The organism is Pirellulaceae bacterium (assembly GCA_029243025.1).
In the GTDB taxonomy this organism is placed as follows: domain Bacteria; phylum Planctomycetota; class Planctomycetia; order Pirellulales; family Pirellulaceae.
This window is the reverse complement of record JAQWSU010000032.1, coordinates 1-57,671: the sequence shown is the minus strand read 5'-3', so window position 1 is coordinate 57,671 and position 57,671 is coordinate 1. Positions and strand designations below refer to the sequence as shown.

Annotated in this window: 51 protein-coding genes and 1 tRNA gene; 40 read left to right on the top strand and 12 right to left on the bottom strand. The window is 52.8% G+C overall.

The window, feature by feature from the left end; all coding sequences use genetic code 11:
• Nucleotides 1-3 precede the first annotated feature (3 nt).
• The 3 genes from tgt to P8N76_14725 form a co-directional block, all read right to left on the bottom strand.
• Nucleotides 4-1,128, bottom strand: coding sequence for a tRNA guanosine(34) transglycosylase Tgt (tgt, locus tag P8N76_14735; protein MDG2382922.1), 1,125 nt, complete (start codon nt 1,126-1,128; stop codon nt 4-6).
• A complete protein-coding gene (locus tag P8N76_14730; GenBank protein ID MDG2382921.1) occupies nt 1,121-2,446 on the bottom strand; it encodes a DNA-directed RNA polymerase subunit alpha C-terminal domain-containing protein in 1,326 nt (441 codons plus the stop codon). Before P8N76_14730 ends, tgt begins: the two co-directional genes overlap by 8 nt.
• A gap of 57 nt (nt 2,447-2,503) precedes the next feature.
• Nucleotides 2,504-2,577: transfer RNA gene (locus P8N76_14725), tRNA-Thr, on the bottom strand.
• A 917-nt stretch (nt 2,578-3,494) separates the two neighbouring features.
• On the opposite strand from P8N76_14725, the gene P8N76_14720 reads away from it, so the two are divergent.
• Together P8N76_14720 and P8N76_14715 are read left to right on the top strand one after the other, a co-directional pair.
• Nucleotides 3,495-4,154: a VPLPA-CTERM sorting domain-containing protein gene (locus P8N76_14720; protein ID MDG2382920.1), complete on the top strand. Its 660-nt coding sequence runs from the start codon at nt 3,495-3,497 to the stop codon at nt 4,152-4,154.
• 126 nt (nt 4,155-4,280) lie between these two features.
• Complete coding sequence (locus P8N76_14715; GenBank protein ID MDG2382919.1) at nt 4,281-5,105, top strand: phosphatidylinositol-specific phospholipase C/glycerophosphodiester phosphodiesterase family protein; 825 nt, start codon at nt 4,281-4,283, stop codon at nt 5,103-5,105.
• 62 nt (nt 5,106-5,167) lie between these two features.
• On the opposite strand, the gene solA is transcribed toward P8N76_14715, so the two are convergent.
• A complete protein-coding gene (gene solA, locus P8N76_14710) occupies nt 5,168-6,292 on the bottom strand; it encodes an N-methyl-L-tryptophan oxidase (GenBank protein MDG2382918.1) in 1,125 nt (374 codons plus the stop codon).
• 136 nt (nt 6,293-6,428) lie between these two features.
• Between solA and P8N76_14705 the strand changes: the two genes are divergently transcribed.
• Nucleotides 6,429-7,148, top strand: coding sequence for an NYN domain-containing protein (locus tag P8N76_14705; protein MDG2382917.1), 720 nt, complete (start codon nt 6,429-6,431; stop codon nt 7,146-7,148).
• A 46-nt stretch (nt 7,149-7,194) separates the two neighbouring features.
• Here P8N76_14705 and purD read toward each other — a convergent pair whose 3' ends face one another.
• Nucleotides 7,195-8,493, bottom strand: a complete 1,299-nt coding sequence (gene purD / locus P8N76_14700; GenBank protein MDG2382916.1) for a phosphoribosylamine--glycine ligase — start codon at nt 8,491-8,493, stop codon at nt 7,195-7,197.
• Nucleotides 8,494-9,005: 512 nt separating this feature from the next.
• Here purD and P8N76_14695 point away from each other — a divergent pair.
• The 18 genes from P8N76_14695 to P8N76_14610 all read left to right on the top strand — a co-directional run bounded on the left by P8N76_14695 (nt 9,006) and on the right by P8N76_14610 (nt 30,328).
• On the top strand, nt 9,006-10,142 hold the full coding sequence (locus tag P8N76_14695; GenBank protein ID MDG2382915.1) for a ubiquinol-cytochrome c reductase iron-sulfur subunit: 1,137 nt from the start codon (nt 9,006-9,008) through the stop codon (nt 10,140-10,142).
• A 72-nt stretch (nt 10,143-10,214) separates the two neighbouring features.
• Nucleotides 10,215-10,991: a cytochrome b N-terminal domain-containing protein gene (locus tag P8N76_14690; GenBank protein MDG2382914.1), complete on the top strand. Its 777-nt coding sequence runs from the start codon at nt 10,215-10,217 to the stop codon at nt 10,989-10,991.
• A 69-nt stretch (nt 10,992-11,060) separates the two neighbouring features.
• Nucleotides 11,061-12,407, top strand: coding sequence for a hypothetical protein (locus P8N76_14685; GenBank protein ID MDG2382913.1), 1,347 nt, complete (start codon nt 11,061-11,063; stop codon nt 12,405-12,407).
• Nucleotides 12,408-12,452: 45 nt separating this feature from the next.
• Nucleotides 12,453-17,240: a hypothetical protein gene (locus P8N76_14680; protein MDG2382912.1), complete on the top strand. Its 4,788-nt coding sequence runs from the start codon at nt 12,453-12,455 to the stop codon at nt 17,238-17,240.
• Between the two features lie 267 nt (nt 17,241-17,507).
• Nucleotides 17,508-18,290: a hypothetical protein gene (locus P8N76_14675; protein ID MDG2382911.1), complete on the top strand. Its 783-nt coding sequence runs from the start codon at nt 17,508-17,510 to the stop codon at nt 18,288-18,290.
• Nucleotides 18,291-18,308: 18 nt separating this feature from the next.
• Nucleotides 18,309-19,199: a hypothetical protein gene (locus tag P8N76_14670; protein ID MDG2382910.1), complete on the top strand. Its 891-nt coding sequence runs from the start codon at nt 18,309-18,311 to the stop codon at nt 19,197-19,199.
• 27 nt (nt 19,200-19,226) lie between these two features.
• Nucleotides 19,227-20,498 (top strand): c-type cytochrome, encoded by a 1,272-nt coding sequence (locus P8N76_14665; GenBank protein ID MDG2382909.1) that lies wholly within the window; start codon nt 19,227-19,229, stop codon nt 20,496-20,498.
• A gap of 31 nt (nt 20,499-20,529) precedes the next feature.
• Complete coding sequence (gene coxB / locus P8N76_14660; protein ID MDG2382908.1) at nt 20,530-21,345, top strand: cytochrome c oxidase subunit II; 816 nt, start codon at nt 20,530-20,532, stop codon at nt 21,343-21,345.
• 5 nt (nt 21,346-21,350) lie between these two features.
• Nucleotides 21,351-23,108: a cbb3-type cytochrome c oxidase subunit I gene (locus P8N76_14655; protein ID MDG2382907.1), complete on the top strand. Its 1,758-nt coding sequence runs from the start codon at nt 21,351-21,353 to the stop codon at nt 23,106-23,108.
• Nucleotides 23,109-23,110: 2 nt separating this feature from the next.
• Nucleotides 23,111-24,136, top strand: a complete 1,026-nt coding sequence (locus tag P8N76_14650) for a COX15/CtaA family protein (protein ID MDG2382906.1) — start codon at nt 23,111-23,113, stop codon at nt 24,134-24,136.
• Complete coding sequence (gene cyoE / locus P8N76_14645; protein ID MDG2382905.1) at nt 24,133-25,047, top strand: heme o synthase; 915 nt, start codon at nt 24,133-24,135, stop codon at nt 25,045-25,047. The genes P8N76_14650 and cyoE overlap by 4 nt, the downstream gene beginning before the upstream one ends.
• Before the next feature lie 49 nt (nt 25,048-25,096).
• Complete coding sequence (locus P8N76_14640; GenBank protein MDG2382904.1) at nt 25,097-26,341, top strand: cytochrome c oxidase subunit 3; 1,245 nt, start codon at nt 25,097-25,099, stop codon at nt 26,339-26,341.
• A 47-nt stretch (nt 26,342-26,388) separates the two neighbouring features.
• On the top strand, nt 26,389-26,841 hold the full coding sequence (locus tag P8N76_14635; protein ID MDG2382903.1) for a cytochrome C oxidase subunit IV family protein: 453 nt from the start codon (nt 26,389-26,391) through the stop codon (nt 26,839-26,841).
• A gap of 32 nt (nt 26,842-26,873) precedes the next feature.
• A complete protein-coding gene (locus tag P8N76_14630; GenBank protein ID MDG2382902.1) occupies nt 26,874-27,911 on the top strand; it encodes an ABC transporter ATP-binding protein in 1,038 nt (345 codons plus the stop codon).
• A gap of 42 nt (nt 27,912-27,953) precedes the next feature.
• Complete coding sequence (locus tag P8N76_14625; protein MDG2382901.1) at nt 27,954-28,805, top strand: ABC transporter permease; 852 nt, start codon at nt 27,954-27,956, stop codon at nt 28,803-28,805.
• Complete coding sequence (locus tag P8N76_14620) at nt 28,802-29,494, top strand: SCO family protein (GenBank protein ID MDG2382900.1); 693 nt, start codon at nt 28,802-28,804, stop codon at nt 29,492-29,494. Before P8N76_14625 ends, P8N76_14620 begins: the two co-directional genes overlap by 4 nt.
• A 35-nt stretch (nt 29,495-29,529) precedes the next feature.
• On the top strand, nt 29,530-30,063 hold the full coding sequence (locus P8N76_14615; GenBank protein ID MDG2382899.1) for a DUF420 domain-containing protein: 534 nt from the start codon (nt 29,530-29,532) through the stop codon (nt 30,061-30,063).
• 1 nt (nt 30,064) lies between these two features.
• Nucleotides 30,065-30,328 (top strand): hypothetical protein, encoded by a 264-nt coding sequence (locus tag P8N76_14610; protein ID MDG2382898.1) that lies wholly within the window; start codon nt 30,065-30,067, stop codon nt 30,326-30,328.
• A 79-nt stretch (nt 30,329-30,407) separates the two neighbouring features.
• Here P8N76_14610 and P8N76_14605 read toward each other — a convergent pair whose 3' ends face one another.
• Together P8N76_14605 and P8N76_14600 are read right to left on the bottom strand one after the other, a co-directional pair.
• Nucleotides 30,408-30,866 carry a DUF983 domain-containing protein gene (locus P8N76_14605; protein ID MDG2382897.1) on the bottom strand — a complete coding sequence of 153 codons (459 nt, stop codon included), beginning with the start codon at nt 30,864-30,866 and terminating at the stop codon, nt 30,408-30,410.
• 687 nt (nt 30,867-31,553) lie between these two features.
• Nucleotides 31,554-32,759 carry a 2,3-bisphosphoglycerate-independent phosphoglycerate mutase gene (locus P8N76_14600; GenBank protein MDG2382896.1) on the bottom strand — a complete coding sequence of 402 codons (1,206 nt, stop codon included), beginning with the start codon at nt 32,757-32,759 and terminating at the stop codon, nt 31,554-31,556.
• A gap of 300 nt (nt 32,760-33,059) precedes the next feature.
• On the opposite strand from P8N76_14600, the gene P8N76_14595 reads away from it, so the two are divergent.
• Nucleotides 33,060-33,746: a metal-dependent hydrolase gene (locus P8N76_14595; protein ID MDG2382895.1), complete on the top strand. Its 687-nt coding sequence runs from the start codon at nt 33,060-33,062 to the stop codon at nt 33,744-33,746.
• Here the strand turns inward: P8N76_14595 and P8N76_14590 are convergent.
• Complete coding sequence (locus P8N76_14590) at nt 33,743-34,141, bottom strand: Rieske (2Fe-2S) protein (protein ID MDG2382894.1); 399 nt, start codon at nt 34,139-34,141, stop codon at nt 33,743-33,745. The genes P8N76_14595 and P8N76_14590 overlap by 4 nt on opposite strands.
• Nucleotides 34,142-34,330: 189 nt before the next feature.
• Here P8N76_14590 and P8N76_14585 point away from each other — a divergent pair, with 189 nt between their 5' ends.
• The 13 genes from P8N76_14585 to P8N76_14525 all read left to right on the top strand — a co-directional run bounded on the left by P8N76_14585 (nt 34,331) and on the right by P8N76_14525 (nt 48,689).
• Nucleotides 34,331-36,163, top strand: a complete 1,833-nt coding sequence (locus P8N76_14585) for a TIGR03960 family B12-binding radical SAM protein (protein MDG2382893.1) — start codon at nt 34,331-34,333, stop codon at nt 36,161-36,163.
• A gap of 98 nt (nt 36,164-36,261) precedes the next feature.
• Nucleotides 36,262-36,612: a MazG nucleotide pyrophosphohydrolase domain-containing protein gene (locus P8N76_14580; protein ID MDG2382892.1), complete on the top strand. Its 351-nt coding sequence runs from the start codon at nt 36,262-36,264 to the stop codon at nt 36,610-36,612.
• A 71-nt stretch (nt 36,613-36,683) separates the two neighbouring features.
• On the top strand, nt 36,684-38,876 hold the full coding sequence (locus P8N76_14575) for a hypothetical protein (protein MDG2382891.1): 2,193 nt from the start codon (nt 36,684-36,686) through the stop codon (nt 38,874-38,876).
• Nucleotides 38,877-38,882: 6 nt separating this feature from the next.
• Nucleotides 38,883-39,806 (top strand): ABC transporter ATP-binding protein, encoded by a 924-nt coding sequence (locus P8N76_14570; protein MDG2382890.1) that lies wholly within the window; start codon nt 38,883-38,885, stop codon nt 39,804-39,806.
• Between the two features lie 73 nt (nt 39,807-39,879).
• On the top strand, nt 39,880-41,097 hold the full coding sequence (locus P8N76_14565; GenBank protein ID MDG2382889.1) for a protein-L-isoaspartate(D-aspartate) O-methyltransferase: 1,218 nt from the start codon (nt 39,880-39,882) through the stop codon (nt 41,095-41,097).
• 190 nt (nt 41,098-41,287) lie between these two features.
• Complete coding sequence (locus tag P8N76_14560) at nt 41,288-41,578, top strand: hypothetical protein (GenBank protein ID MDG2382888.1); 291 nt, start codon at nt 41,288-41,290, stop codon at nt 41,576-41,578.
• Nucleotides 41,579-41,879: 301 nt separating this feature from the next.
• Nucleotides 41,880-42,962 carry a TIGR03000 domain-containing protein gene (locus P8N76_14555; protein ID MDG2382887.1) on the top strand — a complete coding sequence of 361 codons (1,083 nt, stop codon included), beginning with the start codon at nt 41,880-41,882 and terminating at the stop codon, nt 42,960-42,962.
• Nucleotides 42,963-43,100: 138 nt separating this feature from the next.
• Complete coding sequence (locus P8N76_14550) at nt 43,101-43,748, top strand: hypothetical protein (GenBank protein MDG2382886.1); 648 nt, start codon at nt 43,101-43,103, stop codon at nt 43,746-43,748.
• Nucleotides 43,745-44,770, top strand: a complete 1,026-nt coding sequence (locus P8N76_14545) for an HTTM domain-containing protein (protein MDG2382885.1) — start codon at nt 43,745-43,747, stop codon at nt 44,768-44,770. The genes P8N76_14550 and P8N76_14545 overlap by 4 nt, the downstream gene beginning before the upstream one ends.
• Nucleotides 44,771-44,903: 133 nt before the next feature.
• Nucleotides 44,904-45,917: an aspartate-semialdehyde dehydrogenase gene (locus P8N76_14540; GenBank protein MDG2382884.1), complete on the top strand. Its 1,014-nt coding sequence runs from the start codon at nt 44,904-44,906 to the stop codon at nt 45,915-45,917.
• Nucleotides 45,918-45,923: 6 nt separating this feature from the next.
• A complete protein-coding gene (gene truA, locus P8N76_14535; protein ID MDG2382883.1) occupies nt 45,924-46,670 on the top strand; it encodes a tRNA pseudouridine(38-40) synthase TruA in 747 nt (248 codons plus the stop codon).
• Nucleotides 46,671-46,851: 181 nt separating this feature from the next.
• Nucleotides 46,852-47,703, top strand: a complete 852-nt coding sequence (locus P8N76_14530; protein ID MDG2382882.1) for a serine/threonine-protein kinase — start codon at nt 46,852-46,854, stop codon at nt 47,701-47,703.
• A 14-nt stretch (nt 47,704-47,717) separates the two neighbouring features.
• The gene (locus P8N76_14525) at nt 47,718-48,689 is read left to right on the top strand and encodes an acetyl-CoA carboxylase carboxyltransferase subunit alpha (protein ID MDG2382881.1); all 972 of its coding nucleotides are present in this window, start codon (nt 47,718-47,720) and stop codon (nt 48,687-48,689) included.
• A gap of 488 nt (nt 48,690-49,177) precedes the next feature.
• Here the strand turns inward: P8N76_14525 and P8N76_14520 are convergent, their stop codons facing one another.
• A complete protein-coding gene (locus P8N76_14520; GenBank protein MDG2382880.1) occupies nt 49,178-49,906 on the bottom strand; it encodes a CvpA family protein in 729 nt (242 codons plus the stop codon).
• Between the two features lie 295 nt (nt 49,907-50,201).
• Between P8N76_14520 and P8N76_14515 the strand changes: the two genes are divergently transcribed.
• Nucleotides 50,202-50,933 (top strand): metal-dependent hydrolase, encoded by a 732-nt coding sequence (locus P8N76_14515; GenBank protein MDG2382879.1) that lies wholly within the window; start codon nt 50,202-50,204, stop codon nt 50,931-50,933.
• Between the two features lie 71 nt (nt 50,934-51,004).
• On the opposite strand, the gene dtd is transcribed toward P8N76_14515, so the two are convergent.
• Together dtd and P8N76_14505 are read right to left on the bottom strand one after the other, a co-directional pair.
• Nucleotides 51,005-51,454, bottom strand: a complete 450-nt coding sequence (dtd, locus tag P8N76_14510) for a D-aminoacyl-tRNA deacylase (protein ID MDG2382878.1) — start codon at nt 51,452-51,454, stop codon at nt 51,005-51,007.
• A 12-nt stretch (nt 51,455-51,466) separates the two neighbouring features.
• The gene (locus P8N76_14505; protein MDG2382877.1) at nt 51,467-52,123 is read right to left on the bottom strand and encodes a hypothetical protein; all 657 of its coding nucleotides are present in this window, start codon (nt 52,121-52,123) and stop codon (nt 51,467-51,469) included.
• Nucleotides 52,124-52,711: 588 nt separating this feature from the next.
• Between P8N76_14505 and P8N76_14500 the strand changes: the two genes are divergently transcribed.
• Complete coding sequence (locus tag P8N76_14500; protein ID MDG2382876.1) at nt 52,712-53,350, top strand: histidine phosphatase family protein; 639 nt, start codon at nt 52,712-52,714, stop codon at nt 53,348-53,350.
• Between the two features lie 51 nt (nt 53,351-53,401).
• Here the strand turns inward: P8N76_14500 and P8N76_14495 are convergent, their stop codons facing one another.
• Nucleotides 53,402-54,385 carry a hypothetical protein gene (locus P8N76_14495; protein ID MDG2382875.1) on the bottom strand — a complete coding sequence of 328 codons (984 nt, stop codon included), beginning with the start codon at nt 54,383-54,385 and terminating at the stop codon, nt 53,402-53,404.
• 295 nt (nt 54,386-54,680) lie between these two features.
• On the opposite strand from P8N76_14495, the gene P8N76_14490 reads away from it, so the two are divergent.
• The 3 genes from P8N76_14490 to P8N76_14480 all read left to right on the top strand — a co-directional run.
• Nucleotides 54,681-55,970 carry a hypothetical protein gene (locus P8N76_14490; GenBank protein ID MDG2382874.1) on the top strand — a complete coding sequence of 430 codons (1,290 nt, stop codon included), beginning with the start codon at nt 54,681-54,683 and terminating at the stop codon, nt 55,968-55,970.
• A 169-nt stretch (nt 55,971-56,139) separates the two neighbouring features.
• Nucleotides 56,140-57,063, top strand: a complete 924-nt coding sequence (locus P8N76_14485; GenBank protein MDG2382873.1) for a hypothetical protein — start codon at nt 56,140-56,142, stop codon at nt 57,061-57,063.
• Nucleotides 57,064-57,077: 14 nt separating this feature from the next.
• The coding region (locus tag P8N76_14480) for a hypothetical protein (protein MDG2382872.1) at nt 57,078-57,671 on the top strand (594 nt) is incomplete at its 3' end.

Below are 57,671 nucleotides of genomic sequence, written 5' to 3'. Positions count from 1 at the left end.
CTGCTAAGCCGCCCACTGCGCCAGCTTTTTGTCGAAGAACGGCAAGAATTGGCCCTTCTCAATCGCCGACCTTGCCTCACTTAATATCCGCTGATAGTAGGTGAGGTTGTGAATCGAGACCAGAATCGGCCCGAGCATTTCTTTCGCCATGAACAAGTGGCGAATATAACCTCGACTGCGTTGGCAGGCAGCGCAGCCGCAATTCGAAGCGATGGGGCGGTCGTCGCTGCGATGTTGTTCGTTTCGCATGCGGAGAGTCCCTTCATCTGTAAAAGCCAAGGCATTTCGCCCGTTTCGGGTCGGCATCACGCAATCGAAAAGGTCGATTCCACGGCGGACGGCTTCAAGCAGATCTTGGGGGCGGCCCACCCCCATTAAATATCTGGGGCGATTTGCCGGCATCGCAGGGCAAGTGAAGTCCAGCACACGGTACATCTCGGCGGGAGGTTCGCCAACGCTGAGTCCTCCCACGGCGTAGCCGTCGAAATCGAGCTTGATCAGTTGTTCGCAGTTGGAAATTCTGAGACCTTCGTGCAGGCCACCTTGAATAATCCCAAATTGTGCCTGTTTCGGAAAACGGGTATCGCGGCAGCGTCCCGCCCAGCGGATGCTTCGCTCAGCCGCTTCGCGGATCATTTCATCCGAGTTGGGCAGCGCGATGACGTGGTCCAATACCATCGCGATGTCGCTCCCTAAAAGGTGTTGGATTTCCATCGCCCGTTCGGGGCTGAGCTCCATCAGGCTGCCGTCAATATGCGAGCGAAATTTTGCCGATTGCTCGTCCACTTTTGTTCGTTCAGCCAAGCTGAACACTTGGAAGCCACCGCTGTCAGTTAGGATCGGGCCCGTCCAGCCCATGAAGCGATGTAGGCCTCCCAGGGAGTGCACAAGCTCGGCACCGGGTCGCAGTGCGAGGTGATAGGTGTTGCAAAGCACCATTTGAGCAGCGGTGGAGCGCAGTTGAGAGAGCTCGACCCCTTTGACCGTTCCCAGAGTGCCCACCGGCATGAACGCCGGTAGGTCAACCGATCCGTGGGGGGTCAACAGGGTTGACCGTCGCGCGGCGCAATCAGGATCGGTTCCGAGTAAATGGAAGCCAAACCCGCTTGTGGGTAGGTTTTCAGTCACCCCGAAGTTTCAGCGCATGCTGAGTCAGTTTTTCTCGAACTTCGGTCAGGCTGGTTACGCCGAAGTTCTTGCACTCAAGGAGATCATCGCCCGTGCGGCGTAATAGTTCGCCAACGGTGCTAATGCCGAGTCGCACCATGCACTTTCTCGCTCGAACCGACAGGTTGAGCTCAGAGATGGGGCGTTCCAGCAGAGCTTGCTCGTCGGGCGACATGTTTTGGTAGTCGATTGTCGGTTCAGGCTCAGCTTTTTCATGTGCGAACTGTCCGAGATCCAACCCCTTGGACCGCAGCATTTCTCGGATTTCAATGAGGGACGTTTCGCCAAAGTTCTTGCTGGCTAACAATTCCTGCTCGGTGCAACGCGTCAAATCGCCAAGCGTTCCGATTCCCATTTTCTGCAGGCAATTACGGCTTCTGACCGAGAGTTCGAAGTCGGTGACGGGGACACCCAGAACCTGAGACATCCGGTCGCGTTTCTTTTGTGCTTCCTCGTCGTAATACATGTCGCCGGACGCTTGAGCATCCTGCAAAAATAGATTGGCTCGGTCGTGTGCCGGGAACGAATCGAGGATGCGTTGATAGCACTTTTGAGCCCGATCGTATTGCTCACGGTCTTCGTAAAGAATGCCGAGGTTGAGCAAGGCACCGACGTGGCTGGGGAAACGAGCTGTAGCCCGTTGGTAAAGGCCAACGGCCACATCGTCATTCCCACGCCGGTCGTTTTCCAACGCGAGCCCAAACAGTGCGCCCGCGTGGCCGCCATCAGATTCAACCGCCCGTTCGTACAACGCACAAACCTCTTCGGGGTTGCCGCCAAGAGCCGCAATCGTCGCTCCTCGCTGGTACAAATAGCCGGCCGTTTGTTCGACCGCACCGGAAAGATTGTCGAGCCGCTGTAAAGCTTCTTCGCTTTTCCTTGAGCCACGCAGCGACTCGGTGACTCCTAACTCACAAATGCCCGGGTCGTAACCAGCTCGCTTGGCCGACTCGAAACTTGTCGTGGCCGCATCGTAGTTGCAAAGGTAAAGCTTCGCTTTGCCCTGATAGAAGTGTGCAAGCGCACCACCGTCGGCGTTCGAGAGCGTCTTGTAAGAAAGCTCATATTGGCCAAGCAGATATTGGCAAACTCCTAGCCGCACCGTGGAGGCCGGCGTGTGGCTCTCGCGTGTTTCAAGTTCGGCAACCGCATCGCGTAATACCGTCAAACGGGTTGCGTCCTGACTGACCGAATCAATGATCTGTTTGATTTCCTGCGGACCAAACGAACCGTCAGAAAGAACAACATCGCGTACGTCGAAATCCATCACTTGAGACATTGTGTTCAGGTCCTGCCCTCAAAATATTGTGTCGAACGACAAAACTGTCACGCGGAGAGCCAGCGGCGGGAGTCGAACCCGCAACCCCCGCATTACGAATGCGGTGCTCTGCCGATTGAAGCTACGCTGGCGGCCGAAAATACGTTGTCAACTCGTTCCCGAGACACAACTTACGCCCGAAACGAAGCGTTGAAGTGTAACGAAAGCCTTGCGAATTGAAAAGGCGGGGCGTTGGGCGGCCGCTGCACGGCTTTTGTTGGTAGGTTACTCGCGGGGGAATGGGGGGCTTGGGGATGGTTCTCGGTCTTGGCTGTTTTTTGCCACCCGGATCCTGCGAGCCGTTTCGGGCGGAGGCTGGTTTTCGTTGGGCCCCTGTACTCAAAGGAGGCTCGCGAGCTAACCGCCGGAGAGGCCCCAACGGTGGCTGCCGGCTGCATTTGAGGGCGAGATGAATCATTTCAACTTAAGGCCGTCACTCTCCGACCGAAAACATCATCGGCGGTTTAGCTTCATTGACGTTTTGGGCTCTTGCGTCAATAAAAGCCTTGCATTCCTTTTAATCTTCAATTTTCTGCTTGCTTTTTTATCCAACCCCGTTTTAAATGATCGCATACACCGACGGATTTTCATCTACTGAAAAGCTGTCTGCACCTTTTGGAGGGTCTACTGCACAGTAATTACCTTGAATCGCAAGAAACGAAACCCCGGCAATTTCCGTGATCGGTGCCTCTCGCAAGATTGGTAGATCAGCCTTTCGACGGTGGTTTGCGAAGATAGAAAAGTAACTGTGTGGTCGCTTCAGAGTCCTCCGTTCTCGGTTGTCGCTGACGACTCTTCCCTGTCTTTTCTCGTGCCCGATCTCCTGCAATTTCGCGGGTTGTGCGTGGCCGCGTCATCTTTTTTTCTTGCTGCTTGATTCTCGGTAGCTCTTCTTGTGTTTTCCAATCTGCTTATTCCTTCGTGCTCATTGCGCTTGGGAGCTGCGGGCAGATTGTGGCAGTACAGCCTTGAAGTTTTGCACGTGCATTGATTTTTGGGAGTTAAAATTATGACGAAACGTTTATTGCGAGTTTGCCTTGCGGTGGCGTTAGTCGCGGGAATTCAGTCAGCCACCCTCGCGGCGACAGTGCCATTGTCCGATTTACTTGCCGGGGGCGTGTTTGCGTCTGGAGACAAGATTTTCACCGATTTTTCCTATTCGAAAAACGGTGACATGCCGCCCGCCGAAGTTGTCAACGTGATCGACATCACCGACAACGATGGAAATTATGGAATTCGCTTCCAGGGCTCGTTTGTCGACAACGCCGGTGGAAACGCATCCGATGCGCTGATCACTTTCAACGTGAGTGTCCCGGATGACTCAGCCTACGAGATTGTGGGTGTCAATTTGACCGCCAATCCGGCGGTCTTCAACGGAACTGGTTTGGCATCGGTGACGGAGACGTTCGTTCCGACGATTCCAGACAATAAGTTGGTGGTCTACGATTTTGGTGGCGGCGACGACAAGTTGACCGACTCCATTTCCTTTGACGGTTACAAAATGCTTCCTGTGCAAAAAGATATCATTCTTCATGCCACGGGTGACACGGGTGCTGCGACGATGTCGTTTATCGATCAGACATTTGTCCAACAAGTACCTGAACCTGCTAGTCTGACCCTTTTGTTGGGAAGCCTTGCAGGGCTAGGATTGCTGCGTCGACGAAAATAGTCAACCGCCTTCCTCGGAGTTAAAGACGCAATGCACGGCAGTCTTTATGGCTCGCGCTGTTTGAAGCGCGGGCCTTTTTTTATAGGTGTTATTAATTGCTAGACGGATTTAGATTGGGAGTTTGGAATGTTTCAACGCGTTTCTTCATGCGCTTGGCTAAGTTGGCTGTTGCTGTTGGTGGGGGCGTGTTGGGGGAACGCCGAGATTGTTCCGCTTAAGGCGACGCACGCTCACAATGATTATTACCATCCGCGGCCGTTGTTGGATGCTTTAGAACAAGGTTTTTGTAGCGTTGAGGCGGATGTGTTTCTGGTCGATGGTAAACTTTTAGTTGCGCATAGTCGTGGTGAAATCGATCCCTCGAAAACGCTTCAGGCTTTGTATCTTGATCCGCTACGTTCCCGCGTGGAAAAAAACGAAGGCCGTGTCTATCGACGCGGTCCCGAATTCACTCTGCTAGTTGACTTCAAATCGGTGGGGCCAGCAACTTTTATTGCCCTTCGTGAGCAGTTAAAACCCTATCGCGAAATGCTCACTTCTTTTCACGATGGAGTGGTCGCAAATCGGGCTGTGCAGCTCGTGATTAGCGGTAATCGGCCGATCGAGTTGATTGACGATAGTGATTCCCGCTACGTCTTTGTGGATGGTCGGTTGGCTGACCTCGAAACGGACCCTCTTCCGTTATTGATGCCCCTTATCAGTGATCGATGGACGTCCCACTTTCGATGGCGAGGCGAAGGGCAGATGTCAGTTGCAGAGCAGGAAAAGCTAGATGCGATCGTTAAACGTTGTCATGATCGCCAGCAACGAATTCGATTTTGGGCGACACCCGATTCGCCGGCTGTGTGGGGCCGCTTGCATGATGCGGGAGTCGATCTGATCAATACGGATGACCTGTCGGGCCTGGCAGGTTTCTTGCAAGGCAAGGCAACGCAGGCTGCTTCGCCTTGAAATTTTTCGGTGTGAATTAGCTTCTGTTTCAGGGCAGCCGGATTGATTGTTGCCGGCACGCATCAACGAAATCGTGCCAGTGAGAGGAAGTCGATGGGGTGTGGTGAGCCGCCGTGCAGCACGAGGTTCGCAAGGATCTCGCCCAATACGCTGGCAAACTTGAAGCCATGTCCCGACATGCCTGCCGCAAAAGCGACGCGTGGATTGCTGGGGTGTGAGTCGACGATGAAGTGTTCGTCTTCCGAAAGTGTGTACAGGCAGACTTCATGTCGAGTACGTTCTAAGTTCACGTTGACGAGTTGGGTTGAGATGAATTCGTGCACGCGTTGTTCATCCACTGGGTCCGGAGATCGGTCCACTGCAGCGGGGTCGTCGATGGCGTCTGCCCCGCTGTGTTCTGCGACTTTGACTCCGAATTGGTCAAAGGCTGGGAAGCCATAGAAATAGCCTTGAGGGCGTTGGTAGAAAAAAGCCGGGCACGGTTGGCTTGCCTCCCATCGCCTGTCGTCGGTGTGAAACCAGTGGATGTGTTTGCGGGCGACCTTTAATTTGACCGGGATTGGCAGTAGTTTACTTGTCCACGCGCCTCCACAGACAATCAATCGCTCGGTCTGGAACCTTTCCGAATTGGTGGCGAGGACGATTGGATTGCTTTCCAGGTCGATTCGATTGACTCGGCAGTTAAGGTGTAATTCGGCGTGATGAGCTACCGCTGCGCGGATGTGACTTTTTACGCAAGACTCGACGTGAAGCACCCCGGCAGTGGGTTCGAAAATCGCAACCATCTCTTCGGGCACACGAAATAACGGGAACCGTTCTTGCGACTCCCGAGCGGAGAGGGTTTCGATCGCAAGGTTGTGTTGCCGAGCACTAGCTTGGATGCCTTGGATTAGGGTTTCATGGGGAGGGCCGAATTCAACCAATCCAATTTGATCGAAGAGATTGGTCTCGGTCTCGGTTTCGAGTTCGTGCCACAATTGATAGGCTCGCCTGAGCAGAGGGACGTAGTCCGGGTGTTCGAAATAGGCTTGTCGAATGATGCGGCTTTGGCCGTGTGAACTCCCTTGGTCGTGGGCGACAGTGAATTGGTCGATTCCAGCCACCCGTAGGCCGTGCTTGGCGAGATGGTAAATCGCTGCACTGCCGATGCCGCCAGTGCCTATCACCACTGCATCAAAAACTTTCATTTTCAGATCTCGCAAAGACCAGGCATCGCTTTTTGAAGTTGCATCCATCATACCATTCCGGTCACACTGTGAAGGTTGGGGCTTGAGTCGTCATCCGTCGATACAGCGGGTCGCGTCTAGTTTGAGAGTTTTGGTAATGGCAATTTTGATTGACGGTTACAACCTGTTGTTTACGATCGGGCTTCCGCGCGGGGCAGACGGTCCTCGTAAGCTTGAAGCGGCTCGGTTTTCACTGCTCGATTTCTTGGTATTGCAACTTTTGCCATCGGAAGTGGCTGCCACGACGGTCGTCTTTGATGCCAAGCAGTCTTGCCGCGCCGAGAATTCTCATTTTGATCACCGTGGGATCACGGTTCGGTTTGCCCACGAGCAAGAGGAGGCGGATGATCTGTTGGAGATTTTGATTGCCGCGGATCCTCATCCAGATCGGTTGTTAGTCGTTTCTAGCGATCGTCGAGTGCAAACTGCTGCGGTGCGGCGAAGTGCTCAAGTCGTTGAAAGCGAAGCGTGGTTAGAGCATTTGCAGGGGCGGGGCGTTGTATCGGCTGCGGAGGATTTAGGCAGCGAAAATCAAGATGATCAGAGGCAACACCAACCAAGTCCGGATGAAATACAGCATTGGCTCGATGAATTCTGCGGCATGGAGCCGGATGGTGTCGATCGTGCTAAGGGTGGACATGGAGTCGACGGGGCAGGGGATCGTGAAGGGCGTCGGGATTCAACTTCCCGTTCTTTGGGGGGCAAGAATTTGACTTCGGCAGATGAAGATTCGGACCCGCCGGCTGCAGAGCCGGTCGATCGGTCGGATCCAGCCTGGAATCCTTTCCCGCCGGGCTATGGCGAGGACCTGGGTTGAGACGCGAACTGGGTTGAGACGCGACCTTCCTCACGCTGACGACTCCTTAAGCTTTATCGTATTGCCGCGCCTTGTCGGAAATGTCTTTGCGGCACCAGGCTCCCTCCCAGCGAATGCATTGGACTGCTTTGTAGGCCTGTAGTTTGGCGGCGGCGATTGAATTGCCCATGGCTGTGACTCCGAGCACTCGGCCTCCGTCAGTCACGACGTCGCCATTGAGTGTCGCCGTGCCGGCGTGAAACACTTTGACGTCAGGGAACGCGTCGGCCTCTTTGATTCCGCGGATGGGCCGTCCTCGTTCGTAGGGGCCTGGGTAGCCATCGCTTGCCATCACGACGCAAACAGCGGGTCGCGGATCCCATTTCAGGGGTTCAAGGCGATCCAACTCGCCGTCAACGGCCGCATTGAGAATGTCCAGCAGGTCGGTCTGGAGTCTCATAAGCAGCGGTTGGCATTCGGGGTCGCCAAATCGCACGTTGTACTCGAGTACCTTGGGACCCTGATTCGTGATCATCATTCCAGCGTAGAGCACGCCTTGGAAGGGTCGGCGTTGTCGCTTCATGGTGTGAATTGTCGGAACCAAAACCTGCTCCTCAATCATCGACATCATGTCCGTGTCGACCAGGTCGGTTGGGCAGTAAGCGCCCATGCCTCCGGTGTTCGGGCCTTTGTCGCCATCGTAGGCGGGTTTATGGTCTTGGGCCGGCGAGAGTGGCAGGATCGTGCGCCCGTCCGTAATGGCGATCACGCTCGCCTCGTGACCGTCCAGTCGCTCCTCGACGACGATTTGATCGCCTGCTGCACCGAATTCGCGTTGTCCGCCGATGCGGTTGATCGCATCGAGTGCCTCCTGCCGAGTCGAGCAGACAATCACGCCTTTGCCCGCCGCGAGGCCGTCGGCTTTGATCACAACCGGGACGTCGACGGCATCTCGGTAACGATCATTAATGAAGCGTTGGGCTCCACTTGCCTCACGGAAGACTTGGTAGTCTGCGGTGGGTACGTCAGCTTGTCGGAGCATGTTTTTGCAGAAAACTTTACTTGCCTCGAGTTCCGCAGCGTTTTTTGCGGGCCCGAAAATTCGTAGGCCGGCTGCCTGGAAAGCATCAACCATTCCCGCGGCGAGAGGTGCTTCGGGTCCAACGACGGTCAAGCCAATTTGGTTCTTCTGAGCAAATTCGATGAGCCGTGGGATGTCTTCGGCGGGAAGATCGACATTCTCGGCGTCTGCGGCGGTGCCCGCGTTGCCGGGTGCCACAAAAACACGCTCCGAGCGGGGGCTTTGCGACAATTTCCAGGCGAGCGCGTGTTCGCGTCCGCCGTTTCCCACAACCAAAACATTCATCGCCCAGGCACTCCATGATTTTTTGTCGGCCGCTCAAGATCGCTCCCGATTCTAAAGGATCGGCGTGATTCGGTCACTCCGGCAGATCTGTGGATTGTCTGAAAGATTCAGCCGATCCGTTGTGGTGCCGTTTGGAGGAGGCGGCTCATTTCGCCGCTCGTCGGGAGTCGTCGGGAGCCTTGCCCGATCCCCGGAATTCGGAACAGTCGCTGGAGGCGGACCGCTAGCGCGAGCTTCGGGTCGGGGGGGGAGGCTTCGGGCTCCCCTTCTCGTTTCCAAAGAAGCTAACATTGCCGAGCGGCCTGGGTTGACAAAAAAGGTCCTTTGGCTACAACTTGGGTTGAGTTTGTGAAAAATGTCACAAGGACGTGGGCAGTAGAGGGCTTTCGGGCGGTAAAGTGTTAATCTTAAAGAACTTGCACTTCTTTGTGCGTTCTCGGTAGTACCCTCAGAGTTGGCTGTTCGCCGCAGTGATATTTCCAGTTATTTTTGACCTCTATGCAGGTTGAGAGATGGCAGACAATAAAAAAATGTCCGTTGAGGATATTCTGAAAGCGTGTCGGCAGGAGGGTGGTGGAGGAGCCGAGGCATCTGATGCTGGAGCTCCTGCGGAGCCTGCTGCGGAGCCTGCTGCAGAACCGTCGAAACCCGCTGCAAAGCCGCCGGCTGAGAAGTCGGGAGAGATGAGCGTCGCTGATATTTTGGCTGCGGCGCGAAGTGATGCAGGCGAGGGAGGTGGATCGGATGCGGCAGCCGAGCCGGCTGCTGAGGCTGAGCAAAAGCCGACCTCGAAGCCCGCAGGTAAGCCTGGGGAGATGAGCGTCACTGACATCCTTGCGGCGGCTCGCGGCGAGGGTGCGGCTGCAGCCAAACCGAAGCCAGCAGCGAAAGCGAAGGCTGCACCGAAGGCAGCCAAGGCGCCTGCCAAGTCATCAAAGGCTGCAGCTAAGCCGCCGGTTGGTCCGATGGACACTTCCAGTATTTTGGCCGCTGCTCGAAAAACTTCGAAGCCGGGCCCGATGTCGAAAGCGGAAGCGGCCGCGAAAGGGATCAAGCCCAAGGGAAAGTCGGCCGTATCGGCTCCCGCGATGCCGGCTAAGCCGGATTACGCGAGGCCGAAGGTTGCAGCGAGTTCCGACGAAGGGCGTCGGGGGTTTGTGAAGATCTTTATCGGCTCGTTTTTAGCAGTCGGATTCACGACGCTGACGCTGACAAACTTGCTGTGGGTTCTCGGCTTAGCTCGCTTTATGTTTCCAAATATCCTGATCGAGCCACCGAGTAAGTTTAAGGTCGGTTTTCCGATGGATTTTGCCCCCGGGACCGTTGACGCGAAGTTCAAGGCTCAGTTTGGTGTCTGGCTCGTTAATGCGGCGTATCAGGGGGAACAACAGATCGTTGCTTTGAAAACTGTTTGCACGCACCTTGGTTGCACGCCGAATTGGCTCGAAGCGGAACAGAAATTTAAGTGTCCCTGTCACGGCAGCGGTTTTTACAAAGACGGTGTTAACTTCGAGGGGCCTGCGCCTCGCCCGCTTGAGCGCTATGCGATCAGTTTGTCTGACGACGGGCAGTTGGAAGTTGACAAGAGTAAGACGTTTCAGGAAGAGATGGGTCAGTGGAAAGACGGGGCTTCGTTTGTTCCTGTTTAGGGTCTTTGATGCGGCTGGTCTCTTTTGTGTTTATTTGGAACCTTCCTCCCAATTCATTAGCAAAGCTTTATCATGCCTTCACTCGGTGAAGTAATTCGTAATTCTCAGATTTGGAAGAGTGTTTTTCGGCACCCAATGCCGGTCGATCGTCGGAATCGTATCGTTGTGATGCTGACGAACTTCTTTTTGCATTTGCACCCAGTCTCGATGAAAAAGCAGGGTATCGCACTCAGTTACACCTGGTGTATGGGCGGTGTTACCTTTTTCTTGTTTTTGGTTGAAACCGTCACTGGCGTGTTGTTGATGTTCTACTACCGACCCACGCTCGAGTGGGCGTACAGCGATATTCTTGCCCTCCGTGACGTCACCTCGCTAGGGATATTGCGCGAAATCCATCGTTGGGGTGCTCACGCCATGGTGATCGCCGTCTGGCTGCACATGTATCGTGTGTTTTTGACGGGTAGTTACAAACCACCTCGTGAATTTAATTGGGTGATCGGCGTGGTCCTGTTGTTGCTAACGCTTTTGCTGTCATTTACGGGGTATCTTTTGCCCTGGGATCAATTGGCGATCTGGGCGATTACGGTCGGGTCGAACATGGCTCGGGCAACACCTTTCCTTGGGTCTGAGGGACCAGGGGCTCAGTTATTAAATGTCGGGGGGATCGACATGATCACAATGGGTTCCGATGCGCGGTATGGGTTGCTTGGTGCAAGATTTGTAGGAGAAGAAACTTTGAATCGTTTCTATATCCTGCATTGCATCGCGATTCCATTGGCGGCGGCTCTGTTGTTGGCAATTCACTTTTGGCGCGTTCGTAAGGATGGCGGTATCAGCGGGCCGCTGTAAGTGGATCTGGCAGTGGGCTGATCCTTTTGAATGCAATTACCATGATTTGGTAACAAGAAACGGTTTGAGATGCACGGAAACGAAGACCAATTCCTTGAAGGCGTTTCAGGATTCCTGGGCACCTATTTTCTTCTTCTATCATTGATGAATGGTATTGCAGCGTATTACTGCTGGCAGTCGTTGAAGAAAACTCGTTTGGCGGGTTGGTGGCTCGCACTGGCGATGCTCTTTTTGGTGATGTCGCCCTTTGCCTATGCAGGTATCAACGGTAGTCCCGCGATGATGAAATGGATCGGGATGCCGACGGTATTCAAGGACTTTGTCGATACTTGGTTAGCTAACGCAGTGGCCTACACGCTGGGCACGACTCTCGTGTTGGTTGTGCTGTATGTGGGCCGTCGGTTCTTTGTCAATCCTGTCGTTGCCTGGGTTGGTTTGAACTTTTCGCTCTTGTTTATGGGGATGTCGATCGTTGATCCCGAATTTGCAGCGATCGTAACGAAACCGGACAACGTGCCGATTGTTGCGATGGTCTTTTTGCTTGGTTTCTTCACCTGGTTGGCAACCCATCGGTCGGTCCAAAACGACGACCGGATGGAGCAAGGGTTAGAGCCGCTAGAGGCACTTGAGAAGGAAAAAGTTTTGGTATGGCCCGATTTGGTCTACACCGAAATGATTTGCATGATCGCGTTGACTGCGATCCTCATCTTGTGGGCGATCGGTCTGACGGCTCCTTTGGAAGAGCCAGCTAGTAGTGTGAAAACCCCGAATCCGTCGAAGGCACCCTGGTACTTTCTTGGTCTTCAGGAAATGTTGGTTTATTTTGACCCTTGGATGGCGGGCGTTGTTTTGCCTTCCCTCGTTGTCGTCGGATTGATGGCAATTCCATTTCTTGACTTCAATCAAGAAGGTAACGGCTACTACACCATTAAGCAGCGTCGCTTTGCCTACATTATTTTCCAGTTAGGTTTCTTGGAGTTGTGGGTCACGCTGATCATTTTGGGCACCTTTTTACGGGGGCCGAACTGGAACTTTTTCGGTCCCTATGAGTTCTGGGATGCACATAAGGTGGAAGCGTTGAACAGCATCGATTTGTCTCAGTACTTTTGGATAAAAGGACTCGGGCGGGCGCTACCGAAAGCGCCGGAGGGAGCTACCATGCTCACGCAAATCGCCTTTATCGTTTATCGAGAGTCCCCAGGAATCTTGTTGACACTTGCCTATTTTATTGTGATTCCACCCATGTTAGCTGTAACCCTGTTCCGCAGCTTTTTTGTGAAGATGGGTTTTGTTCGCTATATGGTGATGTCCAACCTGCTGCTCTTCATGGCCTTGCTACCCTTGAAGATGGTGCTGAGGTGGACGTTGAACCTCAAGTACATCATTAGTATCCCCGAGTATTTTCTCAACTTGTAGTTTGGCGATGTTGCCAACTTCGCGTGGTCGATTGGAGTTCGAAATATGCCCGCAACCGAAAAAACCTGGCGTGACCAAAAGATGTTGCACGTCGTGTTTGGTTGTACCGGTTTGGTAATGCTAATCTCGACGATCTGGATGTTCGCCGCGGATCATTCGCGCGAATGGAAAGATTATCAACGTAAGATGCGTAGCGTCGACGTTCGGATGACCGGATGGCGCATGGCCGAGGAACAAACTCGTGCCAATGCACAGAATCGAGACGAATTGCTGGAGCAATTGCTGCTCGAAGAGATGTTAGCGCCCAGTAAAAAGACATTCGACCAATTTCTATCCAAGGTGAAGGATGATGCCGAAATTAAACGGCTCAACGACCTCTACACCAAGCTCACCACAGCGGGGGGCGACGATAAGCCGGTTAAGGACGACAACAAGAAGTTTCACAAGCTCTACGCCGAGATCAACAAAGCGGGGATCAATGACGAAACGCGACGAGATCGTCGTGTGGAATTCCTGAATGAATTGCGTGACAGAGACGGCGAAAACACGCTCTATGGCAGGATGAACGGCGTTGGGTTTGATTGCGAAACGCTGCGAGATCGTCGTGCCAAGCTCATGAGTGGCCTGGCGACCGCCGTTAGCCAGGCGAAGTTTAACGAAGATAATCTGCTCAGCCGGCGGAAATTCAAGTCGGCGGACTACGATGAACGCCGGGCTCAGTACGACCTTGCGGTTCGTGATGGTCTCAAGGATCGGATGAAAACGCTGCAGGCAGAAGTCAATAAAGAAAAAGCTCAACGCGACTTGTTGACGCGGGAATATCAGGATGCTGCGGAACGTCGTAACCTGATGCAGTCCAGTTTGGAAGAGATGAATCATCAGGTCAGCTTGTTGCATGATGATATCGAAGAGAAGCAAGCTGAATTCGGGCGACTTGCATCGTCGCTCGATGAGCGTCAGGCGAGCTACTTCACGGTACAGCCTCCGTTCCTGGGGAAGAAGTGGTTGGAATTACCGATCCTCGACGCCTTTAATTCACCGCTGAAGATTGACAACCTGTGGACGAAAGACCTCACGATTTCTAACGGTAGCTTTGGTTCGGTCACTCGATTCGATCGATGTACGACTTGTCATCAGGCGATGGACAAGACGGCGGCCGGATCGGCCGTCGATCCCCTGTATGCACACCGCCACGAGGTTGTCTTTGAGATTATTTTGCCAGAAACGGCTCCGGAGGCGACGGAAACTGCCGACGGTGAGGATGTTGAGCCGACCTTGGCATCGGTCTACGGTATTGAGTTGGCCGATGAAGGTCTGGTCTCAGTCAGCGAGGTCACGGTCCGAAGCGTTCTGCCAGACAGTCTCGCTGCATTTGCTCGCCATATTTCCGGTTTCGTTGAGCAGGCGGATGGGCTGAGGGTTGGCGATGTTTTGGCGTTTGTCAATCAGGACAAAGTTTTGTCTGCTGATCAGGCTCGTCGTTATCTGCTGGACAACGCGAAGTGGGGCGAAACAGCCAAGCTTACGGTACGCCGTGGTTTGCCTCATCCCTACAGTTCACATCCTCGTTTGGATCTCTTTGTGGGCTCGCTTAGTCCTCACAAGCTGACGACGTTCGGATGTTCAATCTGTCACGAAGGGCAGGGGAGTGCCACCGAGTTTAAGTGGGTCTCGCACTCGCCGAATAACGCCGAACAGCAGCGGCGCTGGACGCAGGAGTATGGTTGGTTTAACAACCACCACTGGATCTACCCAATGTATCCGAAACGTTTCGCGGAAAGCTCCTGTTTGAAGTGTCATCACGAAGTGGTCGAGCTCCAATTGGCTGATCGGTTTGAAGAGCCCCCGGCGCCGAAACTTACTCATGGTTACGATTTGATTCTTACTTATGGCTGTTTTGGCTGCCACGAGATTAACGGGTACAAGGGACCTGACCAGCGGATCGGTCCTGACATGCGTTTGGAGCCGAACTATTTTGCGGCTGCTGCCGAGGTGAAAAGCGATCCGTCCTTCAAAAAACTGGATCAGGAAGAAAAGAGCTGGGTTAATCAGCTGATCTATCACCCGGAACGGAATCACGTGAGGCACGAATTGCTGACATTCCTCAAGGAAGATGCTTTCGCAGCAGACCCGATTCTGACCAAGACAGCGCATGATCAGATCGCGAATCTTGAGGATGTTGAAACTCCGGGTGATTTGCGAAAAGTCGGCCCGAGTCTTCGACATGTGAAAGATAAGTTGGGTGCCGAATTCCTGTACGATTGGATTCAAGACCCCAAGCACTTCCGGCCTTCGACCACAATGCCACGCTTCTTTGGTCAGTGGCGACATTTGGACGAAGAGGAAAAAGCCGTTTCGAAGCGATATGAGCCCATTGAGATTCTTGGCCTAGTCAAGTACTTGCTCGACGACAGCCAGCCTCAAGAGTTTATTTCACCTGCCAAAGGGATAACGAAGTCGACCGTTGACGAGCAAATTGCTCGCGGGAAAATGCTGTTCGAAACCCGCGGGTGCTTGGCCTGCCATCAGCATGACGACTTTTCCTACGCCAGTGCCACACACGGGCCGAACTTGTCCAATGTTGGAGATAAGTTCAGCGTGAAGGGGACTCCTGATGCGAAGCGTTGGATGTACACTTGGCTTCGAAATCCGGACCTCTACCATCCTCGCACAAAAATGCCAAATCTCTATTTGGAAGTAATTGAGCATCCCGACGGGACCAAAACCGATCCGGCGAGCGACATCGCGATGTTCCTGCTCAATAGCAAAGACGGCTGGAAGCCGGCTGCGGATGTGGTGGGTCGACTCCAGCTCGACGATGAAGGACTCAAGAATCTCAACGGGCTCTTGCTGGAGCATCTGCAGGCGAAGATGAATCTTAAGGATGCCGAGGCGACGATTAAGAACAACACGTTCCCAGAGTTCGTCAAGGAGAATATCACGGGTTCGGAGTTGTTGTTGAGCGGCGAGATAACGCTGGAGAAAAAGTTGAACTACATCGGTGCCCGTACGATTTCGAAGTACGGATGCTACGGTTGCCACGACATTCCAGGTTTCGAGGGGGCCAAGCCAATCGGTGCGGCTCTGGCAGGTTGGGGGCGAAAAGATCCTTCCAAGCTTGCGTTTGAGCACATCGCTGAGTACTTGCACACCGGACATCACGGCGAAGGTCACGGCGAAGGTCACGGCGAGTCGGCTGACGGATTCGTCGCGAAAAAAGATGACTCCGAAGCGAAGTCGCGGACGCCTCAGGAAGAAGCAGAGCATCAGCGACAATTGGCATTTGACGCCGAGTTCTACGAGCAGAGTCTTAGTGACCATGAACGTGCTGGTTTCATTTGGCAAAAATTGAAAGAGCCTCGCAGTTATGACTATGCCAAAGCTCGTAATAAGGATTCGTTCAATGATCGATTGCGGATGCCGATGTTCCCGTTTGATTTCAAAGAACGAGAGGCTGTAATCACGTTCGTGCTCGGATTAGTTGCCGAACCGCCGGCGAATGAGTTTGTTTATCAGCCGGATGAAAAGCGGCAGTCGATCATCCAAGGCAGCAAGGTTTTGGAAAAGTTTAACTGCATCGGCTGTCACATTATCGAGCCCGAGAAGTGGAAAATCGAGTTTGCTCAGGGAGAATTTGGACCGCAAGGAGGTAATCCGCAGGATGCTTTCCCCTTCATGCGACCCAACTATAACCGCTACCAAATCGATGATTCCAAGGAAACGGATAAGTACCGATCCTTGCTTGAGGCTCACTTGGTCGGCATGCCAACGATCGACCGTGACGGACAGCAGATTATCTACGATGAGGAAGGTGATCCCGTCGAAGAGGGTTATGATTACGATCCTAATACTCTCTTGTATTCTTTCGATCTTTGGCTGCCCACGCTCCTCGATGGCGAACCCTATCAGGTTGGGCTGAACCCGCTGGAGATCCCGGCGTCCTCAATTGTTAAGCGTAGTCCGACCTACGGTGGCGATCTGACGAAATGGTTGCTCCCTCGCATTGTCGACATCGCGCGGAAAAACGATCCGCAGGCCGATGCGAAACAGGCGTACGGTTGGCTTCCGCCACCCCTGCTTGGCGAAGGTAACAAGGTTCAATCCGATTGGTTGCACGAGTTTTTGTTGGAACCGTCGATGATTCGCCCTGCGGCATTTATGCGAATGCCCAAGTTCAACATGTCTCCGGAAGATGCCACCGAATTGGTAAGCTACTTCGCAGCTCGCGATGACGCTGTTTACCCATACGAATATACGCCTTGGACTCAAACGGTACGTTTGAACGAGGAAGGCACCGAGTACGAGGCTATGGTTAAAAAGCTGCCTGAAGCTGATCGACCTCCGGGACAAACGAGGTTGGATCAGGCGATGAATGTGATCACCAGCAACGATTACTGTGTGAAGTGTCATCTCGTTGCGGATTACGATCCAGGCGGTTCGCTGTTGGCAAAAGCTCCCGACTTGTCAGTTGTGCACCGTCGTTTACGACCGGAGTATCTTCAGCACTGGATTGCGAAGCCGGTTCAGATTCTGCCTTACACGCCGATGCCTGTTAATATTCAATTCAATTCCGAATTGCCACACTTGGGCGGTGTAAGTCAAAAGCTGTTTCACGGTACGAGTATTGAACAGCTCAATGCGGTTGTTGACCTGTTGATGAATTACCCGCTCTATTCGAAAGAAAGAGCCCCGATTGCTGAGTTAGTCAAGCCCGCCCCGACCGGTACCGGTGAGGGGGAATCGGGCGCATCGGAAGCGGCGGCGACCGGCGCCGCCACGACTGATGCGGCTGCCACTGATGTGCTGCCGTCATCGGATGCGGCTAGCGAGTAACGGAATGCACGACCAAAGTAAAACAGGAGCCAATAGCTCGATGAAAAACTCAGCTCGAATTACTTACACTCTTTTACTGTGCTTACCTACCTGCCTTTGGCTTGCTGGTTGTAACAAAAGGCAATCCGCCCCTTACTCCTCGGCCACAACCAATGCGGCTGATATGGAAATTCCCACCGTTCAATTGCCTGACGACTCCGCGGGTACGCCCGACTCTTCCTCATCCAAAGAGGGTTCGTCGGGGGAAACTAACTAGGAGATATGAGAATGCGCCATTTGACCTTTGCGATCGTCCTTCTTGGCTCCCTTTTTGCGGCCGTGCCTGTGCACGCTCAATGGGGAACGCTCACCGGTCAGTTTGTTTATGACGGTAAGGCACCTGCGCCTCAGCCCGCAAAGATCAACAAGGATGTGGCCGTTTGCGGCAAGCATAATTTGGTAAACGAAGATCTCGTGGTGAATCCGGAAAACGGCGGGATACAAAATATCGTGTTGTTCCTCTACGTGGGGCGGGGAAAGAAAGCGCCACAACCCCATCCCGATTACGCGGCAACAGCCAACGATGAGGTGGTATTGGATAACTCGAATTGCCGTTTCGAACCGCACATCGCATTGGTCCGCACGACGCAGACATTGGTGGTTGGAAATAAGGACAGCATTGGCCACAACACGAAGGTGGATGTGTTGAAGAACATTCCCATCAACCCAATTGTGCCCGCGAGTAAGAGCATCAAGCAAAAGTTCCCTAAGGAAGAACGGCTACCAGCTTTGGTGAGTTGTTCGATCCATCCTTGGATGAGTGCTCGTATTTTGATCAAAAAGAGTCCCTACATGGCCGTGACTGACAAAGACGGTAAGTTTTCGATCAAAGATTTGCCCGTGGGTAAGCACACCTTTCAGGTCTGGCAAGAGAGTTCTGGCTACGTGTCTTCGGTAACGATTGATGGCAAGAAGACCAAATGGAGCAAAGGTCGTTTCGATTACACCGTCAACGACGGTGAAAATGATATGGGTGTGATCAAGGTGGGTGCGTCCCTGTTTAAAAAGTAGGGCTTGTAGATAAGGTTAATGATGAAGTACTCACAAAGAATTTGGCGTTGTATGTTGCTGGCCGTTGTTGCCTCGGTGGTGGGCTGTAATAACCAACTTGACTTGCCTCGAGCGAAGCAGCCTAACATGGAAGTGGTCAGTGATATTCAGGCCGGATTCGAGGTAGGGGAAGTGGCCGAATCGACAGACACGTCGAATGCCGTTTCGCCGACTGGCTTTGCAACCTTGCGGGGAACTTTCAAATTGGAAGGCGAACCGCCGACACTGCCGGTGGTGAATGTCGACAAAGACACCAATATCTGTGCTCCCGGTGGAAAGACGGTTTACGATCAGGACTTCGTCTTTGATCCGTCGACCAAGGGCATCGCCAATATCGTCATCTATGCGGAAAAAGTCCCGGAAGCATGGATTCATGACGATGCCCAAGCCGGAAAAACGAACGAAGTGAAGTTTGACCAGAAAGAATGTGTCTTTCTCACCCGCATGGTCGCAATTCAGACTACCCAAAAGCTGCGGGCTCTCAACAGTGATCCGGTGGGTCATAACCTAAAAGTGGCCTCGTTCAACCAGACCATTCCCTCCGGTGGCTATGCGGTCTACCAGCCGCTGAAGCAGGAACGGTCCCCGGTCGAGATGAACTGCAGCATTCATCCCTGGATGAAGGCATGGATGCTCACTCGCGACAACAGTTATTTTGCCGTCACCAAGCCGGATGGTTCATTCGAAATTCCGAATCTTCCCGCCGGTGTGAAACTCGAATTTAAAGTTTGGCAGGAACGCTCAAAGTTTGTAACGGAGGCGACCGTCAATAACGAGAAAACGAAATGGTCGAAAGGGCGGATGTCGATCACCCTGCAACCTGGGCAGGATGCAGATATGAACGTAGTTTTGGACGCCTCGCTTTTCTAATTGGACCCATCGAGTCAATAGTTTCAAATGACTAACACGATGTTAAATCACGGTTTGCAATCGGGTGCACGAGTGATCGTTGCGCTTTCAGTCTTCGGAGTCTTGTCGATTGTTGGTTGTTCCAAACCAACCGCTTCGTTCTCCGAGAATTTGCTGTTTCTGAAGTATCAGGAGGAGCAAAATGACGGGTACAGTGATCAACAGCAACAAGACATCGTTGATGCGGTTGCTGCTCTGTTTGGGACGCCCGATGAACCGATTTTTATCCCGGTAGAAGGACGCGACCAACTACTGCAGATGAATCGTGTGAAACAAGCGGCGGGGCCCGTCAACAGTGATGAATATGGTAACGGGCGCGGTCTTTATCGCCAGCATTGTGTTCACTGTCATGGGATTACAGGCAACGGCCGCGGTCCCACGTCAGCCTTTCTGAACCCGTATCCGCGCGATTTCACGATGGGAAAGTTTAAGTTCACGAGTACGCCCGTTGGAATCAAGCCGACCGAGGCGGATCTCCGAAAGACGTTGATGAACGGTATTGCCGGGACGTCGATGCCGTCCTTTGCCTTGCTCAGCGAAGGTGAAGTTTCCGCCTTGATCGACTACGTCAAGTATTTGTCCGTACGTGGACAAGTCGAACGGGAGTTGATGATCATCAGTCCGGACTTTGTTGACTCCGAGGATGCTGAGGCGAACGAGCAAGCGCGGAAGGAGTTCTTTAGCTCTGATCTGCTTGTAAGTGACGTTTTAGCGTCGATTGTCGAAAGCTGGAATATGGCGGAGTCCATGGCGACACCTGTTCCGGAGCGACCAGCGAAGTTCGATCGCTTCAGCCCCGAGTTTGACGCCAAAGAGTTGGCGGCCTCGGTTGATCGTGGCCGTAACTTGTACTTTTCCAACGAAGCTCAGTGCGTGAAGTGTCATGGTCCGGCTCAGCTTGGCGATGGGCAAACCAACGACTACGACGATTGGACCAAAGAATTTTTTGATTGGAAGAAAACGGAAGACGAGATGTATCCCAAGAAGATGGAGACATTTCTAGCGCTTGGCGGTTTAAAGCCTCGTCACATCTTGCCGCGTAACCTGCGGAAAGGTGTTTATCGTGGTGGACGACGGCCGGTCGATATTTTCTGGAGGATTCACAATGGGATCGACGGTTCGGGAATGCCTGAATCCAACAAAGCCGCTTTAAAAAATGATGATCTTTGGGATTTGGTGAACTACGTGCTTCAACTTCCTTACGAGCCGGCGAGTCGACCGGGCGTGGAGTTGCGCACGAACACCAAAGAAGTTAGATAAACCTCAGCATTTGCTGAACGGGAGATTACTCGTGGGACGTTTTTGGAGCATCGTCTTTTTGCTCGTACCGATACTCGGTGTTGCCGTGTTTGTCTGTGCGATCATGACCGACAGTTTGTATGGCTATTGGTTTCCGGAAGATATATCGGATCACGGATATATCATCGATAATCTCTTCAACACGATCATGTACCTTACAGGGCTTATTTTCGTGGTGACGGGGGTCATGTTGTTTTGGTTCATGTGGAAATATGATGCGACGAGGAACACTGAGCCGGTCGTCTACACACATGGTAGCCATTCGCTTGAAGTGGTTTGGTCGATCCTGCCCGCCGCCGTGCTTCTGTTTATCGCGATCTATCAAATGAATGCCTGGGCAGATGCAAAGATCATTCGGCCGACAGAAATTGCGGCAAATGGAGAGGAAGTGGTGAAGCCACCCATTGTTCAGGTCACGGGGCGGCAATTTGAATGGCGAATGAGATATGCGGGGAAGGACCGAGTCATCGGGACGCCAGATGATGTGTTTACCGTGAACGAACTGCATTTGCCGGTTGGTGAAGAAGCGGTTATCACGATCAAGAGTGACGATGTCTTGCACAGCTTTTTCTTGCCGAACGCGCGGGTCAAACAGGATCTCGTGCCCGGAATGAAACAGTTCGTCTGGTTTCGACCGCTGAAGACGGGCGAGTTCGACATTGTTTGTGCCGAGCTTTGCGGCTGGGGGCATTACAAAATGAAGGGTCGATTGACCGTTCAATCACGTTCAGAATTTGACGCTTGGTTAGAAGAGGCTGAAGCCGCTCAAACCGTGGCCGCTTTTACTCCGAGCGATGAGGACGAATAGAGAGCATGAATAGCAACGAAGCTCATCATCAAGAAATGACGTTCAGCACGTTCATCTGGACTTATGTCTTCTCGCGGGATCATAAGATTATTGGATTGCAGTTTCTCTTTTCAACGCTGCTCTGGTTCCTAATCGGAGGCCTGCTGGCTCTCGGTATTCGCTGGCAACTTGCCTATCCCTGGTCGGACATGCCGATCATCGGAAGCATGCTGTTTGCCGGCGAGGGTGGCCAGATCAGCCCTGAGTTCTACACGGTGCTGTTCACGATGCACGCAACCGTCATGATCTTTTTTGTGATCATTCCGATTCTGGCCGGTGCTTTCGGTAACTTCCTGATCCCCCTGATGATCGGGGCCGATGATATGGCCTTTCCCACACTCAATATGCTCAGTTATTGGTTTATGTGGCCAGCCTTTATTTGTGTCGGTGCCAGCTTCTTTGTGCCCGGGCATGGAGCTTCTTCGGGGTGGACCTCTTATCCGCCGTTGTCGGATGTGACGTCCGCGTCACCGGGTAGTGGAACGGCACAAACGTTGTGGTTGCTCGGGGTCACATTCGTCGGGGTCTCATCCATGATGGGGTCGGTCAATTACATGACCACGATCATCCAGATGAGAGCTCCCGGTATGACCATGTTCCGAATGCCTCTGACGATTTGGAGTATGTTCATCACCGCCATTTTGCAGGCGTTCGCCTTGCCTGTTCTGACCGCTGCAGGATTTATGCAGTTGGCGGATCGTACAATCGGAACCGGTTTCTTTCTGCCAGAAGGTCTGGTTGTGAACAACTCAGTGGCCGCATCCGGTGGTGGCCAACCGCTGTTATGGCAGCATCTGTTCTGGTTCTACTCCCATCCGGCTGTTTACATCATGATCTTACCGGCAATGGGCATGGTGTCCGACATCATTGCCTGTTTTGCTCGAAAGCCAGTCTTCGGCTACAAGCCGATGGTTTACTCCATATCTGCGATTGCCGGTCTAGGCTTCATTGTCTGGGGTCACCATATGTTTATCTCCGGAATGAATCCGATCTTGGGCATGACCTTCATGGTCTCCACGATGATGATCGCTCTGCCCAGTGCTGTGAAAGTCTTCAACTGGCTAGGTACTGTTTGGGGTGGACAGGTGCAGTTTACAACCCCCATGTTGTTCGCGTTGTCGTTTGTGTCGATGTTTATCATTGGTGGATTGTCGGGGATCTTCATGGCTGCCACGCCGGTTGATATCTTTATCCACGATACCTACTTCATTGTGGCTCACTTCCACTACGTGCTTTTTGGCGGGACCGCCATGGCGGTGTTTGGTGCGATTTACTTCTGGTATCCCAAGATGTTTGGTCGCATGATGAACGAGCCGCTGGGCAAGTTGCACTTTTTTCTGACCTTCATTTTCCTGAACGGAACCTTTTTCACGATGCACATTTTGGGAGCCGTTGGCTTTCCACGCCGATTGGCTGATCCCTACCATTACGAGACTTTCCGACATTTAATGTCGATGAATCGCTTCATGACCTGGTGTGCAATTCTGATGGTTCTCAGTCAGGTCGTTTTCGCCTGGAACTTCATCTACAGCATGTTCTTTGGCAAGGCTGTGGGCCGTAATCCGTGGCATGCGAACACGCTCGAATGGATGGCCCCCAGTCCTCCCGGACATGGAAATTTTGACTTTCAGCCGGTCGTTTATCGTGGCCCGTACGAGTATGGCTCACCGGAAACTGACCAGGATTACTATCCGCAAACTCAACCGCCCCCGTCGACGGCCTAGACGTGAAATCTCCCAGTCAATTCGATAGTTACTCCCGCTGGCCTCACCGCCTTGCTGTGATGCTCGTTTGCGCAACCTTTCCGCTGATTTGGGTTGGTGGGCTCGTCACGACTTATGATGCGGGGATGGCTGTGCCTGATTGGCCTGCCACTTACGGTTACAACCTTTTCCTCTATCCACTCAGCACCTGGTTGGGTGGTCCCTGGGATTTGTTCATCGAGCACGGGCACCGCTTGCTCGCCTCGGCCGTTGGGCTGCTGACGATCGTTTTTGCGGTCGTGGTGTGGCGAAATGAAAGCCGCCGTTGGGTTCGGTGGTGGTCGATCGTTTGTTTGGGCTTGGTGATTTCGCAGGGCCTGCTGGGCGGGGCTCGAGTCGTATTCGACGAAGTCTTGCTCGCACGATTGCATGGTTGTTTGGGTCCGGCATTTTTCGCGAGCTGTGTCGTGGCCGCATCGATCACATCCAAATGGTGGCGGCATGCTCAGCCCTTAGACGGTACCGCGATTCACAGATTTCGTCGTTTGGCACTCGTGCTTCTTGTTTTGTCTTATGCACAATTGGTGTTAGGCGCCCATCTGCGACACATGCCCGCTCACTGGGCACCCTCAACGTTCTTGCTGTTGGTTTCGGCCCATTTGTTGCTGGCGGTCGGCTTGCTGATTTACAGTGGGTCGGAGCTGGTTTTCTGCTTGCGGTCTGAGCGTTTGAAGGCCACGGGGCTATTGACTAGGCCGGCGATGCTGCTGGCCTTCATGGTCGTTGCACAAATCCTTTTAGGGGTCGGCACTTGGTCTGTTAAATATGCCTATCCCCGTTGGCTCCCTGGTGGTTCATTTTTTGACAAGTACACGGTGCAGGCAGAAAGCATGGTGCAAGCCGTCACGGTGACGGGCCACGTGGCGATGGGTTCGTTGATTTTGGCGTTGGCGACGGTCGTCGCCGTCAGGAGTTCCCGACTGTGTTTTACGGCGAAAACAATCGCCGTCACCGCCGGTTCGCGGCAGATGTTGGAGTGTGTGGCGTGAGTACGTCATCTGTGATGACCGTAACCGATCAGAGAACTGGTACGTGGCTTGGCTTGGCGGCCGATTACGTCGAATTGACCAAGCCTCGCATTCTCTTGATGGTATTAATCACCGTTGGGATAGCCGGTTTAGCGGCCACGCGGGGTCAGGTCAGTGTGCTGCAACTGTTGAATGCGGTTGTGGCTACAGGGTTGGTGGCAGCGAGCGCCAGTACGATGAACCAGTGGATGGAACGATCATCCGACGCACGGATGGCGCGAACCGCGAATCGACCGCTGCCGTCGGGTCGTCTAAGTTCTACGCAGGTGATCGTGTTCGGCCTACTCACGGGGGTCGCAGGATTGTCCTACTTGGCAATCGCCTGCGGCGGCGTGCCGACCGCTTTTGCGGCGCTCACTTGGTTTCTTTACGTCTGTGTCTACACGCCGATGAAGACACGGACTTGGCTAAATACGGCCGTAGGAGCAATTCCTGGGGCACTGCCTGTTCTGATTGGCTGGACCGCGACGGGGTCGAGTCTGGATTCGCGAGCTTGGACGCTGTTTTTTCTCGTCTTCCTTTGGCAATTTCCGCACTTTATGGCGATCGCTTGGTTGTACCGAAAGCAATATGCTGAAGCGAAAATGCCGATGCTCCCCGTGGTTGACGCAACCGGTCGGAGTGCGGGCCTGCATGCGGTTGTCGGGGCAGTGTTGATGCTGTTGGTGAGCCTCTATCCATTTGAAATTTGGCAGACGTCTCCGACTTATCTGATCGCTTCCCTGTTTTTGGGAAGCGCGATGGTTGTTTTTGCGATACGCTTTTCCTGTCATCGCAATGATCTAACAGCCCGTCGATTGTTGCGTGTGTCCCTCGTCTACCTACCGATTCAACTGGCTCTGGCAACCATCCTGAACCTGGGATTGATATAAACACATACGCCTTCTTACGAATTGATTCGACAAAAGGTTTTAAAGCATCATGACAGACGTTGATCACCACGATCAAGAAGAACATGGCGACGGTCATGGTCACATTCATTTGCAATACCAGCCAGCGCTTCCGCTGTCGAACGGCAAGCTCTGTATGTGGTTATTTCTTTCGACAGAGATTATGTTTTTTGCAGCGCTGATCGGTAGCTATATCGTGATTCGATTTGGTGCTCCGGCCTGGCCGACTCCCGAGGAGATGCATCTGAGTGAGCCCATCGGTGCGTTCAATACGTTTGTGTTGATCTGTTCGAGTGTGACGGTCGTGCTTGCGTTAGAAGGCGCCAAGGCGGGTCGCAAAGGACAAGCCAAAATCTTCTTGATTTTGACTTTCTTATTGGGCAGTCTTTTTCTAGGAGTGAAGGCCTACGAATACCGCTCCAAATTTGCTCACGGAATCTATCCACAGTTGCCTCGCAGCTTGATGTATGAGAAACCCGACGTCTATTATGCGGCTGCAGTTCATAAATCATTGCAGACGACCCAGGATGAGCTCACGGCTGCAATTCAGGCCAAACGTGCTGCGGGCGAAGAGGTGCCAAAGCTGGATGAGGAGCGACTTGCGCACGTCACCGAACTTGGCATGGGCTTGGCACGCTGGACGGAGAAAGAAGCTGCTTACGGAAACACAGAGGCGATCGCTCAACTGGCTGCCTTGGTCTATCCATCGCACGGGGCAGGGCCAGCTCAAGAGCCTCTCAAAACTGAACGCGATCAAATGGCGGCTCGTAAGCGGGATTTGGAGCAACAGCGAACGAAGCTGCAGCAAGAGCAAACTGCATTACAGCAAAAGCTGGCGGATGAAAAAGCAACCGATGCGGACACGGCTCGTCTGGAGGCGATCAATTCAGAATTGATTGTCTTACCCGAACAGCTCGACCTTGTGAGCAGCCGTGTGAAATCGTTTGATTTTCTGCTCAACGTCAAAGAATCCGATCATGGTCTGCTCGGCTTAAACGAGCGGTTTTCGAAAAACGAAACAACGGGCAAGAAACTGGGGAAGCCCTGGTTGATTTTGCCGTTCATGGTTCCGGGAGCGAATATGTGGGCCGCAACCTACTTTTTGATGACCGGTTTTCATGCCCTTCACGTACTTGTTGGCTTGGTTATTTTCGCGATTGCGATGCCAATGAATTTGGATGCATCCCGATCGGTTTACTTGGAGAATGCCGGGCTCTATTGGCACTTTGTTGACTTGGTTTGGATCTTCCTGTTTCCGCTGCTCTACCTTTTCTAAGCCACTATTGTCGCTTGATGAAGACAACAGACAAACGAGAAAACCTTATGTCAGAAAATCAATCCGATCACGCCAACGCTGAACATGAGCACGAACACGAGGAACATCACGGTGGTTACAAGACGTACATAGCCGTTTTTGTGGGCTTGATTGTGCTGACTATCCTATCCTTCTGGATTGGGAATTCAGATATCAAGAATCAGTCGCCGGCGGCTGCCTGGGCTGGCATGATGGCCGTTTCCTGTGCGAAGGCGATGTTGGTGATCCTGTTCTTCATGCATTTGAAATGGGAGGCCAACTGGAAATACGTGCTGACGATCCCGGCCATGATCATGTCGATTTTTCTCGTCTGTATGCTAATTCCGGACGTCGGGATGCGAACGCTACGTTACAGCGAAGAGCGAATGGTGCACGCGGCCCATCCTGTCACGCATGATGACCACGGCGATGACCACGGCGATGACCAGCAAGATGAGCATCACGATGGCGAGACGCACTAGTTTCGTTCGGCCACGATCGGATCGGTCGACGGATGCCGTCAGCAAGCCTCATTGCCGCACAAGGCAAGGGGCGTTACTCCGTATGCTTGCCAATTGGTGTTCGTTGGATGGGTGAGAGGATGGCAATTCCAGCCGCGGTTGAAGTCGCTGAACTGTCGCATGTCTACGGACAGCGAAAGGCTCTGGATCGGGTCTCTTTCCGTGTCGAACCGGGAGAGGTCTTCGCCTTTTTGGGGCCGAACGGTGGTGGAAAGACGACTCTGTTCCGGATTCTCTCCACGTTGCTGCGGCCGCAAGCCGGCAGGGTTCGTGTGTTTGGGAAATCGGCCGACGACGAACTGATTTCGGTGCGACAGCAGATGGGCGTGGTCTTTCAATCGCCGAGTCTCGATAAAAAGCTCACCGTTGATGAAAATATCGCTCAACAGGCTGCTCTGTATGGTTTGCATGGACAAAGCTTCCAAGAGCGTCGCGAAGAGGTGCTTACGCAGTTAGGTCTACTGGATCGACGGTCGGAACAAACCGAAAGCCTTTCGGGGGGGCTTCGCCGCCGAGTTGATTTGGCCAAAGGGTTGATCCATCGACCTCGTTTATTGTTGCTTGATGAGCCGAGTACGGGACTCGATCCGGGGGTTCGGAGTGACTTGTGGCAGTATCTCAACCGTCTGCGTGATAAATTCGGTGTGACGATTGTCCTAACTTCCCACTTGCTGGACGAAGCTGATCGAGCAGATCGAATTGCAATTCTCAATCACGGAAAAATGGTAGCGCAAGGCAAGCCCGGGGAACTCCGATCAGCAGTCGGGGGTGAATCCATTTCGATTGAATCTTCCAATCCAGAGGATCTGGCTGAGCGTATCAATCGACGGTGGGATTGGAATGCGCAAGTCATCGATCAGGTGGTCCGTTTTTCCTGTGAGGACGGAGTTGATGGAGTGGGACGCGTAATGCGTGAATTTGCTGAGCATGTTCAATCAATCAAGCTGGGTAAGCCGACCCTCGAAGACGTATTTATTAAACAAACGGGCCATCGTTTTTGGCAGGACTCGGAGGAGACGTCACCGGCGTGAGCGGGCTGCAGTTCCGCCAGGCAAGACTTCGACCTTGAAATTATGTTGCACGAAGCCAAGCAAGATCTTATCGCCATTCCATCGCCCACGCCGTGGCGTGCTGCGGGTATGTTAACTTGGCGTGAACTGATTCGATTCTTGCGACAACGCAATCGCGTCATCGGCGCTGTGGGCCAACCCATCCTGTTTTGGTTGCTCTTTGGGGTCGGCATGAATCGAACCTTTCAAGTTCCCGGGCAACAGTTTAGCGAGTATTTTGTGCCAGGCACGCTGGTCCTTATTCTGCTCTTTACGGCTATTTTTGCCACGATCTCAATCATTGAAGATCGAAAAGAGGGGTTTCTGCAGGCTGTCTTAGTCGCTCCCACACCCCGCTGGTCACTCGTCTTTGGCAAAGTTGCCGGCGGCACGATTCTCGCTGTTGGCCAGAGTTTGATCTTTTTGCTGTTGTCCCTAACATTAGGTATCAGTCTCGGTTTGAGCTCCGCGATTGCCCTGTTGATCATGATGACGGTGATCGCCACGGGACTTACCTGTTTGGGATTTGTGATCGCCTGGCGACTCGATTCGACACAGGGTTTTCACGCGATCATGAATCTTCTGTTGATGCCCATGTGGTTGCTCTCCGGGGCATTTTTTCCGGTTCCGTCGGCAAACAATGAGTCCAGTTTTAGCGAACTTGTGTTGTATTACGTGATGCGATGTAATCCTGTGACCTACGGCGTTTCCGGAATGCGACGGCTAATGTTCCCAACCGCTGTTGCGGATTGGGGAGATGTCATTTGGCTGCCATCAATGACGACTTGTTGGCTCGTTACCATACTTTTTTCGACTGTTATGTTCGTGTGGGCTGCTCGGATGGCGACACGTCCAACCTCTGGAGATTTATTATGAGTCGAGCTGTGATGTTTTGGTTAGCTGTTTTGCTCGTCTTTTCAGGAGCGGCGATCCTCTGGGTGGGGAGCAAGTATCGTTCTCCGCAGGATATCGCGATCATGGTCGACGAAGGACCAGGGAGCGAATTGGCCGACGATCAAGTTCCGCCGCTAACCGAATTCGAACTTGTCGATCAACTTGGAAACACGGTGAACTCAAAACAGTTTAAGGGCGATGTCTGGGCGGGGAGTTTTTTCTTCGCCAGCTGTCCCAGCACTTGCTACAACCAGAATATCAAACTACAGCAGTTGCAGGCGAAATACGCCGATCGAGGCCTGAAGTTGGTGAGTATCACCTGCGACCCGGTTAATGATACTCCGGTGACACTTGCAGCTTATTCCAACCGTTTCAAGGCAGATGCGGCTAACTGGCATTTCTTGACGAGCGAAAACGCCGATGTTGATTATCTGAAACGGATTGGCAATGACTTCTTCAACATCATGGTCGCCCAAGAGACACACACCGACCATGTCGTCGTTTTTGATCGCGAGGGCAAAATGCGGGGGACCTACAATGTGTTGAAGGGTGAGGATCAACTCGAGCTCAATCAAATGATCGACGATTTATTGGAAGAGCCGGTGAAGGAAGATGTATCGGTCGAAGAAAGCTCGGAGGCAAAGTCGCCTTCCGCTACGCCCACGACCTAGGTTTTTGTCCGGGAAGAGGAATCGAGAGGATCGTCATGTCGCCCGAATTTATTCAGCTGCTGCCACACGTGAATGCCAGCCTCAATGGGATTGCGACGGTCCTATTAGTAGTGGGTTATGTTCTGATCCGGCAACGCCGCGAAATGGCTCACCGTCGTGCGATGCTCAGTTGTTTTGGTGTGTCCGTGCTGTTTTTGATTTGCTACCTCTTGTATCACGCTTACGCGGGTAGCAAACGCTTTCCAGATTATCCACCGCAGGCGATTCGATTTACCTATCTCACGATTTTGGCGTCGCACATCATTCTGGCGGCTCTGGTGCCGTTTCTTGCACTTGCGACCATTGTGCTCGGCCTTCGGGATCGCCGCCGGGCCCATCGAAAGCTGGCGAGGTGGACCTTTCCCATCTGGCTCTATGTGTCGATCACGGGGGTTGTTGTCTATTTGATGCTTTATCAGATCTACCCACCGCGTGCTGAAGAAGGTAAGATTAAGGGAAAGGGGCAAACCGAGTCGATAATGATGACATCAACAGACGTTTCATTATTGGCAAGCAAAGCTGAGTATTGATATGAAGATCAGGACACTCATCATCGCGATCGCTTGTCTGTTCGTTATTACGGCAGCATGTGAGGCATGTCCGACGTGCAAGCAAGGTATCGCGGAAGGTGGCGATCACGAACAAATTATTCGTGGCTACTTCTGGAGCATCCTCTTCATGATGTCGATGCCCTTCGTGATCTTTACGTCGCTTTGCAGTTACTTCTATCTCCTGGTCCGGAAAGCTCGTTTGCTGCCCATGGCAGCCGGCGTTAGGGCTGCGACGCTCTCTTAATTTATTTCGCGTCGGGTGGCTTGACCGATAATCAATGCCGGGTACCCCTTTTGCTCGCCCCGCGTTCGAAGCTTCGTTTTCAACGACCGCCTACTTGGCTGTCAGCAGGAACTTGGCTAGCTCCAGAAGTGGGAGCCTGGTAAGGGTCAATCCGTTCGTCAAGACTGAGCCAGAAACTGCGAGCGTGTCGAAAAAACAAGAGGGGAAAAAGAACCGTGATCACCATCCCGACGGCGAGGGCCGTGTTGGGCGTTAATGTTCGGCTGAGTGTCAGGACAGGGAAGCCAACGGCCACGATCAACGCGGTCAAACCGTAGTTAACGTAAATGGAGCCCAGATAGAAACCGCTTTCGCGTTCGAATGGGTAATCGCAATGGGGACATCGGGGGTTCATTGAGAGCAGCTTACGAAAGAGTTTGCCTTGTCCGCATCGTGGGCAACGCAGTCGGCACGCTCGAAAGAATAGTTGGGAGGATCGCAAATGATGTCTCGACGCAAAATTGAAACGTAGCTTTCGGCTGCTTGGCAAAGACGTCATCGTAACTTACATTTGATTAGATGGGAACTCTTGGCAAATCGTTGCAAATCTTTGGCCTCGTGATCTTGCCGATATCCGTCGTCTTTGAGTTGTTGGGGCGTCTGGGTCGTAACGGTCTGAGCGAGATGTTGTTGATGATGTTGTTCGGCGCGGCGGCTTTCTGTTTGGGAAGATATCTGGAAGGTTTTGCCCGTCAGTCATGATTGGCAAGCAACAGTCGCTGTTTGTTCTCCGTTGCCAGCATCTCTTCTTTCGAATTGCTTGGCGAATCTATCATCGCGCGTGATGCATGGATTGGGGCTTGTCCCGCTCACGGGATGGCGAAGCTGATTGGACCGTGCATGAGTGGCATCGGATTGGCTTGGGCTCTTGAGTTGCCCTACGTTTTCGCAGGCGATGGGATCTCTAGCGAGGCTTGCGTTTCTATCGAGTGAATCAAGTCAGGTTTGCCTTGATCAACCGTATCATATTCATTTGCTCTGCGAATCAGCTTGGCAAAGGAATTTCGCTGAATAGGTTTGTTTCATTGTTTGTGATTTCCTATCACGATGATCACAAACGATGCTTGACAGCAACACGAGTACGACGTCATTGAGACAGGCAGAGGCCGTATTAGTTCGAGTGATTGGAATTCGAAGCGGTCACATCTGCCTGAGAGGCTCGGTTGCTCAATTGGCTGGGGAATGGTTAGGCGCCGTACTTGCCCAAACGCCCAGCGTTTGCCAAAGCAAGACTCATAAGATATTTGGCTTCAAAATGCCCCAGTCCACCTGTGATGCATTCCCGTTCGCTAAACGCCTTTTTGCCGTCAGGGCGGCAGCAATTTGAAGCAAGCAGCGTCGGCACAGGATGCCAGCTATGGCTCTTGAGGTAGCTGGGAGTGCTGTGGTCACCGGTGACGATTAAAACGTCCGGGTTCATTGCACGAACGCGCGGAATGATCGCGTCAAAGTCTTCGGTCCTTGCCACTTTGGCATCGAAGTTTCCGTCCTCCCCCGTACTGTCAGTGTATTTAAAATGCACAAAGAAGAAGTCATAGTCATCCCAGTGTTGTTTCAGCAGATCAATTTGTTCATCAAGCGTTTGTGCGTCACCGACGATTTCCATTCCAACGAGGCGTGCCAACCCTTTGTACATGGGGTACACGGCGATTGCTGCAGCTTTGAGTCCGTACAGTTCTTCGTAGCTGGGTAAATGGGGTCGTGCTGCAAAGCCACGCATCGTCAAGCCGTTCGCTTGGCTTTGATCAGTCAAAATCGCTCGAGCCTGCCGCTCGAATTCCGCTGCAACTTCGGCGGTTCGTTGGCTTGCGTCATTCCGTGCTTTGGGGGCGAGTGGTGGTACGCCTGTCTGTTGAGGGTCGGTGTCGTTGACTTCTCCATGAAGTCCCTCGCCGCGCAAAACAACAACGAACCGATGTTCTTTGACGGGTTCAACAAACACTTCGATATTCGGAATGTTGACATCGCGAAGTCGAATGGCCAGTGGAGCGCTCTGTTCCGTCGGGATTCGACCAGCGCGCCGATCCGAGATGTTGCCATCGGCATCTAGCGTGCAAAAGTTGCAACGAATGGCGACGTCGCCTGGCTGGAGTTCGAAACCGATGCCTGTCGCTTCGAGCGCCCCCCGTCCAATCAGAAACTTCAAGGGATCGTAGCCGAAAAGACCAAGGTGGCCCGGGCCGCTACCGGGGCTGATCCCCGGCTTGACCGGAATGCTAGCGCCTTGGACGCCTTGCGACGCCAAGGCGTCCAGATGGGGTGTCTTCGCAGCTTCAAGTTCCGTTGCTCCATCGGGCGAATGGGGAAGGCCGCCTAGACCGTCTGCGACGAGCATGACAATTTTCGAGTCGTTCTGTGTCTTGAGTGAACGAGTAAGTTCATGGATATCCATCGATTTTCGGTCTCCGCGAAGAATGTTCTACCGCTCGGTCGACAATGAATATCGACGTTCCGGCTGGTGCCCAAGCTAATGTGGTAACAAAATGACCGGCAGGTACAAGGTGGCACAGGCCTTTGCGTCCAAGTCAGAGGGGTTCCAAGTCTGGCACAACCGCTTCAGACTTGCTGCCGTTCGCCACCAACGGCATGGTATTTCAGGAAGGGTTTGTTATCCTCACACGGCATAGGCTGAGTGCGAGCCTCGGCAACGAATCTCGATTTGACACAAATCTTGCAGAGGGATTGGAGAGCAATGGCAACGAAACTAACCTGGTTGGGCCACGGCAGCTGGTTAATTGAAACCGGAGCGACTTCAATCTTGTTGGATCCGTTTCTGAATGACTCACCGACCTGCCCGATCAAGTCGACGGAGGTATCCCCTGATTTTATCTTGCTGTCGCACGGACATTTTGATCACGTCTCGGATGTTGCTGAAATCGCGAATCGGACAGCTGCGCAGGTGATCGCACCGTATGAAGTAGCGATTTGGTTCCAGAAGGAGCACGATGTGGAAAACACGGCCGAGATGAACGTTGGCGGTGGCGCAGAATTCTCGTTTGGCCACCTCAGGATGACCAATGCGATTCATAGCTCTTGCATGCCAGATGGTTCTTACGGTGGGCAGCCGGCAGGTTTCGTGCTGACACTATCTGATGGAAAAATCTATTTTGCCTGTGACACGGCCTTATTCGGTGATATGCGACAGCTTGCCACGTTGGAAATTGATCTTGCTGTGTTGCCGATTGGAGATCGCTTTACGATGGGGCCAGATGATGCATTGGAAGCGGTCAAATGGATTAATCCCCAACGCGTTGCACCGGCTCACTACAATACTTGGCCGTTAATTGAACAGGATGCGAGTGCTTGGGCAGAGCGGGTCGAGCGGGAGACTCAGGCGAAGGCGATCGTTGTGAATCCTGGCGAGAAGTTTAGCCTTTAATCTTCACTCTCGCCATTCGGAAGTGGAGTGTTCTTGGTATCGGCATCGCCAGATGCGTCGCTGGCGGGCGCATCTTCTTTGGGAGGAATTGCGACTTGGATTTCATCACCGACGATCCGTAGTGGAAAACTGTCGATCTTGATCTTCGGGTTATCGCACCAGGTGCCATCGCAGGTTTTGAATCGCCACGCGTGCCAGGGACAGCTCACCACACCGTCCTCGAGATGTCCAGCTGCCAATGAAGCACCCATGTGTGGGCAAAGGTCGTCAATAGCCTGAAAGGTCCCCCCTTCGTTAAAGATGGCAACGATGCGGCCTTTGATCGTGTAGGCCTCTCCGGTTCCATCAGGGATGGCAGCTACTTTCGCGACAGTTTGGTATTCCAGTTCAGACATGTTTGCTCACGGATTGTTGTACGGCCGGGGGACGCAGCTTTCTGACTTCTGATTGTAAGCATCTATTGGGTGATTTCCCAGGTGAAGCGATTGGGGGCTGGCGATCTGCACTGTAATTCGAGCCGAATTCTTGCGATACTGAGAAGCCGGACAAAGAGGTTCGAAAGCTTTGGAAATGGAACTGATTTCATGATTAACACGAAGCTTAAAACAGAATTAGTCAACGAGGTTTTGCTGAAGGTTCAGCAACCTTCTCAATATGTCGGTGGTGAGCACAACATGATTCGTAAGGATCATTGTGAAGTGAGGGGGAAACTCTGTTTGGCATTCCCCGACACCTATTCATTGGGGATGAGTCATCATGGTTTACAGGTGCTATACGCCCTGATGAACCGAGATGAGAATTGGGTTTGTGAAAGAGCCTTCACACCCTGGATCGATATGGAAGGTGAGTTGAGAACGCGAAATCTTCCCCTTTACAGTCTCGAGACATTCACTCCACTCTGTGAATTTGATGTGGTTGGTTTCAGTTTGCAGTATGAAGTTTGTGCGTCAAATCTGTTGACAATGTTAGATCTGGGGCGGATACCCTTACGCCAGAACCAGCGAACAATGAAGGATCCGCTTATTCTGGCCGGTGGCCCGTGTGCTCAAAACCCTGAGCCGCTGGCGGCCTTTGTCGATGTGTTCGTCACGGGGGATGGTGAACCTGTTCTGCCGCGGATCTGTGATCTTTGGCGAGATTTACGTGACGAATGTGAACAGCAGGGAGGATTCGCGAGTGGCGCAGCCGGACAACGCCAGCGAGAGGAAATGCTGGCTCGAGTTGGCCGGGAATTTCCTTTCTGCTACGTCCCGCGATTTTACGAGCCTGAGTATTGCAACGGTCGTGTGATTGCTCTCAATCGGACTCGGGCGGACTTACCGGAAACCGTCGAGCCATCTGTGATTGCTGACTTGGATGGGATTCCACTGCCGGTCGCTCCGATCGTGCCTTTCATCGAGTGCGTCCATGATCGGATCTCCATTGAGATCATGCGAGGATGTCCTTGGCAATGTCGTTTCTGCCAAAGCACCGTCATCAAACGTCCCCTGCGGATACGATCTGTCGACACCATTGTTGATGCAGCGTTGGAAAGTTACCGAAACACGGGCTTCAATGAAATCTCTATCCTTTCGCTTTCGAGTAGCGACTATCCTCATTTCGAAGAGTTAGTGCTGCGATTGAAAGAGGTATTTGGACCGTTGGGCGTCAATCTTTCGGTCCCAAGCCTGCGAGTCAATGAGCAGCTGAGATCGATCGCGGAACTGATCGGGAACAAACGCCGTTCCAGCTTGACTCTTGCACCAGAAGTTGCTCGCGATGATATGCGTGAACAAATTCGCAAAAAGATCAAAAACGAAGATCTTTTCGAAGGTTGTCGACAAGCATTTCGTCGGAATTTTGAAAGCGTTAAGCTCTATTTTATGTGCGGGCTCCCGGGTGAACGGCCTGTGGATCTGGATGGTATCATCGAAATGGCGGAAACGATTTCGGAAATCGGGAAACAAGAACGCGGACGTTACGCGAAAGTTACCGCGAGTGTTTCCAATTTTGTGCCAAAGTCGCATACGCCCTACCAATGGAATGGAATGCAGTCACGTGAGTATTTTCACTGGGCGCATCGGTACTTGCGAAGTCGATGTCGGTTGCGAAGTGTGCAAGTCAAATGTCATGATGTAGAAACGAGTCTCCTTGAAGGAGCCTTGAGTCGTGGTGATCGCAGAGTGGGGGATGCGATTGAACTGGCTTGGCGTCGCGGTGCCCGCCTGGACAGTTGGTGTGAACAATTGGATGCAAAGCGTTGGTGGCAGGCCTTTGAGGACGTGGGCATCGATATTCAGCAACTCGTGCATCAACCGTACGAGCTGAGTGATAAATTGCCGTGGGATCATGTGAACGTCAAATACGGTAAAACGTTTCTGGAGAAGGAGCAGACGCGATCGGTCATCCAACTGGATTCGATGGCAGACGCAAAATGATGCTTGCAGCTGGACGTTGGTGCCGCCATGCCACCGTTCGTGTGAAGTGAAATAATCGCGATCATTCGGTCGATCAAAGAAAATGTAAGGTAAATTCAATGTCGCCGCCTCAAGTTGATACCAACCATTCCGAATCTGCTCGGCGTGACGTGACATTGGCCGATTTTCAGGCATTGATTCGCCAGATGTATTTTGACAAAGATGAAGCTCGTGGTGTTGATGGCACTTTCATGTGGCTCATGGAAGAAGTTGGGGAACTTGCTACCGCACTGCGAGAAGGATCTGCGGAAGATCGGAGTGAGGAGTTTGCCGATGTCCTGGCTTGGCTCACCACCATCGCGAATGTAAGCGGAGTTGACCTAACGGAAGCAGTCCAGCGAAAGTATGGCGCCGGCTGTCCCGGTTGTCAGCAGTTTGTTTGTTGTTGTCCAGACCAGGGGAAGCCCTGACTCTTATCCGTTCGAGTTGCTGGTTTAACGGTTTCTGGTCCAAGTTTTTTTCAAGCCCCTGGCAAACGTAAATGATTCGATGTGCTGCCACGATCGCTTTTGCTTTGGTGCTGATGCCGTCCGTGGCTACGTCCGTGGCTACGTGCGGTGACACACGGGTGGGGCCTGCGATTCATTCGGTCTCTGTTGGGTTTGATGGAACTTACAAGGTGGGTTTTTGGACGCCGCTCCGACTGACTTTAGCAGCAGGACCAGATCGTCCGCTCAGCGGGCATCTGCATGTAACGTTGCAGGACGGGGAAGCTATTCCGGCGACCTACGTCTTTTCGATTCCAGAAATTGCTGCCGGAACCGAACAAGCAATTTGGAGATACGTCAAATTCGGGCGGGCAGGGGGGGCAGTGCGGATTCGATTGGAGCCAACCGAGGGGCCGCCCTGGGAAACCACAATTCAAGGGACACCGTTGGCAGGTGGCGTGCCTTCGGATCGAACACTGATCATTGAGTTGGGGGACGGGCTTGATTTGCCCCAAGCCATTCAATTGCGAGGCAATGGGAGCCGGGTCGTCCACCGTTCTGTTTCGGTCGCCGAAAATCTTCCCGATCATCTATTGGGTTACGCCGCCGTTGACCTTTTGTTTGTTGTTTCATCGTGCGATACGCTGCTGGACGGGCTATCGGAAGATCAGCGTTCGGCGATCGAGAGTTGGGTGGAACTTGGTGGGAAACTCGTGGTGATTGCCTCGACAAACGACGATGCATTGGACGATGCCCCGTTTTCGGCCATCTTGCCCGGTACCCTTGAGCGGATTGCAATTCAGCGGCAAACGACTGGAATTGAACAGTTTGCAGCGGCGACCACGCGGCTTGACCGTGGCTCCTCCAATGTGATCAGATTTGAGGTTCCGATGGCAATCCTACGGGACATCGATGGTGTTGTCGCTGTTGCGGAAGGCTTTGGCGCCGATCAACGACCGGCGATTGTGAGAGGGATTGTCGGTTTCGGGCAAACGATTTTCGTTGCGTTCGATCTCTCTCAAGATCCGTTTGTGAGTTGGACGGATCGCCGTCGGCTGCTCGCAGCAATCCTCGAACTGGCTCAAAATGCAACTGATCTGCCAGCAGGTCAACTCAGTTCAGGACGCACGGCTTCTCGATCGCTCGGTTTTCGTGACCTGGGAGGCCAACTGAGGATGGCCTTGGAGCAGTTTCAAGGAGTGAGTTTGGTTCCCTTTTCCCTGACCGCTTCTTTGATCGCGATTTACATTTTGATCGTCGGTCCCCTGGAATACTGGTTGCTCAAGCGATGCGGCAAGTCTGTTTGGACTTGGGCTACGTTTCCCATCACCATCTTGGTGTTTTTGTCGGTTGCCCACCTGCTCACGAGCTCCTGGAAGGGTGAGCAGGTCAAGACAAATCAAGCGACGATTGTAGATGTCGACTTGTCTCGCTCACTAGTGCGAGGCACGACTTGGATGCATTTGTTTAGTCCCAATACGGAAAGACTCTCACTGGATAGTCGAATCACTTCACCCATTCTGGCTGCGGATGACACGGGACGAGTTCTGATTTGGCAAGGGATTCCTGGAGTGGGGTTTGGCGGTATGGACAGTGGAATGTCATCGACATCCTTTTCGAAACCGTATCAAGTTGAGGTTGATACGCGTGATGCGTTTCGAGCCCATGTTTGGATGGAACAGTTTCCTGTTGCGGTTCGGTCAAGTCGTAGCTTAATCGGGCAATGGTGGGGGAGCTGCCAACTGCAGGATTCGTCCGAGTTGAGAGTTGTCGCGGAAGCTCAATTGGAAGGTGTGGTCGTCAACCCTTGCTCCTTCGAACTTGGGGATGCTTATTTGATGCATGATCGATGGGTCTATCCGCTGGGAAACATGCGCGGAGGGGAACGTATCGATCTCGCTAATCGTTCAACGGTTGATATACAAACTCGGTTGACCCGACGCCGGGTTCTGAACGGTAGGAATGTGATGACAGCTTGGGACGTGTCTGACCAAGATGTCGACCGGATTTTGGAGCTGATGATGTTTCACGAAGCTGCCAAGGGAATGAACTATACCGGCCTAACGCACCGATATCATCGATCGATTGACTTGACCCAGCACTTAAATTCAGGGCGAGCAATTTTGGTCGGTCGCAGTAAGCAGGTGGCTGCTCAAGTCGTGTTGAACGGAGTGGAGCTGCAAACTGAAAACCAAGCACACTGGACCTACTACCGCTTGCAAATGCCCGTGAAGGTCGAAAGGTGATTTGACGTGATCGAGACTCGTGACTTGACTAAGAAGTACGGCGAACTGTTCGCAATCCAATCGATCGATTTGGATTTGCAAAAGGGAGACCTGTTTGGCTTTATCGGCCCCAACGGGGCAGGGAAGACCACCACGATGCGGGTCATTGCCACCTTGCTGACGCCAAGTTGGGGGGAAGCCTACGTAGATGGAAACTCGATCTACACGCATCCGAAAGAGATCCGTCGATTGGTCGGCTATATGCCTGATTTTTTCGGCGTGTACGACGACATGAAGGTGATCGAATATCTCGAGTTCTTCGCGGCTGCCTATCGAATCAACGGTCCTCAACGCAGAACGATTTGCGAGGAAATGTTGGAAGTGGTTGACCTCGCGTTCAAACGTGACGCATTTGCAAATACCTTGTCTCGCGGGCAAACTCAACGCTTGGGGCTCGCCCGTGTTTTGCTGCATGATCCCCAAGTTTTGCTGCTCGATGAACCTCTCAGCGGCTTGGATCCACGCGCCCGAATCGATATGCGGAATCTGTTGAAACGATTAGGGAATACGGGTAAAACCATCATTGTGTCCAGCCATATCCTGCCAGAATTGGCGGACGTGTGTAACAAAATTGGAATCATCGATCGTGGAGTCATGAATTGGAACGGTTCAGTCTCCGATGTTATGAAGCAAATCCGTCAGTCGATCGTTTTGAACGTGATGGTCAAGGATCGACAAAAAGAAGCGGCCGACTTGTTGCTGAAACGAGACGATGTGGCCGAGGTGAATGTCGAGAAAAAGATGCTGTCAGTGACGCTGGTGGAGGGTATTGTGGAATACAGCGATGTGGCGTCCGAACTGATCAACAACGGCTTTGCACTCTTGGAGTTTGGTGAAGATCGGCCTAGTTTGGAGGCTGCCTTCATGACGCTCACGAAGGGAATGAAATAGTCAAACCGTCTGCCGCATGGCATCTGGACGCGGTCAATGGTGTCTGGCGCCGAATCAGTGATTGGATTCCAGTATGTGTTCACGTCAATTACTGCTGCTCATCCCTCTCGTGGTTATCGGTGGGAGTGCAACTTGTTTTGCACAACCATCGGGCACGATGGCAGTTCGTAGAAATCAGATGGTTCGCGATTCACTAATGTCGTCCGGCATTATTAATCCACGTGTCATCGCAGCGATGCGAACAACACCTCGTCACGAATTTGTTGCCCGACAACAGCGGTCCCAGGCCTATTTCGATATGGCTTTGCCGATCGGTGAGTCGCAAACGATCTCGTCGCCCTTTATCGTGGCCTTTATGACGGAGTGCATTGACCCGCAGCGAACCGATCGGGTGCTTGAGATTGGGACAGGGAGCGGTTACCAAGCTGCGGTTCTGAGCGCGTTAGCAGACGAAGTCTATTCCATCGAAATTGTGGAACCCCTCGGTCGAAGAGCGGCAAAAACCCTGAAACGACTGCGTTTGAACAATGTGCATGTCAAACTTGGGGATGGATTTCAAGGATGGCCCGAACACGCTCCGTTCGACAAAATTATTGTCACTTGCTCTCCCGAAAAAATTCCCGTTGCTCTGATTGAACAATTGCGCGAGGGCGGGCGAATGGTGATACCGGTCGGCGAACGCTATCAACAGACGATGACATTGCTGCGTAAGGAAAACGGAAAACTCAAGATGGAAGCGTTACGGCCCACGTTGTTCGTACCCATGACCGGTACGGCCGAAGCACGTCGCGACGTGCGTCCGGATCCCGGAAATCCAGAGCTAATTAATGGGGACTTCGAATCGCAAGCCGACCAAGCTGAGTTTGTTTCTGGATGGTATTACCAACGTCAGGCGAAGTTGGTCGAAGCGGCCGACGCCCCTGAGGGCGACCGATATGTTGAGCTTGCCAATCAAATACGCGGTCGTGATTGCCATTTAATGCAAGGACTCGCCATTGACGGCCGTGCGATTCAACGACTTCGCTTCTCTGCCTGGGGCCGCGCACGCCAAATCGCGGTTGGAACCGATGGCGAGGGAGCCCGCGTTGTCGTCTCCTTCTACGATGAAAATCGACGTGATTTAGGCCAGTGGTGGCTCGGCTCCTGGAAGCCGGATGGCGTTTGGCGACGGGAAGAGAAAGAAGTCCGTGTGCCGATTCAGGCGCGGGAGGCCATCGTGCGAATCGGACTCTTTGGAGCCACCGGCGAGGCGAGCTTTGATGATATCCGTTTGCGGGGCACCGCCCGCTGACGCTGCCATGCGGGTAATGATTTTTTCGTCGAAAAAGATTTTGGATGTCACGGTCCAAATGACGAGTCGGGGTGACGATGAAAGGGTGGCTGGGGTAAAATCGGAACTTCGGGGCTAAGGGGCATCCTCATCGAAGGTTGCCCTGTTGAGGAGTCACCAATTCTGGCGACTCAGGTGAAGGATCGATGTCATGAAAAGTGCCTACAAATTTGAGCCAAGCGAGAGTGGATTTGACGTGTTTTACCGGGGCAAGTGTTTCGGGCAGATTGTGCCGGCGAAAGAAGCCTCCGGAAGACATTGTTTCTACCTCGGCTGTGATGATCGGAAAGAACCTCGTACCTATCGGGGCAAAATCAAGGCGGCCGAAGCGCTACATTTGATCTACAAGCTCGCTTCCGAGGCGAAGAAACGTCGTTGGTCGACCGAACGTCTAATCGCCATGGCTTGGGATGAACGTCCTCGTGCTTCCGATGCATCCTAGTGATCTCTTGAATCGGCTCGGCTTGTAGCAGAATCCATTGGTGCATCCCCATTGGTGGGGGGCGGCTTTCGTTGGCGGTCGCACGGTCGCACTGAATTTCAACACGAAAGCTTGCGATGTGTGCTTTCTTTGCCCGCATAGCCTTCTGACTGGGCTATGGTTTGTTATCTATAGCGCCTGACCTATCCAAACTTCGCAACCGAAAAACAGGCCGCAGGTGGCTTGTATTGTGAAGGAGGATCATTATGCTTTCTCAGGCAGCTGGTAAATCAAGGACTTAAGAGTATGAGGGCTTGTTGAGATGGTTAGGAAATGCTTAAGCGTATTGGTCGCCACGTGTGTGGTCATTGGATTGGCCGCTGACGTGCATGCTGGTTGGGGATCCTGGGGGGGATCTTACGGTAGTCATGGTTCGTCCGGTGGTTCGTCCGGTGGTTCCTGGGGCGGCTCTTCCGGCGGTTCTTCCGGCGGCTCGTGGGGGGGGGCATCAGGTGGCTCGTCCGGCGGGAGTTGGGGAAGTCACGGATCTCAAGGTGGCCACGTTGGTATTTTCAAGCGAATGGCTCTGCGACATCAGGCTCGCAAAGCAGCTCGACGAGCTTACGCCTCCTCGGGTGGTTCGTGGGGTTCCCACGGTAGCAGTGGCGGTAGCTGGGGCGGTAGTAGCGGTGGAAGTAGCGGTGGTAGCTGGGGAGGATCCAGCGGTGCGGCCTATTCTAGCCACGGTTCGTCCGGTGGTTCTTCGGGTGGATCAAGCGGTAATTACTCGGATGGTGGCGTGATCATCGAAGAGCATTCGGCTCCCGCTGACGCTCCGGCCGAAGATGCCATTCAAGAAACAACTCCGGCCGACAGTGCTCGTCTCCCCCGAGACCAGGGAATTCTCACTGTTGACGTTCCTGCGGAAGCGACCATCACCGTCAATGGCTTGGCGACAAGTAGCGAAGGTGCGCAGCGCCGATACGTTTCCAAGGGATTGAATCGAGGTTACAGCTACAAGTATGAGGTGACTGCAACAGTCGACCGTGGTGATGGCGAGAAGGTAGAGCGAACGCAATTCGCCACGCTACGAGCTGGTCAAGCGGCTCACCTTGATTTCGACTTCAGCAAGTCAGAGCCTGTCGAGACTCGTCTGACACTCCGTGTGCCGGAAAATGCTTCGGTTTTCCTTTCAGGTATGAAAACTCAATCCACGGGTACGGTTCGCGAATTTGCGACGAACAAGATCGAGGCAGGCCAGAAATGGTCGGACTATCACGTCGTGGTTACAGTTGAGCAAGATGGGCAAAAGCTGACGAAAGAGCAGGACATTAGTCTTGCCGGTGGCGACCAGCTTGAATTGAACTTTGATTTTGATGAGACAAAGCTTGCCGACGCACGTTAGTCGGTCATTAATGTTATAGTTTCTCAAATAAGAAGAACCCTCGTAACAGTAGCGAGGGTTCTTTTTTTTGTGGGAGTAAGTTTCCCATAAGGGCTCTGGCAGTCGTTTTTCCTGCCCAGCTTTGACGATACATTTTATATGTCCCCATCTCAATCACCTCACAGTTGGCAGCAGTGGACTCCTCGCGGGCGGGCGATCGTCAGTGTGCTGATTGCTGTCCACTTGCTTGCTGTATTTGCCGCTCCCTGGTCGTCACCTCCGCCCTCGCCCGTGCTGGCTCAAGAAGTGTCGCAACTATTTCTGCCCTATCAAGTTGGGGCCTATTTGAATCATGGTTATCGATTCTTTGCACCTGATCCCGGGCCCAGCCACATTATTCGTTATGAACTGACGATGCCCGATGGTTCGCAAAAAGTTGGGCGTATTCCCGATCCTGATCAGCACTGGCCTCGTTTGCTTTATCATCGGCACTTCATGATGACGGAGTCGTTGTTCAACAATCATTCGCGAATCAATAACGATGCGCCCCTTGATTGGATGAGTGAACGCGAGAAAGAGCAGTTGTCGTTTAACAACTCGCGTGCCCAGAATCTGACGCGACTGATGAGTCAGGGGATTGCCAATCAGTTGTTAGCCCAATACGACGGCGAACGGGTCCAATTGTTTTTACAGCGGCACGAGATTCCATTTCCTGACGCAATACGGCGAGGGGAAGTCGCATTGGACGACCCGAGTTTGTATGTGGATTTGGCCGACCTGGGATTGTTCACAGGAGATGACTCGTGAAGTTGGTGACGGACTACTTTCGCGAATTAGGCTCGGGCAGCTTGCAGGGATGGAATCGGTTCTGGTTTTCGCCGGCTGATCCGGCGACTCTGGGTGTGATTCGGATTCTTGCCGGTGCGATGTTGTTTTACACGCATCTCGTTTGGACCAAAGATCTCGTTGAGTTTTTCGGCCCGAACGGGCGACTGCCGACCGCATTTGCGGAGGGATTTCACGAATTCAGTTTGGGGAATCGAGCCTCTTACGCTTGGAGTCATTTGTATTTTGTTGATTCGCCTCAAGCTCTTTGGGGCTGCCATCTTCTGGCCCTCGTTGTGATCTTTCTTTTCACGATTGGGTGTTTCACACGATTCACGGCGATTTTGACTTTCTTGATCACTGTTTCTTACGCCCATCGGGCGGTAGGTGCGCTTTTTGGGCTGGATCAGATCAATGGCATGCTGGCGCTTTACTTAGCCATTGGCCCGTCGGGAGCCGCCTATTCGGTTGATCGATTGAGGCGTCGAAAAGGACAAGCAGGACGCGATGCGGCAGAGCCCGCCAAACTTGTGATGGCAAATGTGGCCCAACGCTTGATTCAGGTTCACATGTGCATGATTTATTTCTTCGCCGGAGTCGGCAAATTAATGGGGCAAACTTGGTGGGCAGGGACGGCTCTGTGGGGGGCATTTGCCAATTATGAATACCAGACGATCGATATGACTTGGCTTGCGGCTTATCCGCTGTTGGTGAATTTTATGACTCAGCTGATTTTAGCCTGGGAAATAACCTATCCCGTATTGATTTGGCCCCGTTTGACGCGACCACTTATGTTATTCCTGGCGGTGCCACTTCACCTGGGAATCGCGTTGGGGATGGGAATGACCACCTTTGGGCTGGCGATGCTCATTGGTAACGCCGCTTTTGTCTCGCCAGCGATCGTCCGAATGTTGTTCGACCGACGTTTGGAGTCGGGTAGGGCAGGGGGGGGCTCCTTGAATACCACCGGCCCGAACCGCAAACCCCAGACACAATCCGTTTGATGTTGGCACTTCAGCTGCCGGATGGCTCGGCCTATACTAGGCGATTGCTGAAGTTCAGATTCGATCTGATTGTTAAGATTTTTCAACAGCTTGCGCTGTTGTGTCATTTAGGTCTCCGTTTGGGAGTGGACAGGTGTTCGAAACTCTTGCTGTAGTTGGAGCGACAGGTGCTGTCGGTCGTCTCATTCGTCAGTTGCTCGAAGAGCGCAATTTTCCACTGGAAAAAGTTCGATTTTTGGCTTCGGCCAGATCGGCCGGTAGCCGGCTGACTTTTCGGGGTAAGGAGGTCACGGTTGAGGAGTTACGGCCAGAGGTGTTTGACGATATTGATCTCTGCATCGCCAGCACGCCGGACGACATCGCCAAGGATTTTGTGCCCTGGGCGGTGGAGCGTGGAACGGTTGTTGTCGACGAAAGTAATGCGTGGCGGATGGACGATACGGTGCCACTTGTCGTTCCCGAAGTCAACGGCGACGCTCTGCAACATCATCAGGGAATCATTGCAAGTCCGAATTGTTCAACGACTCAAATGGTCGTTGCGATGAAGCCATTGCACGATTTTGGTTGCATTCACCGAGTTGTCGTCAGTACCTACCAGGCAACGAGCGGGGCCGGGGTGGTCGGCGAACGTGATTTGCTCGAGGGAACGAGAGCTCGATTAGAAGGTCGGGAGCATCAATATGAAGCGTTCCAGCATCCCATCGCCTTGAACGTGATACCGCAGATCGGTTCGGGGAAACACGCAGGCTACACGTCTGAAGAAATGAAAATGGTTTGGGAAACACAAAAAATCTTTGGTGATAAATCGATTCAGGTTTGCCCAACCTGCGTTCGCGTGCCTGTGGAAAACTGCCATAGTGAGAGCATTCTTGTCGAAACTGAGAAGCACATCTCCGTTTCCCAAGCACGCGAACTATTTGAGGCTGCAGCAGGTGTCGAAGTAATGGATGATCTTGACGCTGGCAAATATCCGATGCCGCATCTTTCGACCGGCTTTGATCCCGTTTATGTCGGGCGTATACGAGAGGATCTTTCCTCACCCAATGGACTTGCTTTTTGGTGTGTCAGTGATAATCTTCGGAAGGGTGCCGCGACAAACGCAGTGCAAATTGCCGAAAGACTCGTCGCCACCGCCGCGGCGACCTAGGCTGCAATGCGTGTGTTAAAAATGACCGTTTCCTACGATGGAACGGATTTTTGCGGCTGGCAGCTTCAGCCCGGAAAGCGGTCGGTTCAGGAAATCGTCGAGTCCGCCATTTTAGCTGTGACCGGCGAAAGTATTCGCACACTGGCGAGTGGGCGTACCGACGCGGGTGTGCATGCGATTGGGCAGGTGGTCAGTGCTGCCAGTGAGACCCGGCTGGATGATCAGACGCTCTGTCGAGCACTGAATGCGCGTCTTCCTTACGATGTACGCATTGGGAAGTTGGAGTTTGCTAAGGAAGGCTTTCATCCCATTCGCGATGCGAAGTCGAAACGCTATCGATATGTGATTCAGTGTGGGGGCCAACCTAATGTTTTTCGCCGCCATTTCTGTTGGCATCTTCACCAATCACTCGACGTAGCACGGATGAAGCAGGCGGCCGACCAGCTTGTGGGCCAGATCGACTTTGCCAGTTTTCAGGCAGCTGGTGCGCCGCGAAAATCGACGGTGCGAACCGTCTTTGATCTTGATTTGGTTGAGCAACAAGTTGAAGACGAATCTTTTGTAACGCTTGAAATCGAGGCCAATGGCTTCCTTTATAACATGGTTCGAATCATCGTGGGTACGCTGGTGCAGGTTGGCTTGGGCAAGCAAAACCCGGCGTGGATTGAAGAGGTTGTTCAAGGATGTGATCGTCGGCTTGCCGGCCCCACATCGCCTCCCCAAGGGCTTTTTCTGCTTTTTGTACGCTATTAGCGAGCCAGCCTGACGCTGCCACGGACGAGTTTCGCTATCATTCGGCTGCGGTGATCTTTTTCAGATTGCACCGTTCTTATAAACTTATAGGCTGCGTGAAAAATAAGCAGAAAACGCACAATTGAACCCCCTGTCAAGTTCCGGCACAGAGCAGGGGGGAGGAAGCTGAGAGAGACGACTCGTGGCGCGCGATCAAAATTACATTGGTTCTTACCGACTGCTGAAACTCGTTCGGGCAGGGGCCAGCTGTCAGATTTGGGAAGCGATGAGCGAGGTCGATAATCGGCGTTGTGCTCTCAAAGCCTTGCAGGAAGAAAATCGGGGCGATAAGGAGCAGATTGCGCTGCTCAAACATGAGTATTTGGTAGGTCAAGGGCTGCACGATCCAAACGTGATTGAGGTTTATGATTTCGACGTCAATAAAGGGCTCCCTTACGTAGCGTTGGAGTATTTTGAATCAAGCAACCTCAAGCAATGGATTCGTCAAACCCGTGATTCGAAGCAGGATAGAACGACGCTCCCTAACGTGATTCGGAAATCGGCCGGCGGGCTTCAGTATTTGCACGGCCAAGGTTGGATCCACCGCGATATCAAGCCGGACAATTTCCTGATTAACACAGACTTTGATGTTAAGTTGATCGACTTTGCAATCGCCCAGAAAGAACGAAAAGGATTAGGGCGATTGTTCGGCGGGCGAGGGAAAGTCCAGGGAACTCGTAGTTATATGTCACCCGAACAGATTCGTGGTGAGGCGCTCGACCATCGAAGTGACATTTACAGTTTCGGTTGTATGCTGTTCGAGCTAAGTTGCGGGCGTCCACCATTTACTGGTGGTAGTCCGGATGAGTTGTTGCAAAAGCACTTGCGGGCCCAGGTGCCGAATATCACGGCGAGCAGTGAAGCGACGAGCCAGGAATATTCGAAGCTAGTTGCCCGGATGATGTCCAAAAAACCAGACGATCGTCCTGCGTCGATGGGCGAGTTTCTGGATGAATTTAGTAAAATTCGTGTCACTCGAGCGAATCGACGTTAACGTGGAGTAAAACCATGGATCAACTCAGCCCCGGACTCGAATTTGAACAACCGATTTATGAGCTTGAAACGCGTCTCGAAAAGCTTAAAAGTGTCGGTCGACCGGAATCCGAGCAGGAAATGCGGCGAGTACGCGATCAGTTGGCTGACGTGACTCGTGAAATCTACTCCAATCTGACTCCGTGGCAGACGGTAAAGATTGCTCGTCACAAAGATCGTCCTCAAACATCTGACTATCTGTCGTTGATGTTTGACGAATTTGTACCGTTGCACGGTGATCGACTCTTTGGCGACGATTCGGCGATGTTGGCCGGCTTTGCCAAGCTAGATCAATTCAAAGTGATGGTTGTCGGACATCAGAAAGGCCGAACAACGAAGGAGCGAACTGCTTGCTATTTCGGCTGTGCCCACCCTGAAGGATATCGTAAAGCGCTTTCGAAGATGAAGTTGGCGGCAAAGTTTGGGATCCCCGTGATTTGCTTGATTGACACGCCGGGGGCTTATCCTGGAGTGGGTGCAGAAGAACGTGGGCAAGCTCAGGCGATTGCTGAAAATATGTACGAAATGTCTCGGCTGAAAACCCCAGTGATTTGTGTGGTCATTGGGGAAGGTGGCAGCGGCGGAGCTTTGGGGATTGGCGTCGGCGACCGCGTGGCGATGCTCCAGTTCTCATATTACTCCGTGATCAGCCCGGAAGGTTGCGCTGGAATTCTTTGGAAGAGCCATGAGTTTGCTGAGCAGGCGGCTGAGTCGCTTCGCTTCACGTCGAGCGACCTTCTTGAGTTTGGTGTGATTGATGAAGTGATCGAGGAGCCGTTGGGGGGAGCTCATCGAGATCATCATCAAACCTCCAGTCGCCTGAAGATTTTCCTCACTCGGCAACTTCGAGAATTAGTCGCCTTGGAGACAGATGAATTGCTCCAGCAGCGGTACGAAAAGTTTCGTCGGATGGGTGTCTTTTTGGATGGAGTTGAGGCCACTGGCTAAGCTCTTTTGAGCCCCGGCAAGTTGAGCGATAACGGGCCGTGAGTGGGGCTTTTTCGCCGTTTCTGCAACGTCCGATAATGTTTCTTATGTTCGGTTTTGGATCGATTCTTCCCGGGATTCAGCCGCATTTGCCGTTTTGCGTTGCCACGGCACCCCCTGCGTTTTCCTGCAACGTTGCAGGTGGGCTGAGGCGATCAGTTAAAGCCAAGTTTGAGCGATTCGATGCGGCTCTTTTCACTCGCGTCAGGCGGACGGTCCCCTGCTGATCAGAGACCGATCGGAGTGCTGGAAATTGCCCTCGATTCGCCGTCCGAATCGAGGGCTGACGATCCTTCAGAATGGGTCTTGAAACGGTCAATGTTTCGTTTCTCGAGTTGCTTGATTTTGGGAGAACCGCCCTGCCTTGCTTTGGTTGCTTGGCTCGTTCATACCCAGTTGTTCCGACTGTATCGGTTGCTCCGGGGCCTGCTCACAAGCTTCGGAAATCATTATCGGCGGTCGAAAACTCGCATGCGGCGGGCACGATCTGCGACCGCATCCTTCGATTCAGAGAAGAAAGATTCGGCTGCTGCGGCCGGGTTTTTACCCGTCGTTGAATTTGGGTGCGACGCTGTATTTTGACCGGCGCGGATCTGTCCTCCTTGCTGCTTCAGCCAGTCTTCCATTTTCTCCATTTCACTATCCAAATTGGTGTTGGGGCTCGATTCGTCAGCACGATTCTCAAGTTGATTCAGATAGGGATTTAGAAAGTTGTGCATCTCGGTTGGCATCACCGCGTCTGCCTGGTCAAGAAGGCGGGCAATGTACAGGCCTGAACGTGACTCGATAATGTCACGGCGCTGTTGCTCACCCAGCAGGCTGACAGCAAACAGCGTGATGATCACGCACAGCACAATTCCCTTGCCCATGCCAAGTAGCGCGCCCAGCTGGCGGTCAAATCCCCCCAGTTTGGCTCCATCGATAAAACCACGCACGAATCGGAAAAGAATCCAGATCACCAAGGAAGAGGCAACGTAAACGATTAGCATCGCCAAGGCGGTATTCCATGGCGGCTGGGCATCAATCTTTGAAGCCACCACATCTCGGAATCGCAACGCGACGAAATAGCTGAAAAAGATCGCCGCCAGTGAGGCGATCTGCCATGCGAGTCCTTTGCGGAAGCCGATGAACGTGGTGACGGCTAAGACGATCAGCATCATGATGTCGTAAGCTTGCATGGATGGCCTTGCTAGTACTGATGTCAGACGGGTTGTTTTTTTGTTTATTTTGCCTTGGCTGCCGATCTTGTTGAGGGCGGCCGTGTGAGAAGGCGGCTGATCCTGCTTTTCGCGCGCGGAGTATAGTCGCAGTCAAATCCCGCCGATAGTCCATTCGTTGAGTGTGCCGAATTGTTGGGCTGCTCGGGCTGCAGATCGATATTCTCTGTATCGTCTCGATTTCCCAGGTTTGTAAATGGCAAGACTGATGTTGTACGGCTGTGACTTGGCCGTGCATCGAGAGGGGGGGCACTAAATGGCGGGTTTTAAGACTCACATCACGACGAGCACGATGGTGGGGGTAGGGTATGGGGCAGCAGGGCATTTCCTCTATCACATCCCAATTCCGGTCGCCATGGTGTCGGCGGGGCTCTGCAGCATCGCGGGCATTCTGCCGGATCTCGACAGCGATTCGGGAAAGCCTGTTCGCGAAATCACGTCATTTTCAGCGGCGGTGATTCCCATGTTGATGATGGCCCGACTTCGGCAAATGGGGCTCTCTCACGAGTCCATTATCATGGCGGGCGGCTGTATGTACATCTTTGTCCGATTCGGCATCGGTGAAATGCTGAGTCGATTCAGTGTGCATCGGGGGATGTGGCACAGCATTCCAGCTGCGGCAATCGCTGGATTGGTTGCTGCCTTATTAGTGTCGGGTGAATTTGAATATCGCATGTTCAAGGTTGCCGCTGTGGTGATTGGTTATCTGACGCATTTAATTCTGGACGAAATTTGGAGCGTCGAATTCCATCGAGGTCGTATTCGTTTGAAAAAGTCGTCCGGTACCGCATTGAAGTTCTTTGGGAAAAGTTCCTGGGCGAATTTTTCTACCTACGCCAAGCTCATCATCTGTACGGTGTTGGTGTTGGGAGATCCGTCGCTGTCGAATTTCTTGGGAGGTCGTGAGGGTGAGGTGCACCGTGTGGCTCGCGAGACCGTCGGAGAAGTGGTCGGTAATCCATTTAACCAGCAAGAGGTCGTCCGCTGATACGCTTTAATTGTCACTTGGCTTGGTAAATCCGAACCGGCGACTCCCGCCGACCGTGATCGGTTTGAACTTCAAAAAGTCTTTTGGCTATCCAGCAAAAGTGTTACGGGGCCGTCATTGACGAGTTCGACTTGCATCATGCTTCGGAACCGTCCGCAATGCACCTCCAGGCCGCGTTGCCGAGCAGTCTCAACAAATTTCTCGTAGAGCTGTTCTGCTCGTTGGGGTTCCGCCGCAGCGACAAAGCTCGGACGCCTGCCCTTGCGGCAATCGCCCCAAAGCGTGAATTGACTTACCACGAGCAGCCCGCCAGCAACGTCGATCAGCGAACGATTCATCTTGCCTTCGCTGTCTTCGAAGATTCGTAAATTGACGGTTTTTTCAGCCAAGTATTCGGCATCCTGGTCAGAGTCGTCGTGACCGACGCCGAGCAACACCAGCAGTCCCTGCTCGATAGAACCTGTCACGTCGGGACCGACGCTGACCTTGGCACGTGTGACTCTTTGAATACAAGCTCTCATGACAAATCAAATTCACACGTCCGCATCCAAGCCTCGCTCGAGGCGGATTTGACGGACTTTAGTCAGGATGTTGTCAACAACCTCCGTGTTGTCTCGGATTTTGATAACTTGAACCATCAGCGAAATTGCAATCCAGGTGATACCAAATAAGGCGGCAAACAGATGCGGTTTCACCCATTGCGGTGTGGTTGTTCGTAACGTTCCTGGGTCGGAAGCGGCGCCCAAGCCAACGATCAACATCACGACCAAGACCCCGGAAAGCGACCAGGCAAAGCATTGTCGTTTTAGCTTTGTGCTTGTCCCCACAAGGTCGACGGGTAACCCGTAGGTATCGACCACCTCTTTGCACCAACGACTCGTTCCGATGAAATAAGTCACCGAGATGCAATTGACAAGGATTGCGACCAGGCCGGCCATGATGCCTATCAACATATGAATTCTTGACTTCTCACGCGGCGGTTCGAGTTGTTGGTAGACTTCGATGGCTTCCGTTCGCAATTTCTCGATCTGTGTTGGGGAAGTATCAGCCGGCACTTCCTTCAGTTGGCGATTCAGAGAGAGAAACGATGAGTAGAGTTCGTTGTATTTGCCGATTCGCAATCCGAAAAAAATTGCAACGCACAGCAGAAGAGTAGCCACGATCGCCAACATGGTGAAAATCCTTGACACGATTACTCCATTTATTTGCTGGTGCTGCGCCGTATTTACGTCTATCGGGGCAAAGAATGAACTCACATCTTAGCGCCGGCTGCCGTCGGATTCTAGGTGTTGCGGCGATCTGCCGCGGTTGTCGGTCGCTTTCTGCGGCAAATCGATACGGAATCGACAAAATCGAATGCAAAACGATTGAGTGAACGGATGAAGAGCACTCCGAATGCTAAAGGACAAGCGAAAGCAAGGATTTCCGCGCGACAGTTTTAACTTTCCAGACGCCAATGATGGCGGTCCACGTAAATACAAGTGAGTGGAGTTTGGGGGCGTTCTGATTCGAAGGTTGGCGGTTGCCGCCGCGTTGAGGTTTTGTCGTTCGCGACCGTGTCCGCATGGGCGCTGCTATTTGCCGGTTCGAATGAAGTCCGAATGGAAAGCTGACGTCACTTTTCTACTGTCCAAGTCGCCCTGCCCCGTTGGATTTTTCCGAATCGTGCTTTCCGCATCTGCGGTTTGAACTCGAGAGGTCTTTGTGCTGTGAGCAGGATAGCTACAATACCGTGCCACTGAGCGACCCTCTCTGTTTTATTTCGAAGGATGGTTCCTATGCCCCCCTCCCCTACGCCGGAAAGTTGTTACGTCTATCTGCTGCGCCATGGTGCAACGGACAACAACCTGGCAAATCCTCCTATTTTGCAGGGGAATACTGTTGACGGTCCACTCTCTGAGGAAGGCAAACGCCAGGCAGAACTGGCTGCAAAAGGTCTTGCGCATCAGCAACTTGAAGCGGTTTACTCAAGTCCGTTGCTTCGAGCTCGGCAGACGGCGGAAATTGTTGCCCACCCCCACGAGTTGAATGTGGGAATCGTGCCCGAAATCTCGGAGGTTGATGTCGGTTCCTGGGAGGGGCGCAGTTGGGTCGAAATCGAACGTACAGAGCCTGACTTCTATCGTCGTTTTATGGACGATCCGGCTCAGAACGGCTATCGCGACGGCGAGAGCTTAATGGATGTACGTGATCGAGTGGTTCCCGCCCTGGATAAACTTCTACGCCAAAATCAAGGCAAGCGGATCGCGATCGTTGCTCACAACGTCGTAAACCGAGTTTATTTGGCGATGGCTGCCAAAATGCCGCTCGCTCATGCCCGCTCCATCTCACAGGAGAATTGCGGTATCAATGTATTGCGATATCGCGACGGCGAACTGAAGTTGATTTCCATGAATTCGGTGCTGCACCTTTGGTAGCGTCATAACGCTGGACGCTTGGTACACGTCTGAGGACCAAGATCCGCTGCCTCAACGTTTCTTTGATTTTCGAGTTGTCCGCGCGCCAAATCTTTGCAGTCGGGCGATGTAGTCGTCGGTCCCGTCAGTGATCTCGATATCCCCTGGTTTGTAGATGAACTGCGATGGTTGGATCGGCGCATCGAATTGAACTTCGAACAGTTCCATTGTCACCAGCGAAGCTGATTTCTTTTTCGGCTGTTCTTTTTTTGTTCGATTGGATCGTGATCGGCGAAAGTCAATGTGATAGGGAAACAGGTCGTCTTGCCCAAACAACACGAAAACGTGGTCTGGCAGTTGAGGTGGCAATTCGGCCACGTCGAGCTTTCCTGCTTCATCAAAAAGGGCGTGTTTTGGGAGCAGTTTTTTCAGGCGGTGCGGCTTCCAGCGACAGTCGAGGGACCATACAGGAACCTGCTGGAAGGTGAGTGGATAGGGCTCGGAAAAGTGGAAGTTTGCTTGCAATGACTTCAGTAACTGTACAATTCCGCCGCCAAGCGTCATTGAATACAGGACCGTTTCAGATCGGTCGGGTTGGCTGGCATTGCGGACACGTCGCAGGTCAATTCGGCTCAGCGATGCTGGCGGATCTAGATTTTCACGGATCCAGAGAAACCGTCCGTCGCAAATGTGGAGCAAGCTGACTGCGCGTTCTCCCGATTGAACGGAGAGCGAAAATCTGACCAGCGGATCTGGTTTCATCCGCTTTTGCAGGTAAAGGCCTGAACCGACCAGTCGTTGGTCAAACATTTGCGTGCGATGGCGAACCTTAGCTGAAATGGTCTGATGGCTTGACAGTTGGCGAATAGCATCCGAAATCAGTTGTGAGCCGGCCCGGTGGTTGGGGTGAGTTGCGGCGTTTGCGGGCAAGCGAGCCATCGTCTGAGGAGGTGCTTGCACTGCAACTGCTGGCGGATTTTCACCAGATAACCCCCTGGCAATTCCGAAAGCAGCGAGCAGCAATCCAGCTGTGAGGGCGGGTAATCTGTAATCCATATACTGATTCTGACGGTTTTGCCAAAGATTCGAGCTGATGATTTCCGAGGAAATACACCTAGACCATCACTCTGTTGCTTTTGGCTTCCGGGCAATACTGGTTGGAGCCCTGGGAGCGAGTGAGGTCGAGCCATTCTACGGATGAGACGATTACAGGTCTACTTGAGTTGTAATGCAGTTTGGTTCGGGAATTGGGGCTCAAGATGATCGAACGACATCAATTCGTCTTGGATGTGGCTGTCAGGAAATGCGTCGAGTCGGACTCGAGCACAGTTGCATTTAGTAGGGGGAAATCATGAAGATACGTCAATGGATTGCGACGTTGCTGCTGTTTTCGACAGTGGCGGCGGTCGGATGCGAACTGACGGGCGGCCACAATCTGCCCCCCGCGTCGCGACTGGCTCAACCGGGACCTGGTGTTGGTGGACCTGGACCCGGCGTTTTGACGCCACCACGTCCACCAGTGGCACCAGTGTCCGCCATTGGGCCAATGACTGCAGGCGTTGGGGCACCAGGAGCCGTCGTGGAAGCGTCTGGCATAATGATGGGCGGCCACACGATGGTTGCTCCGAGTGTGGGTGGACCAAATTGCTTGCCGCAAGACAACTTTGGACCAAGTGGATCGCCCTTGCAAGCAGTGCAGGTGCTCTTCTCACGACCTGAATCGATGCAAGTGCAGTGGGACGTTTCCGGTGTGGGCCAATTTGATTCGATGCCTTTGGTGACACCAGGTCGGCAAGATTTCACACAGGGTGGCATTTATCGACTCAAGCTGACCAGTATCGAAAATCGAGAAGGCGTCGAGTTATATCCGACGCTCGAGATTGGTCCGCCTCGATACCGCAGCATGGCCTACTTGGCTCATAATGCGATTCCGATTCAGTTTACAGAAGAGGACTTCGATCAAGTCCTCGCTGGTAACTTTGTTACGAAAGTTGTTTACCTACCGGATCCCGAATTCCAGGGAGTAGCCGTTGCCGATGTGGCAACTTTGGTGAGCACTCCGTTGGATCCAGGTTTGGATCCAATTGAGGAAGCTACCGAGAAAGGTGTCATCCTGGCGGTGATTCGTATCGGTAACAAAGATATGGAAACTCCTGGCGGGCAATTCGGTGGCGAACAGGTCACTCCTGCAGGCTACGGAGTTCCAGTCGCTCAAGCAGGTCATCATGGCTTGCTGCATCATCGACCGATGGCGGTTGCCAATACGGCACCCATGCCGCCTGGTGGTATGCCGGCTGACTTGATCTCAGGGGTCAATATGCCGCAATACGGGATGACCATGTCAGGCACACCAATTGGTTTGCCGGGGCCACCCCACATTCCGATGGGAGTGCCCGCCGGTTTAAAACGTCACGTGATGAAAAACTGGACAAGCCGACACATTCCTGATCCTGTTAAAAAGGTGAAGATAAATGTTAAGCAACGTCCTGGACTGAGCTATCCTCATCCGCCGTCGAAGGCTTGGATCACGGAAGATACGATCCATCCAACGGTTCGTTACGGACACCATTACGGTGCTCAGTCGTCCGGACAGGTTCAGCATGTTTGCGGACCAAGTTGCGGGCCCAATTGTTCGCACTGATTTTGGGAGGAATGTCCCGCGCCGAATGTCAGGCGTGGGACAACGAATATTTGGGAGTTTGCTTTGCACACTCCCCTGCCCTGATGCGGTTTTCAACCTGACGGGCTTTTGAAGCAAAAGACGTCATTCAGCTCAGTGGATTGATTGCTGCTCACAGGAAACTGATGTGATGAATCAAAGTTGCTTACCGTTTTCGTTTCATGGTTTTGCAACTGCGAAGTCCATGTCGCTCGTCTTCTTGCTCGGTTTGGCAAGCCTCCTTTGTGCATCCACGACGTGGGCGCAACGTACTGTTCATTATCAGTACAACATTGACATGCCGCCGGGTGCGATTGGCGCTCGGCAGCTCAGAAATAATTATCCGTTTCGCGGCTACACCCAACCTGTGGAAGTTCAGGTTCCGGAGGGAGCGGATGTTGCCATTGCGAGCGACGGAGCTTTTCAGTTCCCCGCGCCGACACTTCGGGCAGGTGTGCTCGTGGGGCACGTTTATCGATTGAAAGTCTCGAATATTCCTCGTCACGACGGTGCCGAGGTGTATCCAAGTCTCGAACTCATCAACCGGCTCTATCCTCCTCAGGGAATGAAAGCACGTTTTCCTGTTCCCGTGGATATTGCTCAAGAAGACTTGGAACTCGCTCTGGCCGGGAAGATGGTGGTACGCGTGATCTATGTAGAAAATCCGCAAGAGGCTTTTCCAAAGTCAGAAGATCCCAAGCACCAACGCTATTTTGATGCGTTGCCCGAGGAAGATCCGTTGCAAGTTGCTGATCAACTCGGCCGCCCGATCGCTATCTTGCGTTTGGGGTCCAGAATGCCAAATTACACCGGTCCTGATCATGGATTTCTGTTTGGATCCCCACCGGTAAGTCTTCTGCTGGAACCAAACCTTGCTGAAGCCGAAGTTTCACCATCGGTGATTGTGCCGGATTCGTCCGATTCGGTCACGAAGGATGAAAAACTATCTGCCCCCGTCGATACGCCCGCCCTCGATCAGCGATCGTCATCCAAGGAAGACGTCGTCGATGAGGGAACAGTGCCACTCGATACGGGTAATCCGTTTGTCGATGATGACTTGAATGAAGCCAATTGAGACGGAAGGACGTGATGAGCAATTCAACGTTACCGCGAAGCGGACGCATTTGTAAGCCACGTGTTCAGGGGCATTGGATCAGTGTTTCCATTGGCCTTTTATTCGTCTTGGCTCCCGGTGTTGCCACGCAAGCACAATTTGCGCCAATCAAGGATCGTTCCAATCGTTCGGCTGAGAAATTGCCAGCGGTGCTCACTCGCGCTGAGTACATTTCCCAACAAAAGGCCAACGCCGCGCGAACCGTGCGACGAGAATTGCCGTTGGAAAAGGATTCTGTCACGCCGCTTTTGAAAGCGACAGGAACGAAATCCGATCTCTCAGTTCTGCGTGCTTTACCCAAGCAGAAACAAGCGGGAAGTGAACGGCAAACAAAATTTATCAAGGATTCGACAGTCTCTGTCCTGCACAGCAAATCCGACCTCACGACCTATTTGCCCATCCAGACGAAAACTGGGGAGGAAGCGAAGTTGTTGAAGGATCCTACCGTTTCGGCACAAGGATTTCCGACGGATCGTTCTGAGTCTGCCGGCGAGTCGCCTCGAGTGAATCCTCCAGCCGGTTTTGTGAAAGATCCTACCGTTTCGGCACAAGGATTTCCGACGGATCGT

Excerpts from the sequence above, each read along its gene's own strand:
- P8N76_14730 (MDG2382921.1), bottom strand. The coding sequence starts at position 2,446 with ATGTCTCAAGTGATGGATTTCGACGTACGCGATGTTGTTCTTTCTGAC.
- P8N76_14720 (MDG2382920.1), top strand. The coding sequence starts at position 3,495 with ATGACGAAACGTTTATTGCGAGTTTGCCTTGCGGTGGCGTTAGTCGCG.
- P8N76_14715 (MDG2382919.1), top strand. The coding sequence starts at position 4,281 with ATGTTTCAACGCGTTTCTTCATGCGCTTGGCTAAGTTGGCTGTTGCTG.
- solA (MDG2382918.1), bottom strand. The coding sequence starts at position 6,292 with ATGAAAGTTTTTGATGCAGTGGTGATAGGCACTGGCGGCATCGGCAGT.
- P8N76_14705 (MDG2382917.1), top strand. The coding sequence starts at position 6,429 with ATGGCAATTTTGATTGACGGTTACAACCTGTTGTTTACGATCGGGCTT.
- purD (MDG2382916.1), bottom strand. The coding sequence starts at position 8,493 with ATGAATGTTTTGGTTGTGGGAAACGGCGGACGCGAACACGCGCTCGCC.
- P8N76_14695 (MDG2382915.1), top strand. The coding sequence starts at position 9,006 with ATGGCAGACAATAAAAAAATGTCCGTTGAGGATATTCTGAAAGCGTGT.
- P8N76_14690 (MDG2382914.1), top strand. The coding sequence starts at position 10,215 with ATGCCTTCACTCGGTGAAGTAATTCGTAATTCTCAGATTTGGAAGAGT.
- P8N76_14685 (MDG2382913.1), top strand. The coding sequence starts at position 11,061 with ATGCACGGAAACGAAGACCAATTCCTTGAAGGCGTTTCAGGATTCCTG.
- P8N76_14680 (MDG2382912.1), top strand. The coding sequence starts at position 12,453 with ATGCCCGCAACCGAAAAAACCTGGCGTGACCAAAAGATGTTGCACGTC.
- P8N76_14675 (MDG2382911.1), top strand. The coding sequence starts at position 17,508 with ATGCGCCATTTGACCTTTGCGATCGTCCTTCTTGGCTCCCTTTTTGCG.
- P8N76_14670 (MDG2382910.1), top strand. The coding sequence starts at position 18,309 with ATGATGAAGTACTCACAAAGAATTTGGCGTTGTATGTTGCTGGCCGTT.
- P8N76_14665 (MDG2382909.1), top strand. The coding sequence starts at position 19,227 with ATGACTAACACGATGTTAAATCACGGTTTGCAATCGGGTGCACGAGTG.
- P8N76_14655 (MDG2382907.1), top strand. The coding sequence starts at position 21,351 with ATGAATAGCAACGAAGCTCATCATCAAGAAATGACGTTCAGCACGTTC.
- P8N76_14640 (MDG2382904.1), top strand. The coding sequence starts at position 25,097 with ATGACAGACGTTGATCACCACGATCAAGAAGAACATGGCGACGGTCAT.
- P8N76_14635 (MDG2382903.1), top strand. The coding sequence starts at position 26,389 with ATGTCAGAAAATCAATCCGATCACGCCAACGCTGAACATGAGCACGAA.
- P8N76_14630 (MDG2382902.1), top strand. The coding sequence starts at position 26,874 with ATGCCGTCAGCAAGCCTCATTGCCGCACAAGGCAAGGGGCGTTACTCC.
- P8N76_14625 (MDG2382901.1), top strand. The coding sequence starts at position 27,954 with ATGTTGCACGAAGCCAAGCAAGATCTTATCGCCATTCCATCGCCCACG.
- P8N76_14620 (MDG2382900.1), top strand. The coding sequence starts at position 28,802 with ATGAGTCGAGCTGTGATGTTTTGGTTAGCTGTTTTGCTCGTCTTTTCA.
- P8N76_14615 (MDG2382899.1), top strand. The coding sequence starts at position 29,530 with ATGTCGCCCGAATTTATTCAGCTGCTGCCACACGTGAATGCCAGCCTC.
- P8N76_14610 (MDG2382898.1), top strand. The coding sequence starts at position 30,065 with ATGAAGATCAGGACACTCATCATCGCGATCGCTTGTCTGTTCGTTATT.
- P8N76_14605 (MDG2382897.1), bottom strand. The coding sequence starts at position 30,866 with ATGACGTCTTTGCCAAGCAGCCGAAAGCTACGTTTCAATTTTGCGTCG.
- P8N76_14600 (MDG2382896.1), bottom strand. The coding sequence starts at position 32,759 with ATGGATATCCATGAACTTACTCGTTCACTCAAGACACAGAACGACTCG.
- P8N76_14595 (MDG2382895.1), top strand. The coding sequence starts at position 33,060 with ATGGCAACGAAACTAACCTGGTTGGGCCACGGCAGCTGGTTAATTGAA.
- P8N76_14590 (MDG2382894.1), bottom strand. The coding sequence starts at position 34,141 with ATGTCTGAACTGGAATACCAAACTGTCGCGAAAGTAGCTGCCATCCCT.
- P8N76_14585 (MDG2382893.1), top strand. The coding sequence starts at position 34,331 with ATGATTAACACGAAGCTTAAAACAGAATTAGTCAACGAGGTTTTGCTG.
- P8N76_14580 (MDG2382892.1), top strand. The coding sequence starts at position 36,262 with ATGTCGCCGCCTCAAGTTGATACCAACCATTCCGAATCTGCTCGGCGT.
- P8N76_14575 (MDG2382891.1), top strand. The coding sequence starts at position 36,684 with ATGATTCGATGTGCTGCCACGATCGCTTTTGCTTTGGTGCTGATGCCG.
- P8N76_14565 (MDG2382889.1), top strand. The coding sequence starts at position 39,880 with ATGTGTTCACGTCAATTACTGCTGCTCATCCCTCTCGTGGTTATCGGT.
- P8N76_14560 (MDG2382888.1), top strand. The coding sequence starts at position 41,288 with ATGAAAAGTGCCTACAAATTTGAGCCAAGCGAGAGTGGATTTGACGTG.
- P8N76_14555 (MDG2382887.1), top strand. The coding sequence starts at position 41,880 with ATGGTTAGGAAATGCTTAAGCGTATTGGTCGCCACGTGTGTGGTCATT.
- P8N76_14550 (MDG2382886.1), top strand. The coding sequence starts at position 43,101 with ATGTCCCCATCTCAATCACCTCACAGTTGGCAGCAGTGGACTCCTCGC.
- truA (MDG2382883.1), top strand. The coding sequence starts at position 45,924 with ATGCGTGTGTTAAAAATGACCGTTTCCTACGATGGAACGGATTTTTGC.
- P8N76_14525 (MDG2382881.1), top strand. The coding sequence starts at position 47,718 with ATGGATCAACTCAGCCCCGGACTCGAATTTGAACAACCGATTTATGAG.
- P8N76_14520 (MDG2382880.1), bottom strand. The coding sequence starts at position 49,906 with ATGCAAGCTTACGACATCATGATGCTGATCGTCTTAGCCGTCACCACG.
- P8N76_14515 (MDG2382879.1), top strand. The coding sequence starts at position 50,202 with ATGGCGGGTTTTAAGACTCACATCACGACGAGCACGATGGTGGGGGTA.
- dtd (MDG2382878.1), bottom strand. The coding sequence starts at position 51,454 with ATGAGAGCTTGTATTCAAAGAGTCACACGTGCCAAGGTCAGCGTCGGT.
- P8N76_14500 (MDG2382876.1), top strand. The coding sequence starts at position 52,712 with ATGCCCCCCTCCCCTACGCCGGAAAGTTGTTACGTCTATCTGCTGCGC.
- P8N76_14495 (MDG2382875.1), bottom strand. The coding sequence starts at position 54,385 with ATGGATTACAGATTACCCGCCCTCACAGCTGGATTGCTGCTCGCTGCT.
- P8N76_14490 (MDG2382874.1), top strand. The coding sequence starts at position 54,681 with ATGAAGATACGTCAATGGATTGCGACGTTGCTGCTGTTTTCGACAGTG.
- P8N76_14485 (MDG2382873.1), top strand. The coding sequence starts at position 56,140 with ATGAATCAAAGTTGCTTACCGTTTTCGTTTCATGGTTTTGCAACTGCG.